At 33.9% G+C, this 57671-nt stretch carries 53 protein-coding genes (1 of these 53 running past the window's edge); 20 read left to right on the plus strand and 33 right to left on the minus strand.

What is annotated here, in order from left to right:
• On the minus strand, positions 1-5360 hold a 5360-nt coding region (locus RM542_RS14145; protein ID WP_311386405.1), incomplete at its 3' end, for a Calx-beta domain-containing protein.
• A 402-nt stretch (positions 5361-5762) separates the two neighbouring features.
• On the opposite strand from RM542_RS14145, the gene RM542_RS14150 reads away from it, so the two are divergent.
• Positions 5763-6311, plus strand: a complete 549-nt coding sequence (locus RM542_RS14150; RefSeq protein ID WP_311386406.1) for an ATP-dependent Clp protease proteolytic subunit — start codon at positions 5763-5765, stop codon at positions 6309-6311.
• Positions 6312-6453: 142 nt separating this feature from the next.
• On the opposite strand, the gene RM542_RS14155 is transcribed toward RM542_RS14150, so the two are convergent.
• The 3 genes from RM542_RS14155 to RM542_RS14165 are packed head-to-tail and all read right to left on the minus strand — an operon-like array spanning position 6454 to position 9407.
• Positions 6454-7986: a cryptochrome/photolyase family protein gene (locus RM542_RS14155; protein ID WP_311386407.1), complete on the minus strand. Its 1533-nt coding sequence runs from the start codon at positions 7984-7986 to the stop codon at positions 6454-6456.
• Between the two features lie 3 nt (positions 7987-7989).
• On the minus strand, positions 7990-9270 hold the full coding sequence (locus RM542_RS14160; RefSeq protein WP_311386408.1) for a DASH family cryptochrome: 1281 nt from the start codon (positions 9268-9270) through the stop codon (positions 7990-7992).
• Between the two features lie 2 nt (positions 9271-9272).
• Positions 9273-9407 (minus strand): DUF2256 domain-containing protein, encoded by a 135-nt coding sequence (locus tag RM542_RS14165; protein ID WP_311386409.1) that lies wholly within the window; start codon positions 9405-9407, stop codon positions 9273-9275.
• 119 nt (positions 9408-9526) lie between these two features.
• Here RM542_RS14165 and RM542_RS14170 point away from each other — a divergent pair, with 119 nt between their 5' ends.
• Positions 9527-10873: an NAD(P)/FAD-dependent oxidoreductase gene (locus RM542_RS14170; protein WP_311386410.1), complete on the plus strand. Its 1347-nt coding sequence runs from the start codon at positions 9527-9529 to the stop codon at positions 10871-10873.
• A 5-nt stretch (positions 10874-10878) separates the two neighbouring features.
• Here RM542_RS14170 and RM542_RS14175 read toward each other — a convergent pair whose 3' ends face one another.
• The 3 genes from RM542_RS14175 to RM542_RS14185 all read right to left on the minus strand — a co-directional run bounded on the left by RM542_RS14175 (position 10879) and on the right by RM542_RS14185 (position 13194).
• Entirely contained in the window at positions 10879-11247 is a 369-nt protein-coding gene (locus RM542_RS14175) for a DUF4174 domain-containing protein (protein WP_311386411.1), read from the minus strand.
• 69 nt (positions 11248-11316) lie between these two features.
• Positions 11317-12096, minus strand: coding sequence for a C4-type zinc ribbon domain-containing protein (locus RM542_RS14180; RefSeq protein WP_311386412.1), 780 nt, complete (start codon positions 12094-12096; stop codon positions 11317-11319).
• A 3-nt stretch (positions 12097-12099) separates the two neighbouring features.
• Positions 12100-13194 (minus strand): Nif3-like dinuclear metal center hexameric protein, encoded by a 1095-nt coding sequence (locus tag RM542_RS14185; protein WP_311386413.1) that lies wholly within the window; start codon positions 13192-13194, stop codon positions 12100-12102.
• 47 nt (positions 13195-13241) lie between these two features.
• Between RM542_RS14185 and lpxK the strand changes: the two genes are divergently transcribed.
• Positions 13242-14255, plus strand: a complete 1014-nt coding sequence (lpxK, locus tag RM542_RS14190) for a tetraacyldisaccharide 4'-kinase (RefSeq protein WP_311386414.1) — start codon at positions 13242-13244, stop codon at positions 14253-14255.
• Here the strand turns inward: lpxK and RM542_RS14195 are convergent.
• The 9 genes from RM542_RS14195 to RM542_RS14235 form a co-directional block, all read right to left on the minus strand.
• Positions 14233-16455 carry a response regulator gene (locus tag RM542_RS14195; RefSeq protein WP_311386415.1) on the minus strand — a complete coding sequence of 741 codons (2223 nt, stop codon included), beginning with the start codon at positions 16453-16455 and terminating at the stop codon, positions 14233-14235. The genes lpxK and RM542_RS14195 overlap by 23 nt on opposite strands.
• The gene (gap, locus tag RM542_RS14200; protein WP_311386416.1) at positions 16452-17462 is read right to left on the minus strand and encodes a type I glyceraldehyde-3-phosphate dehydrogenase; all 1011 of its coding nucleotides are present in this window, start codon (positions 17460-17462) and stop codon (positions 16452-16454) included. The genes RM542_RS14195 and gap overlap by 4 nt, the downstream gene beginning before the upstream one ends.
• Before the next feature lie 42 nt (positions 17463-17504).
• A complete protein-coding gene (lipA, locus tag RM542_RS14205) occupies positions 17505-18383 on the minus strand; it encodes a lipoyl synthase (protein ID WP_311386417.1) in 879 nt (292 codons plus the stop codon).
• 57 nt (positions 18384-18440) lie between these two features.
• Positions 18441-19004, minus strand: a complete 564-nt coding sequence (locus tag RM542_RS14210; protein WP_311386418.1) for a sigma-70 family RNA polymerase sigma factor — start codon at positions 19002-19004, stop codon at positions 18441-18443.
• 30 nt (positions 19005-19034) lie between these two features.
• Positions 19035-19244, minus strand: coding sequence for a membrane or secreted protein (locus tag RM542_RS14215; protein WP_311386419.1), 210 nt, complete (start codon positions 19242-19244; stop codon positions 19035-19037).
• A 70-nt stretch (positions 19245-19314) separates the two neighbouring features.
• A complete protein-coding gene (locus tag RM542_RS14220) occupies positions 19315-20073 on the minus strand; it encodes an anti-sigma factor (RefSeq protein WP_311386420.1) in 759 nt (252 codons plus the stop codon).
• On the minus strand, positions 20070-20636 hold the full coding sequence (locus tag RM542_RS14225) for an RNA polymerase sigma factor (protein ID WP_311386421.1): 567 nt from the start codon (positions 20634-20636) through the stop codon (positions 20070-20072). The genes RM542_RS14220 and RM542_RS14225 overlap by 4 nt, the downstream gene beginning before the upstream one ends.
• 189 nt (positions 20637-20825) lie before the next feature.
• Positions 20826-21842, minus strand: coding sequence for a UDP-N-acetylmuramate dehydrogenase (gene murB / locus RM542_RS14230; RefSeq protein ID WP_311386422.1), 1017 nt, complete (start codon positions 21840-21842; stop codon positions 20826-20828).
• Entirely contained in the window at positions 21839-23032 is a 1194-nt protein-coding gene (locus tag RM542_RS14235; RefSeq protein ID WP_311386423.1) for a pyridoxal phosphate-dependent aminotransferase, read from the minus strand. The genes murB and RM542_RS14235 overlap by 4 nt, the downstream gene beginning before the upstream one ends.
• A gap of 151 nt (positions 23033-23183) precedes the next feature.
• Here RM542_RS14235 and RM542_RS14240 point away from each other — a divergent pair, with 151 nt between their 5' ends.
• On the plus strand, positions 23184-24530 hold the full coding sequence (locus RM542_RS14240; protein WP_311386424.1) for a PDZ domain-containing protein: 1347 nt from the start codon (positions 23184-23186) through the stop codon (positions 24528-24530).
• A gap of 39 nt (positions 24531-24569) precedes the next feature.
• On the opposite strand, the gene RM542_RS14245 is transcribed toward RM542_RS14240, so the two are convergent.
• On the minus strand, positions 24570-24956 hold the full coding sequence (locus RM542_RS14245) for a DUF1573 domain-containing protein (protein ID WP_311386425.1): 387 nt from the start codon (positions 24954-24956) through the stop codon (positions 24570-24572).
• Positions 24957-25155: 199 nt separating this feature from the next.
• Here RM542_RS14245 and RM542_RS14250 point away from each other — a divergent pair, with 199 nt between their 5' ends.
• Both RM542_RS14250 and RM542_RS14255 read left to right on the plus strand, forming a co-directional pair.
• On the plus strand, positions 25156-27786 hold the full coding sequence (locus RM542_RS14250; RefSeq protein WP_311386426.1) for a valine--tRNA ligase: 2631 nt from the start codon (positions 25156-25158) through the stop codon (positions 27784-27786).
• A gap of 28 nt (positions 27787-27814) precedes the next feature.
• Positions 27815-28537 carry a hypothetical protein gene (locus tag RM542_RS14255; RefSeq protein ID WP_311386427.1) on the plus strand — a complete coding sequence of 241 codons (723 nt, stop codon included), beginning with the start codon at positions 27815-27817 and terminating at the stop codon, positions 28535-28537.
• 9 nt (positions 28538-28546) lie between these two features.
• Here RM542_RS14255 and RM542_RS14260 read toward each other — a convergent pair whose 3' ends face one another.
• Entirely contained in the window at positions 28547-29377 is an 831-nt protein-coding gene (locus RM542_RS14260; RefSeq protein WP_311386428.1) for a DMT family transporter, read from the minus strand.
• Positions 29378-29499: 122 nt separating this feature from the next.
• On the opposite strand from RM542_RS14260, the gene RM542_RS14265 reads away from it, so the two are divergent.
• The 5 genes from RM542_RS14265 to RM542_RS14285 are packed head-to-tail and all read left to right on the plus strand — an operon-like array spanning position 29500 to position 35999.
• A complete protein-coding gene (locus RM542_RS14265) occupies positions 29500-30012 on the plus strand; it encodes a hypothetical protein (RefSeq protein ID WP_311386429.1) in 513 nt (170 codons plus the stop codon).
• A gap of 60 nt (positions 30013-30072) precedes the next feature.
• Positions 30073-30957: a dienelactone hydrolase family protein gene (locus tag RM542_RS14270; RefSeq protein WP_311386430.1), complete on the plus strand. Its 885-nt coding sequence runs from the start codon at positions 30073-30075 to the stop codon at positions 30955-30957.
• Between the two features lie 55 nt (positions 30958-31012).
• Positions 31013-33301, plus strand: a complete 2289-nt coding sequence (locus RM542_RS14275) for an FdhF/YdeP family oxidoreductase (RefSeq protein WP_311386431.1) — start codon at positions 31013-31015, stop codon at positions 33299-33301.
• 30 nt (positions 33302-33331) lie between these two features.
• Positions 33332-34720: a Gfo/Idh/MocA family oxidoreductase gene (locus RM542_RS14280; protein WP_311386432.1), complete on the plus strand. Its 1389-nt coding sequence runs from the start codon at positions 33332-33334 to the stop codon at positions 34718-34720.
• A 10-nt stretch (positions 34721-34730) separates the two neighbouring features.
• Positions 34731-35999, plus strand: coding sequence for a sterol desaturase family protein (locus tag RM542_RS14285; protein WP_311386433.1), 1269 nt, complete (start codon positions 34731-34733; stop codon positions 35997-35999).
• Here the strand turns inward: RM542_RS14285 and RM542_RS14290 are convergent.
• Genes RM542_RS14290 through rsfS form a run of 6 tightly spaced genes read right to left on the minus strand, consistent with a single transcriptional unit; the run spans position 35992 to position 40747 of the window.
• Entirely contained in the window at positions 35992-36258 is a 267-nt protein-coding gene (locus tag RM542_RS14290) for an acyl-CoA-binding protein (RefSeq protein ID WP_311386434.1), read from the minus strand. The genes RM542_RS14285 and RM542_RS14290 overlap by 8 nt on opposite strands.
• Complete coding sequence (locus tag RM542_RS14295) at positions 36251-36916, minus strand: phosphatidylserine decarboxylase family protein (RefSeq protein ID WP_311386435.1); 666 nt, start codon at positions 36914-36916, stop codon at positions 36251-36253. The genes RM542_RS14290 and RM542_RS14295 overlap by 8 nt, the downstream gene beginning before the upstream one ends.
• A complete protein-coding gene (locus RM542_RS14300; protein WP_311386436.1) occupies positions 36906-37709 on the minus strand; it encodes a phosphatidate cytidylyltransferase in 804 nt (267 codons plus the stop codon). Before RM542_RS14300 ends, RM542_RS14295 begins: the two co-directional genes overlap by 11 nt.
• Before the next feature lie 10 nt (positions 37710-37719).
• A complete protein-coding gene (locus tag RM542_RS14305; protein ID WP_311386437.1) occupies positions 37720-38328 on the minus strand; it encodes an LUD domain-containing protein in 609 nt (202 codons plus the stop codon).
• A 55-nt stretch (positions 38329-38383) separates the two neighbouring features.
• On the minus strand, positions 38384-40366 hold the full coding sequence (ftsH, locus tag RM542_RS14310; RefSeq protein ID WP_311386438.1) for an ATP-dependent zinc metalloprotease FtsH: 1983 nt from the start codon (positions 40364-40366) through the stop codon (positions 38384-38386).
• A gap of 3 nt (positions 40367-40369) precedes the next feature.
• Positions 40370-40747, minus strand: coding sequence for a ribosome silencing factor (rsfS, locus tag RM542_RS14315; protein WP_311386439.1), 378 nt, complete (start codon positions 40745-40747; stop codon positions 40370-40372).
• 93 nt (positions 40748-40840) lie between these two features.
• On the opposite strand from rsfS, the gene RM542_RS14320 reads away from it, so the two are divergent.
• The gene (locus RM542_RS14320) at positions 40841-41572 is read left to right on the plus strand and encodes a biotin--[acetyl-CoA-carboxylase] ligase (RefSeq protein ID WP_311386440.1); all 732 of its coding nucleotides are present in this window, start codon (positions 40841-40843) and stop codon (positions 41570-41572) included.
• On the opposite strand, the gene RM542_RS14325 is transcribed toward RM542_RS14320, so the two are convergent.
• Entirely contained in the window at positions 41569-41964 is a 396-nt protein-coding gene (locus RM542_RS14325) for an SRPBCC family protein (RefSeq protein WP_311386493.1), read from the minus strand. The two genes, RM542_RS14320 and RM542_RS14325, sit on opposite strands and share 4 nt — an antisense overlap.
• Positions 41965-41969: 5 nt before the next feature.
• On the minus strand, positions 41970-42614 hold the full coding sequence (gene pyrE / locus RM542_RS14330; protein ID WP_311386441.1) for an orotate phosphoribosyltransferase: 645 nt from the start codon (positions 42612-42614) through the stop codon (positions 41970-41972).
• 7 nt (positions 42615-42621) lie between these two features.
• On the opposite strand from pyrE, the gene RM542_RS14335 reads away from it, so the two are divergent.
• Positions 42622-43224 (plus strand): NUDIX domain-containing protein, encoded by a 603-nt coding sequence (locus tag RM542_RS14335; protein WP_311386442.1) that lies wholly within the window; start codon positions 42622-42624, stop codon positions 43222-43224.
• Here RM542_RS14335 and RM542_RS14340 read toward each other — a convergent pair.
• The 5 genes from RM542_RS14340 to RM542_RS14360 all read right to left on the minus strand — a co-directional run bounded on the left by RM542_RS14340 (position 43207) and on the right by RM542_RS14360 (position 48941).
• On the minus strand, positions 43207-44979 hold the full coding sequence (locus tag RM542_RS14340; RefSeq protein ID WP_311386443.1) for a M14 family metallopeptidase: 1773 nt from the start codon (positions 44977-44979) through the stop codon (positions 43207-43209). The two genes, RM542_RS14335 and RM542_RS14340, sit on opposite strands and share 18 nt — an antisense overlap.
• 68 nt (positions 44980-45047) lie before the next feature.
• The gene (locus RM542_RS14345; protein ID WP_311386444.1) at positions 45048-45461 is read right to left on the minus strand and encodes a response regulator; all 414 of its coding nucleotides are present in this window, start codon (positions 45459-45461) and stop codon (positions 45048-45050) included.
• Positions 45448-47295, minus strand: coding sequence for a PAS domain-containing protein (locus tag RM542_RS14350; protein ID WP_311386445.1), 1848 nt, complete (start codon positions 47293-47295; stop codon positions 45448-45450). The genes RM542_RS14345 and RM542_RS14350 overlap by 14 nt, the downstream gene beginning before the upstream one ends.
• A 174-nt stretch (positions 47296-47469) precedes the next feature.
• The gene (gene coaD / locus RM542_RS14355) at positions 47470-47928 is read right to left on the minus strand and encodes a pantetheine-phosphate adenylyltransferase (protein WP_311386446.1); all 459 of its coding nucleotides are present in this window, start codon (positions 47926-47928) and stop codon (positions 47470-47472) included.
• A 26-nt stretch (positions 47929-47954) separates the two neighbouring features.
• Positions 47955-48941, minus strand: coding sequence for a D-alanine--D-alanine ligase (locus RM542_RS14360; protein ID WP_311386447.1), 987 nt, complete (start codon positions 48939-48941; stop codon positions 47955-47957).
• 75 nt (positions 48942-49016) lie between these two features.
• Here RM542_RS14360 and RM542_RS14365 point away from each other — a divergent pair, with 75 nt between their 5' ends.
• The 7 genes from RM542_RS14365 (at position 49017) to RM542_RS14395 (ending at position 56192) form a co-directional block, all read left to right on the plus strand.
• Complete coding sequence (locus RM542_RS14365; protein WP_311386448.1) at positions 49017-49607, plus strand: PASTA domain-containing protein; 591 nt, start codon at positions 49017-49019, stop codon at positions 49605-49607.
• Positions 49607-50632: an RluA family pseudouridine synthase gene (locus tag RM542_RS14370; protein ID WP_311386449.1), complete on the plus strand. Its 1026-nt coding sequence runs from the start codon at positions 49607-49609 to the stop codon at positions 50630-50632. The genes RM542_RS14365 and RM542_RS14370 overlap by 1 nt, the downstream gene beginning before the upstream one ends.
• A gap of 95 nt (positions 50633-50727) precedes the next feature.
• A complete protein-coding gene (yaaA, locus tag RM542_RS14375; protein WP_311386450.1) occupies positions 50728-51489 on the plus strand; it encodes a peroxide stress protein YaaA in 762 nt (253 codons plus the stop codon).
• Positions 51490-51530: 41 nt separating this feature from the next.
• On the plus strand, positions 51531-51890 hold the full coding sequence (locus RM542_RS14380) for a hypothetical protein (protein ID WP_311386451.1): 360 nt from the start codon (positions 51531-51533) through the stop codon (positions 51888-51890).
• A 229-nt stretch (positions 51891-52119) separates the two neighbouring features.
• Positions 52120-52845 carry a hypothetical protein gene (locus RM542_RS14385; protein WP_311386452.1) on the plus strand — a complete coding sequence of 242 codons (726 nt, stop codon included), beginning with the start codon at positions 52120-52122 and terminating at the stop codon, positions 52843-52845.
• Positions 52845-53507, plus strand: a complete 663-nt coding sequence (locus RM542_RS14390) for a uracil-DNA glycosylase family protein (RefSeq protein WP_311386453.1) — start codon at positions 52845-52847, stop codon at positions 53505-53507. The genes RM542_RS14385 and RM542_RS14390 overlap by 1 nt, the downstream gene beginning before the upstream one ends.
• A gap of 138 nt (positions 53508-53645) precedes the next feature.
• Complete coding sequence (locus tag RM542_RS14395) at positions 53646-56192, plus strand: phosphoenolpyruvate carboxylase (protein ID WP_311386454.1); 2547 nt, start codon at positions 53646-53648, stop codon at positions 56190-56192.
• Here RM542_RS14395 and RM542_RS14400 read toward each other — a convergent pair.
• Complete coding sequence (locus RM542_RS14400; protein ID WP_311386455.1) at positions 56189-56620, minus strand: response regulator; 432 nt, start codon at positions 56618-56620, stop codon at positions 56189-56191. The two genes, RM542_RS14395 and RM542_RS14400, sit on opposite strands and share 4 nt — an antisense overlap.
• Positions 56621-56829: 209 nt before the next feature.
• A protein-coding gene (locus RM542_RS14405; protein WP_311386456.1) for a M20/M25/M40 family metallo-hydrolase crosses the window boundary here: on the minus strand, positions 56830-57671 show its 3' portion. It continues 658 nt past the right edge of the window; 842 of the gene's 1500 nt are visible here — the last part of the coding sequence; the start codon falls outside the window, past its right edge — the gene reads right to left on this strand; the stop codon is at positions 56830-56832.

Genomic DNA, 57671 nt, shown 5'->3' on the forward strand with positions numbered 1-57671 from the left:
TTTCCTTCCACAGCAGTGTTAGCAGAAAGGTCTACTGTAATTCCCGCTCCATCGTTATCAATAATATTTCCAATACCATTTGCATCAACCATAGATACTAGGGCATTGGAGATATTAGATAGTGTAATGAATAAGTTTTCATTATTCTCTAAAATAGTATCATCAGTAATCGATATAGGTATATTAACAGTTTCATTTAAAGTACCTGAAAAATTCAAAGTACCTGACATTGATGGAACCGTAAAATCTTGGTTTCTGATTGCGGATCCATTTGAAATGGTATAGTTTACGGTGTATGCCTCTGATACAGCAACATTTGAACTTACAACGAAATTCGCTGTACCGATAGATTCATTTTCACTAAAGTCGGCAACTGAAATCCCATTAGAAGAATTACTATCATCATCATTAATAGTAAAGGTTCTATTTGGAGATAAAATTCCAATCGTTGGATCACTAATATTATCTAAAACTTGTATTATAGTTTCATTAGGTTCAATGATGGCATCTTCCAGTACAGTTATTGGAATTGAAAGAATAGTGCCAGCTGGAGAATTAGCAGGAAAAGTAAATGTAGTATTTACGTTTGCGACATAGTCAGCACCAACAGTCGCTGTTCCACCTAATCCGGCATTTTCATTACCAAAGGTTTCAAAATCAACGGTAAAAGAATGTTCAACCGGTGCGTTTAGTTCTACTTCTAAATTGTAGACTAAATCATTTTCAAACACGACTACAAATCGGTTAAATATACTAGCAGAATCATTGTCAATTATAGTACCAGTAGCTACAGGATCATTAATAGTAATTAAGGTCGTAGATAAGCCACTTAAATTCAGATTAAACGATTGTGTAAGTTCATGAATATTATCATCTGTAATAGGAACAACTATATCAAACGACTCATTATCATTACCTAAAAAGGTTAAGGTGTTACTTGTGTTGGTGTAATCGTTTGCATCTGAGCCGGTATCAGCTAAAGCAGTATCATTAGAAGTAGCATAATTAACAGTAAACCCACCTGGTACATTTCCAGTTAGTCTAACAGTAAAAGTTGCTGTACCGTCAGCTTCATTGACAACTACATTTGTGTTGTCAAAAGAAAGCCCATTTCCTGCACCGCCGTCATCATCTAGTATTTCACCTCTTCCTTCATTATCAGTAATATTTACTGTTCCGCCAGAGGCATAAGCAATTTCAACTTCATGAGTTTCTGTTGGCTCTATAAAGGTGTCTTGTTCAGCAAGAACATTAAAAGAAACACTGGTATCATTAGCTGGAAGTATTACAGTACTTGGACCGCTGTAATCTGCATCGGTCGTGCTGATATTAGAGTAGCTTATATTGAATACCACATCTTGGCTAATAGCAGCTGAAGAAGTAATAGTAAATACATTATTTGTTCCTTCAACTGTTGAAGAGTCATTTATTGTAATTTCAGGCGTGATACTCAGTGTTGCTGTTCTATCTAAAGCAAAACATCTATTGTTTAAATGAGTAACAAGAACAGTGTACGTATTATTGTCAAGTCCTGAAGTATTTGAAATGGTAAGTGTCGACGTATTCACACCGGAATATACACCTCCATTAGATAGGTTTGTGCCGTTTTCTTGCCATTGGTATCGCAATTGTCCAGAGCTGTCCGACCCACTTCCGTAATCAGGAGTTCCCCCGGAATAATTGGTAGTATTTATAGCATCTAAATCAATTGAAAAGCTTACCGAACCGCCATTATTTACCATTTGATTAATAGGTGCTGTATTCAAGGTTACTTGTGTAGCAATAGTTTCGTTGCCAGTTACCCCTGTATAACCACCTTGACCAGTTACTGCACCATTTGAATCAACGGAAAGCGGTGAGTTTCCTATATAATTATCACCATCACCATCAGTATGACCAGCTTCAATGGCATCAACACAATTGTCATTATCCGAATCGGGATCAATACTGTTTAAGAGTCCATCATTATCTGCATCTGCATAGTTATAATTTATAGCCCCTTCGTTATCGGTAACCGTATTTGGTATTCCATCAGCATCTACGCCTCCTGAAAGTCTGCCATTTACATGAGTTTGACTGTGACCAGCTTCTACTGCATCATAAATACCATCATTGTCAGAATCTAAATCTAAACGATCAGGGATACCATCATTATCACTGTCCTTATCGACGCAGGTTTCTACGTTAAAAGTTAAGTTTCCTCCATTATCACCGTACATATCGTCAGTAAAAACAATATAAACATCACCGCTGTTAATTGGTTCAAAACCTAATCGTCCTTGTTCTGTAAATATTTTGGATATAAATTGGTCAGTTAAAGGGTCATATTGACCATTTCCATTCACATCAATCATTGCAACAAAAGTCCATCTTCTAGGATATTGTGATGCTGATATGTTAGCATAGCCAATATTTATGTTAGGTCCATTTGTGCGTTTTGTATTTGTAGGATAATCATAAGAATTACCATCTAAATCTGTGTATCGATTAGTATCAAATTGATTTACTGTGACTGTTAGCCCGTCATTAGGACCGCCGGTAACTGTTCTGGTACCTAAATCACTTCCATTAGAGATTAAACTATATCTATTGCCGGCTATTACTGTTGCTCCGGTTGCTTGCCATTGCTGTTGAAAGGAGTCAAACTGTGATGAAGGGTTAGAGCCTAAAATACAGGAATTTTCATCTAAGTCAAGAATACCATCATTATCATCATCTAAATCGCAAACATCTGCAATGCCATCTCCATCTGTATCAACATTACCAGAGCTAATAGGATCACAAGGATTATTTACTGTAAGTGTAGCCGTTCGGGTTTCATTAGTACAATTATTATCTAAATGTGTTACAATAACAGTATAAGTATTCCCATCTAATCCGGTGGCATCTATAATTGTTAATCGTGATGTTTGGGTACCATTATAGTTTCCACCTTCAGACAAATTGACACCATTTTCTTGCCATTGGTATCGCAGTTGTCCAGAACTATCCGACCCACTTCCATAATTAGGATTACCTGATGAGAAAGAAGTCGTATTTAGAGCTGTAGCATCAATCTCAAATACCGCAGGATTTCCGGCAATTGTAGTTAGATTGGAAGGAGAAGTATTGAGTGTTACTTGTGTAGCAATAGTTTCGTTACCAGTCACTCCAGTATAACCACCTTGACCAGTTACTACACCATTTGAATCAACGGATACTGGTGAATTTCCTATATAATTATCACCATCACCATCGGTGTGACCAGCTTCAATAGCATCGGCACAGCCATCAGCATCTGAATCACCTTCGAGATGGTTTGGTATACCATCGCTATCAGTATCTAAATCTTGACATCCAGAAAAGCGAACAGTAAAATCATCATAAACTGAATACGCTACCGTACCATCATTTGTTTGGTTGTAGGCATATAATCGAATTGCATAGGTCGTATTTTCTTCAAGATAGTAAGTAGTTCCTGTTGGAAGCAAATCAAAGAATTCAGAAATACCATTTGAAGGATAATGTATTTGTACATCAGTATTCAATACATGCGAGGTCGCAAAGTTATCTGATGAAATGGCAATAGCAGCATCATAAGAATTTCCTACCGTAAAACCATCAGAATTTCTATACCAGTTAATACCTAAACGTTCAATTACCTGACCAGAAATATCAGAACCAGTTGTAAAACTTACCTGGATATATTCATTATTAGCTAAAGCTTCTTCATAAGTGTAAGCATCCAGACTAGTTATTTGCAATTCTGAACCTGGTGATGTGCTGTTAAGTCCTGCACCTGTAGCAATGTTGCCTGTACTTGTTAATAACCAATTAGTAATTGCGGGGTTTTGAACAAAATCGACTGATCTAACACCAATTGGGCTATTAAGGCCCCATTGTATGTAATCATCATCAATACATTCTTGTGATTCATTAGAATCTAATATACCATCATTATCATCATCCAAATCCATTGGGTCCGGAATATCATCATCCTCTGAATCAGGGGCCACATAAATAAGAACAGTTGCAGTTGCTGTGTTACCATCTGCATCAGTTATTTCATAAGTAAAAGCATCAGTTCCTTCAAAACCACCATTGGGTGTATATTGAAAGTAATCGTCTAAAGGATTCCCTGGTGTACCATTATTGTTAAGAGTTACCGTTCCATTTGGCGGGTTGGTATTATCCGTGATTGCATTGTTGGCTTGTGGACCTGAACTACCGAAAATATCATTTGATAGTACGTTTACTATATTATTACTAGAGTTTGATTCGACAATTGCACTATCTACCAGAGCATCTGGTCCAATACCGATACAAACCGTTGCTGTATCGCAAACGGCTTGGTTAGGCGCTGGTAAACAAACTTGATACTCAAAACTATCCGTACCAGAATACCCAGGGTTAGGTTGATAGTTATACGTTCCATCTGAATCCAGGGTTAATGTACCATTAGAAGTTCCTGAAACTAAAGAATATGTGCTACCTGCTGGTACATTATCATTAGCACTAGTATCTCCATTGCCATCACGATCTAATTTAATATCAATGCATTCGTCTTGTGCATAGGCCTGCATAATGAAAAACTTACCATCTCCATTATCAGTACTAGCAGCATAATATTTTATTTGGGTAATTGTAGAACCAACTGGGGCTAGTTCAGATAACTCATAAAGAGCTACGGCAATTACTTGATTATTTTCATGGTTTCGACCACTGCTCCAATAATCACTATTATTTTTTGGTTCTTCTTGCGGACCAACACCAGTCAGGTTCCCTTGATTTCGCACAAAAGTTTGACCTAGTTGTTGTTCAGTACCACCTCCATTTGGAATACCCCAAACTTGAATATAAATACAATTATTACCTCCACGTTCGGTTACTGCTAAAACACCTTCTGGATTTGATGGTATACCTGGCGAGTATGATATGGTTTGTATTTGAGAATTTGTTGTTGCTACCTGACTGTAGTCTTCACAAAAATTATCTCCATTTCCATTACATTCAAAATAATGATTCAAATTTAAGTCTTGATATGCACTTAGCGCATCTGCGTCCCAATTAGGAACATTACTACTTCCCACAATTTGTATCCCATTTTCCATGATATGATTACTACCATGCCCTGAAGGACCAAGAATTGTCATTTCATAAGTTGAAGGGACAGCGAATGAAGTATAAGATGTTCCATTAATATCGATTGATTCCAGAGTTGCGGGATCGCTTGTATTTGTTTGGGTATCAGCCCAATTGAATGTGGCCCCTGTTCTAATAGAATTGGCTTGTCCGTAACTATTAGTTCCTGATAGTAGGACAGAAAGAAAAATGGTGAAAAGAAATAAATTCTTTAATGTAGAAGTATTTGTACGCTTCATAGGTCAAGGTTTTGAAATTTTTTAAATCTCTACTTCACCTATGTTCTCTGAAGATTTCGGTTCAAAAATATTCAGATAATGCAGGTTAAGCTTTGATTTTGGGTTGAATCGATTTGGGATCAATTTCGCTGCAAATGTATTCCCAATCCTTGAAAACCCTCAAATTTCACGTTGTCGGTATACTTATTTTCGTTTAATTACTATTAAAAAATAAAAACGAGCGTTTTTTAACATTATTGGTAAATTGTTGTGAAACAAGGCCTTTTGTATGTCAATAGCATGATTTTTTTTATTTGTAGGAAATCACTTGATTCTTTTGTAGCTTTTAATTAGAGCGAAAATTCTATTCCATCAAAACATAAATTATTTGATTAATTTTGTGGTTTATCACAAAAACAAAAAATGAGTTCGAAAAAAGGAAAAGTACAAGAGGCCATTCAAGAAAAATTACTAGAAGAACGTAAAGTTTTTTTGTGGGGAATGGTAGATGATAATTCTGCCAAACATGTAATTGACAGATTGTTGTTTCTTGATTTACAGAATGATAAAGAAATTCAATTAATTATAAATAGCCCAGGTGGTTATGTGACTTCTGGTTTCGCTATTTATGATACCATAAAACAGATAAAAAGTCCGGTTTCAACGGTCTGTTCTGGTTTGGCAGCCTCAATGGGATCTATTCTACTTTCTGTTGGAGAAAAGGGGAGGCGTTTTATACAACCTCACGCTCGAGTGATGATTCATCAACCTAGTGGTGGTGCGCAAGGTCAGGCTTCGAATATAGAAATTCAAGCAAAAGAAATTATAAAAACCAAAGAGTTGGGTGCCAAAATTTTAGCAGATAATTGTGGGCAAGATTTTGATAAGGTTATGAAAGACTTTGATCGTGATTATTGGATGGGTGCCGAAGAATCTTTAGCTTATGGTATTGTTGATGGAATAATGCAATAAATACGCAGAAATTTAATTATAAAGAAAAGTCCTTCACAATCCATTGTGAAGGACTTTTTATATATAGACGCTCTCGCGGAATAGTTTATATACCTACGTTTGAAACGAATGTTTTGGATTTTAAATCCTCGTTAATATTCTCTTAAAAATTATCTGGATTAGTTATCACTTCTTGTGCTCTTTGCTTTAAAGCTGCCAATTCTTCTTTGTCTTTTTTATTTAGAAGATTTAACATCATTGACATGCGCTGATTATTTTGAAAATATTCTTTTTTCTGGTCTAAAAAATTCCAATACAAGGCATTAAATGGACAAGCATCTTCTCCAACCTTTTTAGAATGTTTATAATGGCAGTTTTTACAATAATCGCCCATTTTATTAATGTAATTGGCACTACTTACATAAGGTTTTGTAGCAACAATACCGCCATCAGCAAATTGACTCATACCTCTGGTGTTTGTAATTTCTACCCACTCGATAGCGTCAATATAAACACCTAAATACCAATAATCTACTGCATCAGGGTGTATTTGGGTTAACAAGGCATAATTACCAATAATCATTAAACGCTGAATATGATGAGCATAGGCATCATCTAGGCTTTGATTTATTGACTTTTGCAAACAGTTCATTTTGGTTTTTCCTGTCCAAAAGAAATCAGGTAGGGGATTATGGTTTTTTAGCTTATTTAAAGTTTTGTAGTTAGGCATTTCTTTCCAATAAATGCCTCGCATATATTCTCGCCAACCTAAAATTTGACGAACAAATCCTTCTACTTGTGAAATATTGATATCAACTGTATGTTCGTAATAGTAAGAAAGAACATGTTTAATAACTTCTTTTGGAGAAATCATTTTGATGTTCATTGCAAAAGACAACCTAGAATGGAATAGGTATTTTTGTTCCGTATGCATTGCATCTTGATAATCACCAAAATGAATTAAAAGATGCTCGCAAAAATATGCCAAAAGCTCTTTGCATTCGCTTTTTGTGCTTGGCCATTGAAAGTTATTAACTTCAATATTTCCAAAAAAATTGACACCTGATTTTTCAATTTCATTGGTGATAATTGTAACATCTTTTTTAAAATTAAGTGCAGAAGGAATATTTGGCGTTCCTTTCCATTTTTTTCGATTACTATGGTCAAAATTCCATTTACCACCATCTGGTTGACCATTGACCATCATAATGTCGTGCTTTTTACGCATCATTCGGTAGAAACTCTCCATAATCAACTGCTTCTTTCCTTTGAAAAATTGACTGAGTTCATCTCTCGAAGAATAAAAATGTTCCGTGTCAAAATATTCAACAGGTATTTCTAATACATCACAAAGTTTTTTAAGTTCTTGATCCAATCGAAATTCATCAGGTTGCAGATATTCAAATTTTTCAATACCCTTTTCCTTTACAATTGAAAAAATTAGGCTTTCGAGCTTATGAGAGTTGTGGCTATCATTTATTTTAAAATAAATAAACTCATGACCGTTCTTTTCTTGTTCTGAACAGAAGCTACGCATTGCATTAAAAAAACCAACAATTTTTTGAATATGATGTTTTACATAGTCAGTCTCTTGGCGCATTTCAGCCATTAAATAGATTACCTCACTATCAACTGTATTGAACCAAGAATGATCACTATTTAGTTGGTCTCCTAGAATTAGCCTAAGTGTTTTCATTATTTATTGCCACAATTTTTGATATTTTCCATTCTTGTCATAAATATCCGCCTGTCGTCTTATATTAAATTTTCTATCCCTTGGGTCATTACCAACCCCACTTAGATACATCCAATTGCACCAATTACTGTGCACATCATAATCAATTAGCATACTTTCAAAGTAAGCAGCACCAATTCGCCAGTCTTGCTCTAACTCTTTTGCCCAATAGCTTGCCACATTTTGTCGACCACGATTACTCATCCAACCAGTTGCTGCCAGTTCCTTCATATTAGCATTAATAAAAGGTTCATTCGTGTTACCAGAAATCCATTGCTGCAATATTCTTGATGACGTTCCCCAATCATATTTTCTTTCTAAAATACCCCCTAGGTGGAAAATTTTATCCTTGTGTTTTAAGCTTATGTATTTAAAAAAATCGCGCCAAATCAATTCAAAAATTAGCCAGTATGTATCCTGATTTTTAATAATTTTATGTTCAAATTCTTTAACAGTCTTATAAATAGTTCTTGGCGAAATACAACCATTGGCCAACCAAGCGGATAATTTAGAACTGTAGTCTAACCCAATTAGGCCATTGCGAGTTTGTTTGTATGATGCTAGGCTCTTAGATTTCCAGAAATACGTCTCTATTCTTTCTATAGTTTTATCTTCACCACCTTTAAAAGGGAAAGCACTCCTTGAATCAACTCGAAAGTCTTGAAACCCCAATTCTTTTAAAGAGGGTAATTTAGTCTTTTGTTTTAATAAGTTACTTGCTGGTTTTTTATCTGGTTTTTCTAGAACTAGTCTAACCTTACCATATTTTTCAACCTTCTTTCTGAAAAAGGTAAAAACATCGGGTATTTCGTTAAAATTTTCAAAGGGAACGTCTTCAGGGTGATATAAAAATTGGTCACAAGTTTCAATAAATTGAACTGTGGGATTACTATTTTTTTTGGTTTTAGCAAGTGTGTCATTTTCATCTCTTGTCCATTCCGTTTGAAGATATACGGTATCTATTTCGTATTGTTCAATAACCTGAGGAATAGTAATTTCTGGTTTATCGTGAAATATAAGTAAGGTAATGTTGAGCTTTCGTAAAGCTTCTTTTAAGTGTAGTAATGATTCTATTAAAAATTGAACTCGAAACGCACTAGTCTTTCTAAATCCAAAATCACCTTTTTCAAAATCAATAGGGTTAAAACAAAAAATTGCAATGGTGCTATCATGGGAACATGCGTTTGTAAGCCCATGATTATCAGATACTCGTAAATTGTTTTTAAACCAGATTAAACTTTTCAAAGCTATTTATTTTTTTGGCATTTCTTGCTACAATATTTAACCTGTTCCCAGTTCTTTTCCCATTTTTTTCGCCAAGAAAATGGCCTTTTGCAGATTAAGCAAATTTTCTGAGGTAGATATATTTTTTGATTCGACATATTATGTTTAATAAAAATATAAATAAATTAAACAAAAAGTAATCACAATACTTTATTTAGAATTATTCAAAAGATATTACCTTTAATAGTTAATAATTTTGTTGCTACTTTAATTATTTATGAAACAAACACCTAAAGAAATTGCGATAATCGGTTCGGGCCTTGTTGGTTCTTTACTTGCTATATACCTTAGAAGACGGGGTCATGATGTTACCGTTTTTGATAGAAGGCCAGATATAAGAACAATTGAGTTTTCAGGAAGGTCAATTAATTTAGCAATGAGTAATCGAGGCTGGAAATCATTACAAGGTGTAGGTATTGAAGATGTTATAAAAAAAATAGCTATACCCTTAGATAAAAGGGCTATGCATGTAATTGATACACCAGTTTATTTTCAAAAATATGGCAAAGATAATGAGGCTATTTGGTCAATTTCAAGAGGTATTCTAAATAGAAAAATGATTGATTTGGCTGAGGAGGCAGGTGTTGATTTCAAGTTCAATGAAAAAGTGTGGGATGTAAACCTACCTGAAGCAAAAATTTATACTGGTGAAAGTGAGAAAAGCGAATGGGCTGAATATCAGTTTGATTTAGTTTTTGGTTGTGACGGTGCTTTTTCAAGAGTAAGGCATAAGATGCAACGTCGAAGTAGATTTGATTATTCTCAAGACTTTATTGATGTTGGATATAAAGAATTGACGATACCCCCGAATGAAGATGGTACGCACAAGCTTGATAAAAATTCTTTTCATATATGGCCTAGAGGTAAGTTTATGCTAATTGCCATGCCGAATCTTGATGGCAGTTTTACTTGTACTTTATTTATGCCCTTTGATGGAGAAGTTTCTTTTGAAAAGATTACCACTAAGAAAGAGGCCAAAGTTTTTTTCAAGACATATTTTCCAAATGTTCAAAAAGAAATTGAAAACCTTATAGAGGATTTTTTCAAGAACCCTACAAGTGCAATGGTTACTATGAAGTGCTATCCTTGGACCTATTGGGATAAAGTGGCATTGGTTGGTGATTCTGCACATGCAATTGTACCTTTTTATGGACAAGGGATGAATGCCGGTTTTGAAGATATTTTTAAACTAAATGAATTAATCTCAATTCATGGCGATAATTGGGAAGCGATTTTTTCTGCTTATCAATTAGAAAGAAAACCCAATGCTGACGCCATAGCTGAATTAAGTTATCGAAATTTTATTGAGATGAGCAGTAAAACTGCTGACCCAATATTTTTACTTCAAAAGAAGATTGAAAAATACTTTGCTGAAAAGCATCCTGATAAATGGTTGCCTGTTTATAGTCGAGTCACTTTTTCAGATAAACCATATACAGAAGCATTGCAAATAGGTGATGAGCAAGAAAAAATCATGAAAGAAATCATGAAAATTAAGGATATTGAACAAGTCTGGAATTCAAAAGAAGTCGAGAAAAAAATCTTGAACCTTTTAAATTATTAAAAATGCTACTTGTTTTTTAATTCTGCTCTACGCATAGGCATTCCATCAATTAAACTGAATAATGAACCAGGTTGAACTACATATGGTTTTTTGAGTTTAATACCGCCATCTTTTCCAATAAGTATTAGGCCTACGAATTTGGGATTTAAATTTAATTCTTTCCGAATTCCATGATTGGAATGAAGCACTTTTATTTGTCTTTCATCGAGTTCATTTTGAAGGCTAGTAAGAAGCTTCAATTGTTCTTTTATTACTGAATCATTTTTATCACCAACAAGAATAACTAATCGATTTTTCCATTGATAATTTTTTAAATTTTGACTGGAACAATTGCTACAAATCACAATAAATAAAATGACCGCAAATTTTCTCATGGTTAAAGATATAAAACAAAAAACCATCCAGAGATTGGATGGTTTTTAAAATTATAAGTGTATCAAAAGCTATAATTTCTTAAATAGCTTTTTCATTTTTTCTTGCTCTTCTTCGGCCAAAGTAGGGTCTACCAAGATTCGACCACTATGCTCATCAGTAATTATTTTTTTTCTTGAAGCAATTTCAACCTGAACCTGAGGTGGAATCGTAAAGAAAGAACCACCAGAAGCACCTCTTTCAATAGGTACTACGGCCAAACCATTCTTTACATTATGACGAATGCGCTTATAAGCCTTAACCAAGCGTTCATCAATTTTACTCTCAAACTGTTCTGATTTTTTTAATAAAGCTGTTTCTTCTTTTTCAGTTTCAGCGAGAATAGCATCAAGTTCTCCCTTTTTATGCTTTAAGTGAGATTCACGCTCTGATAAATTTTCTTTTGTGCCAGAAATGACCTCTTTCTTCTGTTCAATTTGAACTTTAAACTCCTTAATGTTTTTCTCAGCTAATTGAATTTCTAATTCCTGAAACTCGACTTCTTTAGTTAACGAGTTAAATTCTCTACTGTTACGAACATTCTTTTGTTGCTCAGCATATTTCTTGATCAAAACTTTAGATTCTTCAATCAAGTTCTTCTTCGCAGTGATTTCAAAATTTATGGTCTCAACATCAGATTTTAATTTATCCATTCTAGTCTTAAGACCAAGAACTTCGTCTTCTAAATCTGCAACTTCTAAAGGTAATTCTCCTCGAACATTCCTTATTTCATCTACCCTAGAGTCAATTAACTGTAAATCATACAGTGCTCGTAATTTCTCTTCTACAGTTATTTCTGTTTTTGTAGCCATATATTAAAAATACTTGATGGGATTAGTAATACTTTCCGATAAAGTGACCGCAAAATTAGGAATTTTTTTTGTAAGATAGTCTACCAATAAATTTTTTGTAAACTGTTCTGTTTCAAAGTGACCAATATCTGCTATAACTATCTTATTATCAGCTTTGTAAAACTCATGATATTTAATATCTGAAGTAATATAAATATCTGCATTGGCTTCAATCGCGGCCTCAATGCCAAAAGCACCGCTTCCACCTAACACCGCAACTGATTTAATTGTTTTGTTGAGTAAAGAAGAATGGCGAACTACTTTTGCGTTCATTTTCAACTTTAGATAGTTCAAAAAATCATTTTCTTTCATTTCATTTTCTATGAAACCTACCATACCCATACCTAAATTTTGATTGGCATTTTCCAAAGTGATTATTTCGTAAGCCACTTCTTCATAGGGGTGATTTTTGAAAAGAGCATTTAAAATTGACCTTTCATGAACACTACTGAATGTAATTTGAATTTGGGTTTCTTTTTCATAATGTAATTTACCGGCTTGACCAATTGTTGGGTTTGATGTAGCATTTGGTTTAAACGAACCAACTCCTTCCGTATTAAAACTACAGTTGCTGTAGTTACCAATAGTTCCAGCTTGAGCATCAAAAAGCTTAGTTCTTAAAAAGTCGGCTTTATCATTAGGTACATGGGTAGTCAGTTTTTTAATACTATTCTTTTTAGGAATTAGAATTTTAGGATTTTTTATTTCAAGAACTTCACAGATTTTGGCGTTTACACCCTCAGGACTATTATCCAAGGCAGTATGCATGCTATAAATAGCAATATTATTTGCAATTGCCTTTATAACGACTCTTTCTACATAATCTCGACCTGTTATTTTCTTAAGTCCTTTAAAAATTATTGGATGAAAACTAATAATGAGATTACATTTCTTTTCAATTGCCTCATCAACAACATTTTCAAGAGTATCTAAAGTTACCAAGATACCACTAACAACTGCTTTAGAGTTACCCACTAAAAGTCCTACGTTATCAAAGTCTTCTGCATAATGAAGTGGGCACAATTCTTCGAGTATCTTCGTAACATCGGAAACGGTCATTTTTTTCTTTTAAGTCTTTAAAGATAAAATATTATAAATTCGCTTTGATGCGACTACTAGGTAAAATACTTTTCCCAATTTCGTTGTTGTACGGAATTGTTGTTCATACCCGTAATTTTCTTTACGATATTAAGGTATTTAAATCTAAAGCATTTCAAACTCCTACTATTTGCGTGGGTAATCTAAGTGTAGGTGGTACTGGAAAAACACCAATGATAGAATATCTAATTAAGTTACTTCATGACGATTATAAAATAGCAATGCTTAGTCGCGGTTACAGAAGGAAGTCAAAAGGATTTCAAATGGCTGGTTCAAAGTCTAGTGTTGAAGTGCTTGGTGATGAGCCTTTTCAAATACATAGTAAATTTAAGTCCATTGATGTTGCTGTTGCTGTTGATGCTAATAGATGCAACGGAATACGCATTTTAGAGAAGAATAAACAACCTGATATTATATTATTAGATGACGCTTTTCAACATCGTAAAGTAATACCTTCTTTCAGTATACTTTTGACCACCTATGATAATCTTTATGTAGATGATTTCTTTTTACCCACAGGAAGTTTAAGAGATGCTAAAAATCAAGTAAAAAGGGCTAATCTGATAATTGTGACGAAGTGCCCTGAAAATTTATCAAAAGAGGGGTCTAACAAGGTCAGCGAGAGAATAGGGCTAAAGAAACAAGTTATTTTTGCTCATCTTTCGTATTCTAAAGTATTCTTCTCTTTAAAAAGAGAAATAGCACCTGAAGTTTTGAAATTAAAAAAAGTTGCATTAGTAACTGGTATTGCGAATCCGAGTCCTTTGGTGAAATATTTAGAGTCTTTGGGACTACTTTTTAAGCATTATAAATTTAAGGACCACCACTTTTTTACAGAGAAGGAAATTAACGATTTTGCCAATAATGATTATGTGATTACCACTGAAAAAGATTTTGTGAGACTTAATGGAAAAGTAGAAAATCTATTTTATGTAGAAGTAAGACATCAGTTTTTATTTGATGGAGATCTTATTCTTTCAAACAGTCTTAAAAAAGCAGTTACGCTTCACCTTCAATCTTAGTCTTAAAAATATTTTCACCAATCTTTTGATAAAATACTTCTGGTTTGAATGGTTTAGTAACAACAGCATTACACCCGGCAGCATAAAATTCATCAAGACTATCATCCATTGAAATTGCAGTCAAGGCAATAATAGGAATGTCGGAATCAAATTTTCGAATTTGTATGGTTGCTTCTGTACCACTAATACCTGGCATATGAATATCCATTAAAATGGCATCATATTTTTTAGAGCTTGCAGCATCAATAGCTTCATTTCCATTATTAGCAATATCAACCGACATACCCTTCTTATTCAACATTTTTTTGGTAATTACTTGATTGATTTTATTATCCTCAACAACGAGTATGTGAAGTCCGTCAAAATCAAAATCTTCAACCGTCAATTCAAAAGGAACATCTTCCAAAGAGTTTTCTTCACATTTCAAATTAAGCTCAAAGAAAAAAGAACTACCCTTATCAAGTTTACTTTCTAAGTATATTTTACTGTCAAAAAGACCAAGTAGACTTTTAACAATTGTGAGCCCAAGACCTGTTCCTCCATATTCCCTATTAATCTGAACAGAACCTTGTTCAAAACTATCAAAAATGTTTTTCTGTTGTTCTTCTGAAATACCGATACCGGAATCTTTAACTTCAAAATAGACAGTAAGATTATCTTCATCTCTGTCTTTTAATTTCGTGATTACTTCTACTTTACCATCATGAGTAAATTTAAGGGCGTTGCCCACAAGGTTCATGATAATTTGAGAAAGTTTTAAAGGGTCACCTAAAAGATGTAATGGAATGTTGTTGTCGTAATCTAGAACTATTGTAGTGTTATTGTCTTTTGCATTTTGTTGTAAAGAATCAATGACATCGGTTAATACCTTTTTAAGTTTGAACTCAATATTTAGTGGTTCAAGTTTATCAGCATCAATTTTGTTTATCTGTAGAATATCATTGATAAAATTTAAAAGATAATCACCTGAAAATTTTAATGATTTTAAATGCTCTTTCTGATGATCGGCAGGGTCTTCATCAAGAAGTAAGTGTGTTAATCCGGTAACTGCATACAATGGTGTTCTCAACTCATGTGTAACCGTAGATAAAAAGTTTGTTTTAGCTTCCATCGCAGAGACCGCAGCGTCCCTTGCTGTTTCTAATTCTTTGTTTTTTGTAACTAATAAATCATTAGTTTTTAATTTGATTTGATTGTTACGAAATAATGAAACGGCTAAAATTGAAATAATAGTTAAGAATGCAGAAGCCAAAATAGCGGTAATGTCAGATCTATTTGCCGATTGATTTAGCTCTTCATTCTTGGCTTCTAAATCTTCAATATATTCTGTTTGGGTTTGTTGTAGAATTTTATTCCCAGTTCTTGCCTCAAGTTTGGTTTTTTCTATAGTGAAGAGTGAATCATTAATAGCAATTAAATTATTTTGTGATTTAAATGCCTTTTCATAATCACTTAGGGCAGCATATGTAGCTGTTAAAAAAGTATTAGCGCTAAGTATTTCTCTAAAGAACTGATGCTTTTGGGCAAGCTCAAGAGCTGCTTCAGCATGTTTTAAGCTTTCAATCAAATTACCTTGCTGTTTATACATTTGCGCTAAGCCAAGATTTGCTTGAGTGGCTAAAAATGCGCGTTCGTTCTTATCCGAGTTAACGAGTAAGGCATTGAAATTTTTTGATGCATCTTCATAGTTACTCATTTCTGAAAATATTTGAGCCTCAAGAAGCAACATATTATTTAGCAGATTTTTATCATTGCTCAAGCTTTTTGACACTTCTAATTTTTGCCTTGCTTGAAATTTATTATCTGAAATAAATAAAAGTGAAGCTTCTATATATTTATGAACTGCGTCACCGTATGGGTACTCGATATCTTTAAGAAGGACAGATGCACGGTCCCAATAAAATTGAGTATTCTCCTCATCTCCAATTTCTAAATGTAAAAGAGCAAATTTGTGAAAAGTGTCTAGTAAAGATTTTAAATCTTCCTTTTCTTCTGCCAGTTTAGACGCTTGATTTAGAGCTTTTAAGGCTTCATCAAGTTTATTTTGATGTCTAAAAATTCTGGCCTGAGTATGAAAATCTTCAATAGATTTAGTTGGGGTATTAGTGTCTTGAGCTTTTAAGCCAGTAGCAAAAAGCAACATAACAACAAATACAACCAAGCGATTTGTGCAAAGCGACAGTCTATTCTTTAAATTCAAACGTAATTTTTGTTTATAAGAAATTGCATTAAATCTATAATTCTTGAACAGTAGCCAGTTTCATTGTCATACCATCCGATTATTTTAACCATTTTACCAATGACCGAAGTCATCTGAGAATCAAACGTACAAGAGTAACAACTATTGTTTATATCAATTGATACTATAGGGTCTTTCGTATAGAAAAGTACGTTTTTTAGCTCATTTTCTGAAACTGACTTAAAAGCGGCATTAATTTTATCAATAGTCGTTTCTTTTTTAACATTAAAAGTTATGTCTGTTAATGAGCCGTTTGGTACAGGAACTCTTATGCCACAACCACCAATAACATCTTCTAATTCCGGAAAAATCTTTGTTAGTGCTTTTGCTGCTCCTGTGGTTGTCGGAATAATGGATTGGCTCGCTGCTCTGGCCCTACGTAAATCTCGATGAGGACTATCGTGTAAGCTTTGATCAGAAGTGTAAGAATGAATTGTTGTAATATAGGCTTGATCAATACCGCATAATTCATTAATTACTTTGATCATTGGAGCAGCATTATTTGTAGTGCAAGAAGCATTTGAAATAATCTGGTCATCAACATTGAGCATTTGTTCATTAACACCAAAAACAACCATTTTTATGTCATCTTCAATGGGCGGAACAGATAAAATTACCTTTTTAGCTCCGTTTTTTAAATGATATTCTAAATCGCTCTTTTGCTTAAATTTTCCCGATGATTCAATAACAATATCAGTGTTAAAGGCACTCCAATCAATATTTTTAGGATGTCGTTCATTGAGCACGGTGATTTCCTTGTTATTAAATAATAAGTTGCTCTCTTTCGCTTCAATAGTTCTGTTAAACCTCCCGTGTATACTGTCATATTTGACTAAATGAGCTAGGGTTTTAGCATCAGCAATGTCATTAATAGCCACAACTTCAAACTGATTATTACCAGCTAATAGACGAAACAATGTTCTGCCAATTCGTCCAAAACCATTGATGCCTACTTTGAGTTTAGCCATGATATTTCGCTATTAAAACTTGCTCTTATTTAAGCAGCAGGTCTAGTGGATATGTTTGTGAGCTTTATAAGAAGATCTTACTAAGGCCCCACTTTCAACATGGCGAAAGCCCATTTTGAGACCTTCCTCTTCATACATTTTGAATTGCTCGGGTAAGATAAATTCTTTAACAGGTAAATGTTTTTTTGATGGTTGAAGATATTGTCCGATAGTTACAACATCTACTCCTGCTGATCTTAAATCTTGCATTGTTTGTAAAACTTCTTCTTCAAACTCCCCTAAACCAAGCATAATTCCTGATTTGGTTCTATTAGCACCATTTTCTTTTAAATATCTTAGAACTTCAAGACTTCTTTCATATTTCGCTTGAATTCTTACCTCTCTAGTCAAACGTTTTACCGTTTCCATATTATGAGAAATCACCTCTGGACGAACAGCTAAAATACGATCTAAGTGCGTTTCTATTCCTTGAAAATCGGGTATAAGAGTTTCTAAGGTTGTTCCAGGATTCATTCTCCGAACAGCTTTTACTGTTTCAGCCCAAATAATTGAACCCATATCCTTTAAATCGTCTCTGTCAACTGAGGTGAGTACAGCATGCTTTATTTGCATGATTTTTATAGAACGTGCTACTTTTTCTGGTTCTGCCCAATCAACACTTTCTGGTCGCCCAGTTTTCACACCGCAGAAGCCACAAGATCTCGTACAGATATTACCAAGAATCATGAAAGTTGCGGTACCCTCGCCCCAACATTCTCCCATGTTTGGGCAACTACCAGAAGTACATATGGTATGTAAATCATATTTTTCAACAAGGCCTCGTAATTGCGTGTATTTTTTACCTGTTGGTAACTTTACACGTAACCATTTTGGTTTGCCTTTTTTAGGTGGAATCACATGTTCAGATGTGGTCGTACTCATAGCAATGATTTATACTGCAAATATACGAAAAGGGTAGTTGTTGATGAGATAACAATTTTACTTGTTCTTAATAATTTCCGCTAAAAGCTTTTTGGCTCGTAATAGCTTAACTTTTATGTTATTTACTGGCTCATTTAGTTCATTAGCTATTTCTGAATAACTCATTTCATTGAAATATCTAAGATTGATAACTTTTTGATAATGAGGCTTTAATTTTTTTATGTGACCCAATAATGAAGCTAAATTTTGCTCAATAATAAGATTATCTTCAGCGGATGGACTTTCATCAGCAACATTGTGAACTTCATTATTTTTTCCGTTTTCAAGTCCGGTTAAGATATTTTTCTTTCTTTTTCGAATTAAATCGACGTGTAGGTTTTTAGAAATAGTAATTAACCACGTACTAAATTCATATTTCTCATCAAAAGTTTTGATTTTATCAAAAGCCTTAGAAAACGTTTGTACCGTAATATCTTCGGCGTCGTTCTCATTATTGGTTCTTTTGAGTTGAAAACCATAAACATCATTCCAAAACCGATCTAAAAGTGAGCTGAAAGCAATTTGCTTTCCAGCCTTAGCTCTTGCAATCGTTTCTAAAAGGTTGTCCTCGGTTTTATTCAAAAAAGTGGAGAATATAAATTAACGATACGACTATTGAATTTCTGGTATGCTATCTCTTTGGCATTCTTGTTCATCGGGGAGTTTTCCACAAAACCCACAAGCCTCCCCTTCTTTATTTAAAAAAGGATTTTGACTAGCACAGGTTCCTGCAAATTTACCGTCTTTTTTAGACCATATTTTAATAGCAATTCCAGCAAAAGCTAGTGCCAAAAGGCCAACGGTGAGTAAAGCAAGTTTCATTTAGAAAATTTTTGTAAAAATACACAAATACCTACTACGAAACTTAGCATTAAGATGACTTTAGGGAATTCTAATAGTTGATATTGGCTACAATATTTTGAACTGTTGGTGTTGCATTACCACCTTGTTGTTCAATAGTTATATACCCTACCGCGTTATCGGCATAAGGTAAAGCCCATAATTTTTCTTTATCATCAATATCTTTAATGATACCCAAGTTTACCATTTCTCCATTAACTTCAGCCCACATCTGAAAACATTTGTCTTCAGGTAATTGAGGCAAATTGCTAACATTTATGTAAGAAAGTTTCTTAACAGGGTTTACATAAGCAACCGCTTTTAGTTCCTGTGCTTTTTGATTCCCTCTAACAGAATATCTTTTTGTATTTGGATTATTTAATACGATATATTGATTTCTAATGTCTTCTAATTGAACCTTCATGTCCATTTCAAGATCTTTAATCTTGTTTGTCACAATTGTATTCTCCTCTTGAAGATTTTTATTTTGATTATAAAAAAAGTAAGAAGAACCCGCAAAAACTAAAGCGGCAAAGCTTGCAGCAATAGCATATTTAAAGAATTTGCTAGCACCACGTTTTTGCTGTCTTATTTTATAAAGTATACTTTCTTTTAAGCCTTCCGGAGCCTTAAGTGAATGCAGCTTTGCATAAGCTTCTAGGTTATCTTGTAATTCAATATACGTTTTTTGAACCTCAGGATACATCGCAATATACCGCTCTACTTGAAGAGTTTCCGTTGTAGTTGTATCACCTAATAGGTATTTTTCTAAAAGGTCAGTATCTAAAAATATTTTAATCTTTTCTGTCATGATATAAAACTTGCTATCAGTGTTAGCACCATCGGGGCACCATAAATTTTACGCAATTCTCTTAGGCCAATTTTTAATCTTGATTTAATTGTGCCTAAAGGAATGTCCAATTCTTCACTTGCTTCTTGCTGCGTCATGCCTTCAAAAAATAGCGCATCAAGAACTACTTTGTATTTAGGCTCAATTTTATCAAGATGCTCCTTAACATCCATAAATTCAGGACGCGTTGTGTTAACACCTAAATTATATACGTCTGAAACATCAATTTGGATTTCTTTATCTGTCTTGGTGTTAATGCTTCTGAGTTTATCAATCGCTGTATTCCGTGTTATTCTGAATAACCAAGTAAATAATTTTGCTTTTGAAGCATCATAAGAATCCGCTTTTTTCCAAATTTTTACAAAACTTTCTTGGACAACGTCTTGTGCTAAATCTGCATCTTTCACCACTTTGTAAGCAACGCCATGCAGCGTATCTGCATAATTGTCATAAAGTAATGAAATTGCTTTTTCATCACGCTCTTTTAATAATTCGACAATGTGTTTTTCTAAAAGTGTGCTCATATAGTACGCTAACGACAAAAAGAAAATTAAAAAAATCCAAATTAACTTTTTACTCGTAAATAGAATAACGCTAAAGTATAAAATTGATTATAACGACAGCGTTTTAAAAAGAAACAGTTTAGTTAAGATATTTAAGTTTTTGGTTAGTTTGGTTTGGTATAACCCCAGTTTACTGCTAAGTATCTGGGGTTATTTTATGACATTAACTTCAGGTTCTATTTTAATTTGATATTGTTTTTGAACTTCAGCTTGAATTTTTAAAGCTAAATTCCATATTTCCTCTCCACTGGCATTACCATAATTTACCAATACCAGAGCTTGCTTTTCATGCACACCTGCATCATCAAAACGTTTACCTTTAAATCCGCATTGTTCAATGAGCCAGCCTGCAGGAATTTTGAATTGCCCATCGTCCAATTTATAAAAAGGAGCTTCTGGGTTTTTCTTTTGAAAAGTTTTGAAAGTCTTTTTTGATAGTATTGGATTTTTAAAAAAACTTCCACTATTGCCCAGTTCTTTTGGGTCTGGTAATTTACTTTGGCGTATACTAATTACAGCATCAGAAATATTTTTTATGCTTGGATGTATAATCGCTTGCTTTTGAAGTTCATTTTCAATAGCACCATAAAAAGTTAACAATTTATGATTATTCTTAGTGAGCTTTAAAGCAACTGAGGTTATTATATATTGACCTTTTTTTGATTTTTTAAAAACAGAATCACGATACCCAAACTGACAATCTTCTTTTGAAAATTCTTCTAGTTCTTGGGTTTCAATATTCATTGCTTCGCATGACTCAAAGACATCTTTTAATTCTACCCCGTATGCGCCAATATTTTGAATAGGAGCAGTGCCTGTATTACCGGGTATTAAAGATAAATTTTCAATACCACCATAATTATTATCAAGAGTCCATAGTACTAATGCATGCCAATTTTCACCAGCCATTACTTTAATAATGACTTCATCTTTATTTTCTTCAATTATATTTATGCCCTTTAAATTAATATGCATTACTAAGGCATCAATATCTTTTGTCAAAAGCATGTTACTACCTCCGCTGATAATAAAACGTTTAGAATAAGCAGAAAGTTGAAGAATCTTTTGTAATTGTATAAGGCTAGTAATTTCTACAAAAGATTTTGCTTTAACATCAATACCAAAGGTATTAAACGATTTTAATGATATGTTTTCTTGTATGTTCAAATTGAAAGGTATTTGGCTAAACCTTTTTTTAAAATAGCCACGGCTCTAACAAGTTGTTCTTTCTTTAGAACATACGCAATGCGAATTTGATTGGCTCCTAAGCCTTCAGTTGCATAAAAACCAGCTGCTGGTGCCACCATAACGGTCTCGCCATTTAAGCTATAATGTTCTAAAAGCCACTGTGCAAATTCATCTGAATTTTGGACAGGAAGTTCAACAACACAGTAAAATGCACCACTTGGTTTTGCAATTTTTATGTTCTCTATTTTCTGAAGCTCTGTAACAAGTACGTTTCTTCTTGAAACATACTCTGCTATAACCTCGTCAAAATAGCTTTGTGGAGTATCTAAGGCTGCTTCACCAGCTATTTGCGCTAGGGTAGGTGGCGAAAGCCTGGCTTGAGCAAATTTCATAGCCGTTTGAATAACACGTTTGTTTTTAGAAACGATACAACCAATTCGTGCACCGCACATGCTGTATCTTTTTGAAACCGAGTCAACAATAATTGCGTTATTTTCAATACCCTTTTGACTTAGAATGGAATGGTGTTGTTTATTATCGTAGGTAAATTCTCTATAAACTTCATCAGCAACAAGAAACAAATCATACTTTTTAACAAGATGAACTAATTGATTGATTTCTTCTTGATTATAAAGATATCCAGTGGGATTACCGGGATTGCAAATTAAAATTGCCTTGGTTTTAGAAGTAATTGTTTTTTCAAATTCTGAAATAGGTGGCAAGGCAAAATTATTGTCAATGCTCGAGACAATTGGAACTACTTTGACGCCATTGGCAGTTGCGAAACCATTATAATTAGCGTAAAATGGCTCAGGGATGATTATTTCATCACCTTCATCTAAAATAGTGCCCATGGTAAATGCTAATGCTTCAGATCCACCAGTAGTTACAATAATATCTTCGGCGGTTACTTCAATATCATGTTTGGCATAATAGCTTGCTAATTTTTCTCGGTAAGCATCAGAACCTTCAGTGCGGCTATAAGCCAACACTTCAATATTATGATTTCTAATGGCATCTAGTGCCAATTTAGGCGTTTTAATGTCTGGCTGACCAATGTTAAGATGTATAACATGGGTGCCTCTTTTTTTAGCTTCTTCAGCGTAAGGGACCAATTTTCGAATTGGTGAAGGTGGCATTAATTGCCCTTTGGAAGAAATCTCTGGCATGAAATGGTAAATTTTAGCAAAAATGGCGAAAAGGTGTCTGCAAAACAATAAAAGCTATTATTATTTGGCCTTCTATGATTATGTTAAATAAAGCCTTTTGGCGATTAATTTCTTTATCTTTAAGAGATACAACTCATTATAAATTAATAGCTTGAAGAATACTCTCGTCTATATAACCTTTGTTTTTGTTTGTTTTTCCTATACGGGATATGGGCAAAGATTTCATATTTCAAATAAGAAAAAGTATGAAAAAGTAAAGTTTGAGTTAGTCAACAATTTAATAGTTGTTCCTGTTGAATTAAATGGAGCAAAACTTTCTTTTATTCTTGATACTGGAGTGGGTAGTCCCATACTTTTTAATTTGACGAATCAAGACTCCATTCAAATAAATAATGTATCGGAAATATCGTTACGTGGTTTAGGGGAAGGTGAACCCATACAAGCCTTAAAATCGACAAAGAATACATTCAAAATTGGTAACGCTAAAAACTTTAGTCAACCTTTGTATGTTGTTTTAGATCGAGATTTGAATTTTTCTACATCATTAGGTATACCTATTCATGGTATCATCGGTTTTGACCTTTTTAAGAATTTTGTGGTAGACGTTAACTATGGTGCACAGACTTTAAAGATTTATCATCCAGACAAATACAACTACAAAAAGTCTAAGAGAAGGCAGACTCTTCCTTTATCCATTATTCAAAAGAAGGCTTATGTAGATGGTGCGGTTACCAAGGAAGATGATTCTGAAATTCCAGTGAAATTACTGGTAGATACGGGTAGCAGCGATGCACTTTGGTTATTTCATGACCCTGAGAAAGGTTTAGATATTCCTGATAAAAACTACGAGGATTTTTTAGGTCAGGGCTTAAGCGGCGATATTTTTGGAAAGAGAACTAAATTGAAAGGCGTTCGTATCGGAATGTTTCAATTGAATGAAGCTAAAGTAGCTTTTCCTTATAAAGAATCTTTTGGAGCTATAAAAGAACTCGGTAACCGCAATGGTAGTGTAGGTGGTGAAATACTAAAAAGATTTAATATTGTTTTTGATTATCCTGGCCAGAAAATTACACTGTCTAAAAATATTAACTTTAATAGGCCATTTCAATATAACCTTGCCGGAATAGAATTGCAGCATAATGGTGTCAGATATATTGCCAAAAGAATCACTGATGCTAATGGAATTCTTGATGTTGAGCAGAAAACCTTTGGTAATGTTCAAATTTTGCTAGAGAACAGAACACGTTTAAGTCTTGTGCCCGAGATTGTAGTTTCAGGTATTAGAGCTGGTAGCCCTGCAGAAGAGGCGGGTTTGCAAGAGGGTGATGTTATTTTAGCTGTTAACGGTAAAGAGATTCATGATTATAAATTGCAAGAAATTCTTCAAATGCTCAATGAACGTGAAGGCAAAAAAGTACGAGTTCAAATCGAGCGTTATAACAAAGATTTGCTCTTTACATTTGTCTTAAAGGATATTTTCAAAACAAAAAAGCCCTGACTTACGCCAAGGCTTTTTGTTCACTTAAAGGTGAAAAATTTATTTTGCTCCTTCACTTTTGACAGTTCCTTTTATCTTAAGAACTTTAGTTGGAGTATCTGCATTTGAACTAACGGTAATAGCCTTTCTGATTGGGCCAACACGTTTAGTGTCATATTTTACTTGAATCTCTCCAGTTTCTCCAGGTAAAATTGGTGCATCTGGTTTTTTAGGGATTGTGCATCCACAGCTAGACTTTACATCGCTGATAACTAATGGAGCATCACCCGTGTTCGTGAATTCGAAAATTCGAACACCATCACTACCTTTTTCAATTTCACCGTAGTCTACAGTCTCAGATTTAAATTCAATTTTAGCAACTTGGTCTTGTGCTTGCACGCTAACAGCTAATAGACCAACAAATAATAAAAGTATTATTTTCTTCATTTTTTTTAGTTTTGAGGAATTTCAAAAGTAGTTGATTTCAACCTACATCCAAAATTCTTTTGTCTTCTAATAACGTTACTTATTTTTGTTTCGTATTTAAAGGATTGGCCAATCGCCAATGAATAGCGTAAAATTAACATAACGCCATTCCTTTGCGATTCTACAATCCACCTTACTTTTGCAAAAACTATACCGAAAAATGGATATTCCATCAAAATACGATTCTACTAAAGTCGAACAGCATTGGTACGATTACTGGATGCAACACGACTATTTCTCTTCAAAACCAGATGATAGAGAGCCTTATACCATTGTAATACCTCCACCTAATGTTACAGGAGTTTTACATATGGGGCATATGCTCAATAATACTATTCAAGATGTTTTGATACGAAAAGCACGTTTAGAAGGCAAAAATGCTTGCTGGGTACCAGGTATGGACCATGCTTCCATAGCTACTGAAGCAAAAGTGGTAGCCAAACTTAAAGAACAAGGTATTGATAAGGCTGATTTATCTCGTGAAGAGTTTTTAAAGCATGCATGGGATTGGACCGATGAATATGGTGGGGTAATACTACAACAACTTAAAAAATTAGGAGCTTCTTGCGACTGGAGTCGTACAAAGTTTACCTTGGATGACGATATGTCAGCATCTGTTATCAAAGTTTTTGTTGATTTATACCAAAAAGGATTGATTTACAGAGGATACCGAATGGTAAATTGGGATCCTGAAGCTAAAACAACCCTTTCTGATGAAGAGGTTAATTATGAAGAGAAACAGGGACTTTTATATTATTTATCGTATGAAATAGAAAATTCTGACGAAAAAGTAACAATTGCTACAACTAGGCCAGAAACTATTTTAGGCGATACTGCAATTTGTATTAATCCAAATGATGAAAGATATGTTCATTTGAGAGGCAAAAAGGCCATAGTGCCTATTTGCGGACGGGTTATTCCAATAATTGAAGATGAATATGTTGATATTGAATTTGGTACTGGATGTTTAAAAGTAACCCCTGCCCATGATGAAAACGATAAAAATCTTGGTGAAAAGCATCAATTAGAAGTAATTGATATTTTTAATGAAGATGCTTCTTTAAATTCCTTCGGTTTACATTATGAAGGTAAAGATCGTTTCGTTGTTCGAAAAGAAATTTCAAAAGAGTTGGAAGAAAAAGGGTTTTTAATCAAAACGGAACAGCATACCAATAAAATTGGTACTTCAGAACGCACAAAGGCCGTTATTGAACCAAGACTTTCAGATCAGTGGTTTTTAAAAATGGAAGACTTGGCCAAACCAGCTATTGACGCTGTTTTAAAGAATGGTGAAGTTAAGTTGTTTCCAAAGAAATTTGAGAGTACTTATCGTCATTGGATGGAAAATATTCGCGATTGGAATATTTCACGGCAATTATGGTGGGGACAGCAAATTCCGGCTTATTACTATGGTGATGGAAAAGACGATTTTGTTGTTGCCGAAAATCCTGAAAAAGCCCTAGAGCTAGCAAGAGAACGCTTAAATAACGCACAACTAACAACTGACGACTTAAAACAAGATAATGACGTTCTAGATACTTGGTTTTCTTCATGGTTATGGCCTATTAGTGTTTTTGGTGGTATTCTTGAACCCGAAAATGAAGAGGTAAATTATTACTACCCTACTAATGATTTAGTAACCGGTCCAGATATTCTATTCTTTTGGGTAGCTAGAATGATTGTTGCTGGTTATGAATTTAGAAATGAACGCCCATATGAAAATGTGTATTTGACAGGATTGGTTCGCGATAAACAGCGTAGAAAAATGTCAAAATCACTAGGTAATTCACCTGATGCCTTAAAACTAATTGAAGAATTTGGTGCAGATGGAGTGCGGGTTGGACTATTATTAAGTTCAGCTGCTGGTAACGATTTAATGTTTGATGAAGCTTTATGTCAACAAGGGAAAAACTTTGCTAATAAAATATGGAATGCCTTTAGATTAGTTAAAGGTTGGGATGTAGCAGACATAGAACAACCTAAGGCTGCGAAAATAGGGATTGAGTGGTACACGGCTAAATTCAATCAAACTTTAACTGAAATAGAAGATCATTATAGCAAATATCGAATTTCAGATGCTTTAATGGCTATTTATAAATTGGTTTGGGATGATTTCTGTTCATGGTTCTTAGAGATTGTAAAGCCTGAATATCAAAAGCCAATTGATAACAAGACTTTAGCTGCGGTTATTGATTTGTTTGAGGCTAATTTAAAATTGCTTCACCCTTTTATGCCTTTTTTAAGTGAAGAAGTTTGGCAGCATATGGCAGAACGAACACCAGAAGAAGCTCTTTGTATTGCTGATTGGCCTAAAGTTGGCTCAAATGACAAGAATTTGATCAGTGATTTTGAATTTGCAGCGGAAATAATTTCAGGAGTTCGAAATATTAGAAAAGAAAAAAATATCCCTAACAAAGAAGTTTTAGAGCTATTGGAGTTAAATACTGAAAGTTTAAACTCTAAGATGGATGCCATTATCATTAAATTGGGCAATCTTTCTACGATTGAATCGGTAAAGGATGCAGTTGATGGTGCTTTGAGCTTTAGGGTTAAGAGCAATGAATATTTCATACCAATTGCTGGAGCCATTGATGTTGAAGCTGAAATTCAAAAAATAAATGAAGAATTAAAGTATACGAAGGGCTTTTTACAATCGGTACAAAAGAAACTTTCTAATGAGCGTTTTGTGAATAATGCACCGCCACAAGTAGTCGATATTGAACGTAAAAAGGTTACAGATGCAGAGGCAAAGATTGAAACCTTGGAAAAAAGTTTGGCGAGTTTATCTTGATAAAAGTCAAAGAAATTATCACGTTATTATGAAAGAATTAAAAAACATATTTTCATCTACTATTTTGGTTTTTATGATTTCTTTTCATTCCGGTTTTACCCAAGATAAAATGAATAACAAAGTAGGAGTTTCTTATTCTAAATCCTACATTGATAAAGAGTTTGCTGATGATAAAGTATATGAAAAGCTAACGGGTGAAAAACTAACAAGGTCACAAGTTAATAAGCTCCTTAAGGAAAACCCAAGATTGGTTTTAGAAAAGGTATTTGATGAAGAAGGAAGAGTTGTTAAATATCTTTACGACGAAACTATTCAAGGTCTGGGTCCTCAAAATAGGATAGAACCTGAAGGAAACTTCGGTAAATTTAAGTTTACCAGTATTGATGACGAGAAGATAAGTTCTGAAGATTTATTAGGTACACTTGTGTTGATTAGGTTTGCCGTTTTTCCAGAAATGTTCCATCATAAAGCAAATGAAATAAAAGCGCTGGATGAGATAATTAATTCATCTCCAAATAAAGGAAATATAAGGGCTTTTATACTTTTTAACGGTAGTAAGCAAGAAATCAAAGCGGTTTTTGATTATAAGGAATCCAATTTTGTTCCCGTAGCTAATGCTATGAACTTTATGCAAAAGTTTGGAATCAAAAGATTTCCTAAAACTTTAGTGATTGATGAGAAAGGGATATTGATAGAAAAATTTTCTTATTCTGAAGATATCAATTTAGACCGTTATTTTGAAAAGGATTAGGTATTTGAATCAGCCCTTCTTAATAAAATTATTAGCGATTAGAGCTCCGACAATTAAGAAAAGGCCTATAAAACTCCAAAGCGTATAAGTGTCGCCAAACCAGAATACACCAATGCAAATAGTAAAAATAACTTCTGTATATTTAATGGGAGCAACCCTACTGGTTTCAGCCATTTGAAAGGCTTTAGTCATAAAAACTTGTCCAAAATAGCCAAATACCCCAAGACTAGCCAATAGGGCCCAGTCCAAACCTTTGGGTTGGATCCAGTTAAATAGGCACATGATGCCTCCAACAATGGTAGAAAAGAACATAAAATAGTTTACAACTACAACGGGATGATCTGCTTTTCCAATTTTTCTAATCAAAATATAAACTATCCCAGTAAAGACTGATGCTGTAATGACCAATAGCATTCCAATATTGCTCATTTCACTATCGAATCCTTTCAAAATTAGTACTCCGGTAAATGCAATAAGAAAAAAGAAATATTGAACTGTTTTGAGCTTTTCTTTAAGCAGAATAACTGCGAAAATTGCAGCAAAAATTGGAGCGACATACCGAAGTGAAACTGCTGTGCCTACCGATAGGTATTTAAAAGAGAAGAAAAATAAACTCATTGAAATTAGCCCCGCTATTGCGCGCAGTGACAATAATTTTCGTTGGTTTCCTAAGACATTTATTTGATTAGATAAAAGATAAGTGGTTGCAAAAATAAATGAGGTGATTGACCTAAAAAAAACTAATTGAAAACCTGGAATATGATCTAAGTACTTTATAAAAGCATTCATCAACGAAAATGATGCCGTACTAATGAGCATAAAAAGAAGTGCTTTCTTCACAGGAAAATTTCAATGAACAAAGCTACATCAAATTTTAACGATTTATTTAAACACTTTTCTACGAAAAACTAGGACAAAAAAATGAAAATACTTTTCTTTGTTTAAAATTAGTCTAAATAAAAATGAATAATAGAAAAGTATCAAATAAGGCACGAGTTTATCACAGGTATTTAGGCTTTTTTTTAGCCGGTATTATGGGTGTTTATGCATTTAGTGGTGTTGTCTTAATATTTCGAAATACCGATTTTCTAAAAGTCGAAGTAATCAACGAAAAGAAAGTTGAGGCAGGTTTAGACGCGGAGCGATTAGGTAAAGAAGTTAAAATAAAGAACCTCATTTTTACTTCTGTAGAGGGTGATGTTGTTAATTTTGAACAAGGTGTTTATAATATAAAAACAGGAGAGGTAAAATACTTTTCAAAAAAACTGCCCTATGTTCTTGACAAAATGACCCATATGCATAAAGCGACTTCTTCCGATCCTTTATATATTCTTAATATTTTCTTTGGAGTGTCTTTATTATTCTTTGTATTGTCTGCCTTTTGGATGTTTTTGCCAAACACTACAATCTTTAAAAAAGGATTATATTTCACCGCTGGAGGTATCTTACTAACTCTTATAATGCTTTTTGTTTAATTGATATTATCGGGTCACTCTTTTTCGTAAATTTAGAAGGAATAGAAAATCCGACTAAAGATGAAAGAGTTAAAAAAAGAAGATATTCCTCAAGAGGTATTTGACCTTTATGACGATTATGCGCACAATAAAATACAGAGAAGAGAATTTATTGAGAAATTATCACTTTACACGATAGGTGGACTAACATTACCGAGTTTATTGAGTTTTATGATGCCAAACTATACTGATACTATGTTGGTGGACCTTCAAGACCCTAATTTGATAAGTGATTTCGTTACTTATAATTCTGAAAAAGGCGGTGGAGAAATAAAAGCATTACTGTCTAAACCAGCAAAGTTTGAAGGTAAATTAGGAGGGATCGTTGTTGTTCATGAAAATCGAGGTTTGAACCCATATATTGAGGATACAGCACGAATGGGTGCTCTTGAGGGTTTTATAACAATTGCACCAGATGCATTGTCTCCATTAGGGGGGTATCCTGGTAATGATGATGAAGGGAGAACCATGCAGCGAACACGTGATCGTAATGAAATGTTAGAAGATTTTATTGCTGCTTTTGAATATTTAAAGAATCATCCAGATTGTAACGGTAGAATAGGTGTTGTTGGTTTTTGTTTTGGCGGATGGATATCAAATATGATGGCTGTAAAAGTTCCTGATTTAGCGGCTTCGGTTCCTTTTTATGGAGGGCAACCCAAAGAAAATGTTGATAAAATTAATGCGCCTTTAATGTTGCAATTTGCAGGATTGGATAAAAGAGTCAATGCTGGGTGGCCAGCTTTTGAAGAATTACTTAAAGCAGAAGGAAAGCAATACCAAGCATTTGTTTACCCTGATGTAAATCACGGTTTTCATAATACAACTACTGCAAGGTATCATAAACAATCTGCTGAATTGGCTTGGAAACGCACTATTGAATTCTTTACTGAAAATTTAACCTAGTCTTTCGTATTTATATAATTATTAAACCACGATTAGTATTTAGATGGGGAAAAGCGTGAAACGCCAAGTTTCTATTACCGGTGATATTCAGTTTGCAGATTTAAAGGTCAGTGAACCCGCAGCATATGCAGCTGGTGCAACAGCAATTAAAAAAACTTTAGAGCATTTAAATAAAGAGACTGGGCTATTTAAATCACTCTCCACCTTAAGTGCTATGAATCAGAAAGATGGTTTTGATTGCCCTGGTTGTGCCTGGCCTGATCCTGAAGATCCCTCAAAACTTGGCGAGTATTGCGAGAATGGTGCAAAAGCTATCGCTGAAGAAACAGCTCCAGAACGGGCAGATAAAGTGTTTTTTGAACAGTACTCAGTCGAAGAGATTTCTCGTTGGACCGATATGGTTATTGGTAAAAGTGGACGATTGACAGAGCCAATGATATTAAAACCTGAAGCAACTTATTATGAACCTATAACTTGGAATGACGCTTTTGGATTGATTGCGGAACACCTGCATCAATTAAGTTCACCTGATGAGGCCATATTCTATACCTCTGGTCGTTCAAGTAACGAAGCCGCATTTTTATACGGGCTTTTCGCAAGGGCTTTCGGAACTAATAACATGCCTGATTGTTCAAATATGTGTCATGAATCTAGTGGTGTAGCTTTGAGTGAAACTTTAGGCATAGGTAAGGGCTCAGTGACTTTAGATGATTTGCATGAGGCGGAAGTGGTTATGGTTATTGGTCAAAACCCAGGTACCAATCACCCTCGAATGCTTTCCGCTTTAGAAAAATGTAAAAATAATGGAGGAAGTATTATTACAATAAACCCTCTTGAAGAAGCAGGATTGGTTCGCTTTAAGAACCCGCAAAAAATTAAAGGAGTAATAGGTTCTGGGACTAAACTAACTGATATATTTTTACAAGTTAAAATCAATGAAGATGTTGCATTATTGAAATTAATAATGATGCGTTTATTGACTATTGAGCGTAGTGGTGCCCAGGTTTTTGACAAAGAATTTATTCAAAATAAAACTTCAGGTTATCAAGAATTAATTCTAGATTTAGATAAATATCAGGAAGAAGAACTTCTTGAAAGGTGCGGCGTAGCATCCAATGAAATTGATAAAGCTGTCTCTCTTTTGGCCTCTAAAAAGCGAATTATTATTTGCTGGGCAATGGGTTTGACCCAACACAAAAATGGTGTGGCTAATATCAAAGAGTGTGTTAATCTCTTACTTTTAAAAGGTAGCATTGGCAAAAAGGGTTCAGGTACTTGTCCCGTTCGTGGACATAGTAATGTTCAAGGTGATAGAAGTGTCGGAATTATGCATCACGTTTCAAAACCTTTGAATAAAGCAATAAAGAAGGTGTTTGGTTTTGAAGCTCCAGAAAAGGAAGGTCTGGACACAGTTCATTGTATTAAGGCAATGTATGAAGGAAAAGCAAAAGTATTTGTTGCCCTCGGAGGTAATTTTGTTTCAGCTGCTTCCGATACAAATTACACAGCTAAAGCGTTACAGAATTGCGACTTAACTGTTTCAATTGCTACCAAGCTAAATAGAGGGCATTTGATTACGGGCAAGACTGCACTTATTTTGCCAACCTTAGGCAGAACAGAGAAAGATACCGTACAAGGAAAACAACGTTCAGTTACGGTTGAAAATAGTATGGGTAAAGTGCATCAAAGTAAAGGTGCTCGCGATCCTATCAGTAATGCTTTAAGGAGTGAGCCTAGTATAGTTGCTCAAATGGCTGAAGTTTATTTCAAGTGTGAAAGTTCAATTGATTGGTTAGCCTTAGGTGAGGATTATGAATTAATAAGAAAAAAAATATCTGAAGTATATCAAGGTTACGAAGATTACTCCAAGCGCTCAAAAGGTTCGGGTTTTTATCTTCCTAATAATGCTCGAGTTGGTGATTTTTCAAAATTGCCAAACGGGAAGGCTCAATTTTCCGTTAACGCTTTAGCAGAGCATAAATTGAATGAGAATGATTTCATTCTAATGACTATTCGTAGCCATGACCAATTTAATACTACTATTTACGATATGAATGATCGATATCGTGGTATTTATGGTGAAAGAAGGATTGTTTTTATGAATCCGATTGATATGGAAAAAAGAGGACTTAAAACTCAGCAGATTATTGATTTGACCTCTACTTATAAATGCGAAAAACGAAAGGCAGAAAAGTTTAAGGTTGTTCCTTATGCTATCCCGAAAGGTAATTTAGCTGCATATTTTCCTGAAACCAATATTTTAGTACCAATTGATGAATTTGCAAAAAAAAGTAATACACCTATAAGCAAGTCTATCATTGTTCAAATTGAAATTATTGAATGATAGCTATTTAAATTTTATAGAAGCCAGAATATGAAAAATATCGACAGACGTAAATTTTTAAAGAAAACCACACTTTCAGCGGCGGCAGTTTCTGTTGTTCCAAGTTATTTAAGGGCAAATTCAGAACGATCCTTTAATCAAATATATATGGGTGATTTTGCAGCTCCCAAGCTGAAGAACCTAAAGGCTGCTTTTATAGGCGTTGGTGCTAGAGGTGGTTATCATTTAAAGTTTTTGGCTGCCTTGCCAAATACTGAAGTAGTTGCGGTCTGTGATGTGTACGAAGATTTAGTTAAGGAAAAAATAGGTTGGGTTCGAGAAGTTTCTGATGAAAGTCGTCATAAAAATATTGCCCAATATTATGGCGATGAAGATCAATGGAGGAAAATGCTCGAAGAAGTAAAGCCTGATGTCGTTTTTATTGCCACTAATTGGAAAAACCATGCTCCGATGGCTATTGAAAGTATGAAAATGGGGGCACATGCTATGGTTGAAGTGCCAATTGCGGTCACATTGCAAGAAATGTGGGATATTGTTGATACTAGTGAAAGCACTCGAAAGCATTGTATGATGCTTGAAAATGTTAATTATAGTCGGGATGAGCTTATGTTTTTAAACATGTGTCGACAAGGTGTAATCGGTGAAATTTTACATGGCGAAGCCGCTTACATCCATGAACTTCGTTGGCAGATGGATGAGCAGGAGAGAGGCACTGGCTCATGGCGAACTTATCATTATGCAAAACGTAATGGTAATTTATATCCTACTCATGGATTGGGTCCAGTCGCGCAGTATATGAACTTAGGAAGGGGAGAAGATACTTTGAGTAGTTTAGTATCATTTTCAACCCCCTCAAGAGGCAGGGCTTCTTATGCCGAAAAAAACTATCCAGAAAATCATAAATGGAATCAACTTGATTTTCAAGGTGGAGATTTGAATACTTCAATACTTAAAACGCAACTTGGTAAAACTATAATGGTACAATGGGATGAAACAAGTCCGCGACCATATACGCGTCATAATCTCATACAAGGCACCAAAGGTGCTCTAGCAGGTTTTCCAACACGAGTTGCACTTGAAGGGGGCGTAGAGGGTATCAATGAAAATCATCATTCTTGGGTACAGGGTGAAGCGTTGGACAAGCTATATGAAAAGTATGATCATCCATTATATAAACGCCTAAATGAAGCTGCCAGGGGAAGTGGACATGGAGGAATGGATGGTATTATGGTTTACCGTATTGTAGAATGTTTACAAAAAGGACTGCCTTTAGACCAAAATGTCTACGAAGGATGTTTATGGAGTGCTGTAGCTCCTTTAAGTGAACGTTCGGTAGCAAGTGGAGGTTCATCGCAACCATTCCCTGATTTTACAAGAGGTAATTGGAAAAAAACACAACCCCTCAGTATTATTGAATAAAAATTGATTTATGGAAACTTATGCAAATGCTTTGCTCTACGCTATACCCTTTTTTACAGGTCTTGTTTTAATTGAAATACTATACGGTTATTTTGTAAAAAATCAGAAGCATAATGTGATGGATACTGTGAGTAGTCTTAGTTCAGGGCTCACGAATATTATAAAAGATTCACTGGGTTTGGTTGTAGTTTTGGTGAGTTATCCTTTTTTATTGAAAAGCTTATCATTATTTGAAATGAAAGCCACCTGGTTGGTATGGTTAGTTGCATTTATTTCTATAGATTTTGCTGGGTATTGGAATCATCGCTTAAGTCATCATATTAATATTTTTTGGAATCAACATGTGATTCATCATAGTAGTGAAGAGTTTAACTTGGCATGTGCCCTGCGACAATCTATTTCTAATTTGGTGGGTTATTTTTCAATATTGCTCATTCCCGCGGCAGTTTTAGGAGTACCAACACAGGTCATAGCAATTTTAGCCCCTATTCATTTGTTTGCTCAATTCTGGTATCATACGCAGCATATTGGTAAAATGGGTTGGTTAGAATACATAATTGTAACCCCCTCACAGCATCGAGTACATCATGCAATAAACTCGGAGTATATTGATAAAAACTTAGGTCAGGTACTAAGTATTTGGGATAGAATGTTCGGTACTTTTCAAGAGGAACTCGATGATGTTCCTCCTCAATATGGGGTATTAAAACCAGCATCAACTTGGAATCCTATTTTAATAAATTTTCAACATTTTTGGAGGTTGTTACAAGATGCCTGGAGAGCCAACAATTGGCTTGATAAATTCAGAATTTGGTTTATGCCTACTGGGTGGCGTCCAGAAGATGTTGCTAAAAAATACCCTATTGCTATTATTGAAGATGTTTATAATTTTAAAAAGTACCGGCCTGCTGCCAGTAATAGCCTAAAAGGATACGCTATTTTTCAAATGTTAAGTAGTACGATTTTAATGCTTTTTATGTTTTATAATTATTCAGAAATTGGCTTCAAAGGATTACTGTTGTTTGGAGCTTTTGTTTTCACTGGTATTTACGGTTATAGCGCATTAATGGATAGAAAAAGGCATGCGGTATGGATTGAACTTTTTCGGGGTTTGACCGGAATAGGACTTATTGTTTTTACAAATGATTGGTTTGGCCTTAATAGTTATATCACAATTGGTAGCTTATTAATGATACTCTATTATGTTATAACAATAATAGGTGGTTTCTACTTTACTTTTTTTGAAAAGCCAACTGGATTACTGCAACTGCCTATTTAATAGTTTTAACTTCTGATTGAACTAACTCAATATAGCTAGACATTGCTTCTTGTCTACTAATATTTTGAGCTTGAATAAGTGCATTGGCCTTGAAGGCATTTATTAAAGGAGTTTTACTCCCTGGATTGTTGTAGTTTTTATTAGCAATTTTATAGTAGGCATATAATTTCAATAAAAGATCAGCCGGTAAAGGTTTTGTGAAATCATTTACAAACTTTACCGCTTCTTCAAACTTTATTTCCAAAGTTTTTTCACTCATCTTTTTTACCTAGCATTGCTATACAGGTTTTTGCGCCTGTCACGGTTTGATTTAAAGAGACACAAATTTTACTATCTAAGGGTAAAAATAAATCAACTCTAGACCCAAATTTTATAAAGCCTGCATCTTCGCCTTGCACAACCTGCTCACCTTCTTCTGCATAATTAACAATCCTTCTAGCCAAGGCACCAGCAATTTGACGGTATAAAATTTCGCCAAATTTTGGTGTATGTATTACTACGGTAGTACGTTCGTTTTCTGTACTTGATTTTGGATGCCAAGCTACTAGGTATTTACCAGGATGATATTTAGAAAAAGTGATTGTGCCACTTGCTGCATAACGTGTAACATGTACATTTAAAGGTGACATAAATATTGATACTTGCTTTCTTTTTTCTTTAAAATATTCAGTTTCTTCAACTTCTTCAATAACGACTACTTTACCATCAACTGGAGCTAAAATTTCATCAAAATTTGGTGTTACTAACCGTTTAGGGTTTCTGAAAAATTGAAGAATTAGTACCAAAACTCCTAGGGTGAACAATTGTAGGGTGATACGAAGCCAAGTTAATTCAATGAAATATTGAGTAGCTAAAAGTGCTGCAACAACTAAAAAAAACGTTGTAAGAATAATTTTTTGTCCTTCTTTATGAAACATAAAAAAATAATTTAAGTGTCAAATAAGCAAATGGTGCGGCAAATACCAAACTATCAAGCCTATCCCATATTCCGCCATGGCCTGGAAGTATGGCTCCACTGTCTTTAACTCCGGCAACCCTTTTAAATTTAGACTGTAATAAATCACCCAAGCCGCCTGTCAAAACAATTATAAAGGCAAGTATTAACCATTGACTAGAAGTTATACTGTTTTCATAAAATGAAAGTAGGTAACCTGCCAACATTGCAAAAATAAGTCCTCCTAACGAACCTTCAATAGTTTTTTTTGGTGAAACTGAAGGAAATAATTTTGTTCTGCCGATTGATTTGCCAACCAAGTAAGCAAAACTATCACTTACCCAAATTAATATAAAGATGCCCATAATTAAAAATTTAGCAAACTCACTTTGATTGTAGGGTATCATGGTTAAAAAAATAAACCCACCAGATATATAAAAGATTCCAATCAGATATAGTTCAAGTTTTTTGAATTTTTGCTTCGTTTTAGTGAAAAGATACCCCAATAAGGCAATATCTATAATCAATGTTATAACCAGCAAAATAAGGACAGGAATCTCCGTATGAATAAGATATATGTACGCCCACCATAGGGCTAAATAGGCAATAAAAATATAATACCCTTTAATCTCGACAATGCGTTTAAACTCATAAAGACATCCAAGGCCGAAAGCCATAAAAAGAAAATCAAAAGCATCAGAGTTCAAATAGGCTGTAGAAAGTAATAAGACGACATAAACAATGCCTGTAAGTAGTCTTCTTAAAAGTTCTTTCATTGTTCTAGTTCTAGTAGTCTTCTAGAAGTAAAAGATATACATTTTTTGAAGCACTGCCGTAAGAAAGGAAATCATTTTTGTTTTCTTGAGTTAATTCAAAGTGCTTAAGTGTTGTGATATTGTCCGGAATTTGATGCGGGTATTTTTTCTTTATAATTTTTAAAGCCTCACTTATGGAATCTACCAATTGGCTGGTAGTGGCAAATACGATGAGGTTGGCTGGTAACTCATTTAATTTTCGTTCTTTGATTTGATTTGAACAAACTAAGATTGAACCATTATGTGCAACCAGATGCTCGCAAGTTGTGAAGAAGATATCACTTTCATTTGAATTACTAGTAAAAGCCAGTTTTTCGGTCGAAAAGCGTTCGTTTACTCTTTTGTCTAAAGTATAAAAGAGTTTTGACTGCCAATTGTTTTCTGAAATAATATTTTGAAGCGCGTTCAGAACCTCGGTGAAATCTTCACAATAGATAAACTTACCTCCATTTTTTTTAAAATAAATGGTAAACTTTTCGTCTATGGGTATTTTAAGGTCAGGCAAATGTTCGCCTCGAGTTTCAGCAGTTTCTTTGGAAACTTTTTTTCCACCTCCGAAAAGTTTGTCAAAAACACCCATATAAATTAAAACCTCTTAAGGATTTTGTAACGGCAATTCAATAAGCACCAAAAAACTATTCCTTTTCGCTCTCCTCTTCCTTGGTGGAGCTCGTAGAATCAGAAACTTCTATTTCTTCTTCTTTTTCAAAGGGTCTTTTTCCAAAGATTTTCTCTAAATCATCTTTAAAAATAACCTCTTTTTCAAGGAGTCTTTCAGCCAACGATGTCAATTTATCTTTATTGTCTTGAAGCAAGGCAATTGCCCTTTTATACTGTTCTTCAATGATTTTTGAAATTTCTTCATCTATCTTTTGGGCAGTATCTTCACTGTAAGGTTTAGAAAAGCCATATTCATTTTGACCTGATGAATCGTAGTAGGTGATGTTACCCAGTTCTTCATTAAGCCCGTATATAGTAACCATTGCTCTAGCTTGTTTAGTTACTTTTTCTAAATCACTTAAAGCACCTGTTGAAATTTTATTGAACATTACTTTTTCAGCTGCTCTACCACCCATGGTAGCGCACATTTCATCAAGCATTTGATCAGGTCTAACTATTAAACGTTCTTCAGGTAAATACCAAGCAGCTCCTAAAGATTGACCGCGAGGTACAATAGTAACCTTAACTAGAGGAGCGGCATGCTCTAACATCCAACTTACTGTTGCATGGCCAGCTTCATGATAGGCTATGGTTTCTTTTTCACCTTGAGTGATAATTTTATTTTTCTTTTCAAGACCACCAACTATTCTATCTACAGCATCTAAGAAGTCTTGTTTGTTAACAGCTTTCTTTTCCTTTCTTGCCGCAATTAATGCTGCTTCGTTACAAACATTGGCAATATCAGCACCAGAAAAGCCAGGAGTTTGTTTAGCAAGAAAATCTAAATCTAGTGTTTCAGAGGTTTTTATAGGCCTTAAATGCACTTCAAAAATTTCTTTACGTTCCCTAATATCCGGTAAATCAACGTAAATCTGTCTGTCAAAACGACCAGCACGCATTAATGCTTTATCAAGAACATCAGCACGGTTGGTTGCGGCAAGGACAATAACATTGGTGTTTGTCCCAAAACCATCCATTTCGGTTAATAATTGGTTAAGGGTATTTTCACGTTCATCATTGGAACCGGTGAAATTATTTTTTCCTCTAGCCCGGCCAATTGCATCTATTTCATCAATAAATATTATGGCAGGAGATTTATCTTTTGCTTGTTTAAAAAGGTCACGAACTCTAGAAGCTCCAACACCAACAAACATTTCTACAAAATCAGAGCCAGAAAGTGAAAAGAACGGTACTTTAGCTTCACCAGCTACTGCCTTTGCCAATAGTGTTTTACCCGTACCGGGAGGGCCTACAAGCAAAGCTCCTTTAGGTATTTTACCACCTAACGATGTGTACTTATCGGGGTTCTTTAAAAACTCAACAATTTCTTGAATTTCTTCTTTAGCACCTTCCAGGCCGGCAACATCTTTAAAAGACGTTCTTGTGTCGGTCTTTTCATCAAAAAGTTTTGCCTTGGATTTGCCAATATTAAAAATTTGACCTCCAGCGCCGCCTCCAGCTCCACCTGACATTCTTCTCATTAAGTATATCCAAATACCAATGATTAAGGCGAAAGGTAAGAGCGATAATAGCAAGTCACCAAGTACATTAGATTCCGTATCGAAATCAACAATAGTATCCAGGTTATTATCCTTTTTTATGTTTTTTATTTCGTCTTCAAAATTTTGCAAGTCACCATAATCTAATACATATTGTGGTACAAGACCAGAAGATGGTATAAGAGGTTTCTCTGCTACATTTTTATGCACATCTTTAGTTAATGCCTCGTCAGTCAAAAATACTTTAGCCTGTCTAGCATTGGTAATGATTAAAATCTCCTTAATGTCTCCATTTCTTAAAAATTCTTGTAATTCAGAGGTGGTTGTCTTTTCTGTGCTTGAAAAACTACTACTCCCTAAAAACTGGAAACCTAAAATTAATGCGATAATTACTCCGTAAATCCACCATGAACTAAAACGTGGTTTCTTGGGGGTATTTGAATTGTTTTCTTTTGCCATTATTTAATTATTATAGCTGCTTGCTACCATGGTGACTTTGGCATCTCCCCAAAGACCTTCGATATCGTAAAATTCTCTAATTTGTTTTTGAAATACGTGTACGACGACATTGACATAGTCCATTAAAACCCATTCTGCGTTTTCTGAACCTTCAACATGCCAAGGTTTATCTTTAATTGCCTTGCTTACAGTTTTTTGTATGGAAGATACAATAGCGTTTACGTGAGTGTTAGACGTACCGTTACAAATGATAAAATAGTCACAAACTGTATTTTCTATTTCCCTTAAGTCAAGCAAGTTGATATCAACTCCTTTCACTTCTTCTATCCCTGATAATATTAAGGCAATAAGTTCATCTGCTCCAGCTTTGCTCTCTTGCATTCAAAATTTTTATGTTTCAACAAAGTTATTACTTTTTTGGTTTGTCGCAGTGCGTTTTTAACATTACATTCAATGTCGTTTTAAAGCACTACCATGCATATAATCAAACTTGATGCCACGCCCTCCACAAACCAGTATTTAAAACATATGGTTTTGGAAAGAGAAATGGAGGATTATACAATGGTGACAACAAATAACCAAACTAATGGTCGAGGTCAAATGGGCGCGGGTTGGATAACCCAGGAGGGTAAAAATCTAACCGTCAGTATTTTAAAAAAATTCGAAGCACTTAAAGCTTCTGAGCAAGTGTATTTAAACTGTGCTGTTTCACTTGCACTTTATGATACTTTAATGATGCTGTCAGTACCTGAACTTAAGGTAAAATGGCCGAACGACATTATGTCAGGAAATAAAAAACTTTGCGGAATTTTAATTGAGAATATTTTACAGGGCAATTTTATAAGTAAATCCGTGATAGGTATTGGATTAAATGTAAATCAATTAGACTTTGGTGATTTGAAGAATGCAACTTCAATCCGTTTACTGCTTGGAAAGACTATTAATCTAGATGCACTTACGAATCAAATTGTTATTTGTTTGAAGAATCGCTTGAATATATTGGAAACAAATAGATTTAAAAAGATAAAAAGTACATACGAACAAGTATTGTATAGAAAAGATACACCATCTACTTTTCAAGACAAAAATAGCAACGTTTTTATGGGATTAATTAGAGGGGTCTCAGATGATGGAAAATTAGTGATTCAAAAAGAGGATGAAAAATTATTTGAATTTGCTTTGAAAGAGATTAGGTTACTTAATTAAGTTAATTTATCCATATTCTTTGAAAGCGTCTCCATGAAATTAGTGATTGGATTCTTAATCATCATGGCCATCATGGCATTAAATTGTCCTTCGAAACTTAAACCAACTTCACTTTCAGTATCGCTCATACTGGTAATATCCGCGGTTAAAGTAAATGGTAATTTATCACTAGCTGCTCCTAGAACAATTTTTTTATGAGGTATTTGTTCCTTCAATCGTAAAACAATTTCGGGCATTCCACTTAGGGCAAACTTAAAAGTATTTTCATCTAAAACTTCGAATTTGTCAATGTTTTCAGGCATTAAAACTTTAAAATTTTTAATGTCAATCAAAAAATCAAAAACCTCTTGATCACTTTTTTGTACTTTCTTTTTAGCAACTTCAATATGCATATTTACTATAATTTTTTCCATTGCTGAGGGGCTTTGCGCCACTGCAATAAGGTTTGTGATTGTTCTTCTTTAATATAATTTGTTGATGAAGCCTGATTAATAAGATGGTCGTAATTACTTAAGGTGTTTAATTGCACCTGAGCTTGTTCAAAGTTTTCTTCAGCAGTGTCAAATCCATATGAGAAAATGGCCAACATTCCTTTGACTTCTGCACCAACATTTTTTAAAGCGGTTACAGCATTTAAACTGCTTTTACCTGTACTTATTAAATCTTCAATAACGACAACTGTTTGGCCAGATTCTAAATGACCTTCGATTTGATTTTTTCTACCATGAGATTTTGGTTCAGGCCTAACATATATAAATGGTAAACCCATTGCCTCCGCTACTAAAATGCCAATCCCAATTGCTCCTGTAGCTACCCCAGCAATGATGTCTGGTTTACCGTACAAAGATTCTACTTGTTTCGCCATTTCTTCTCTTATGAAGTTACGAATGGCTGGATAAGATAAAATAATTCTATTATCACAATAAATTGGAGATTTCCATCCTGATGCCCATGTAAAAGGATTTTCAGGATTCAACTTTATTGCATTAACTTGCAGTAATAGCTCCGCTGTTTTATTGGCGCTGTTTTTGTCTAAAATCATTACGCAAATGTATAAAGTTTTTGTCAATGAGTCACCTTTGATTCTAACAAATGAAAAGCCCGTTAATACTACCGGGAATGTCTTTTTGTTGGATGATGATGCGATTAACTATGCAATTACCTCTTTGTCAAAAAAGTTGTTGACAGAGGCATATATCTATGACCCAGGGGATAACATTTTAGAAAAATTCAGTAGTAAGATTCCCATTGTAGTTGCCGCTGGAGGTTTAGTAAAAAACAAAAAAGGAAAGGTATTATTTATTTATAGAAATGATAAATGGGATTTGCCAAAAGGTAAACTTGATAAAGGTGAATCGATTGAAAAAGCCGCTATAAGAGAGGTAGAAGAGGAAACAGGAGTAAGCGGCCTTCAAATTGATAGGCATTTAAAAACTACGTATCATATTTTTAAACGAAATGGAAATTATAAACTTAAAAAAGTTTATTGGTTTGCAATGGAAACCAATTTTAAAGGAGACCTGATTCCTCAAGAAAATGAAGGAATTACAAAGGTTAAATGGAAGGGACCTAAAAAAATAAAAAAAGCACTTCACAACTCTTACATAAATATTAAACTTCTTTTCGAAGATGACTCAATCTACCAAGATTAATTCAGCGGTACTACCCTTTAAAATTCTGTAAATAGGGTATTGCATATGAGCAGATTCATAGAAAGCCGAATTTTTGAATATATAATCGAGTTGTGCATACCAATTTTCAGAAAATTCCTTATCCTTTTCTTTTTTGAGTAAAAAATCATCTCTAAGTGCTGGATTTTCATTTAATAATTCTAAAGCTGCATCTTCAAAAACGTAAGGCGAAAACCCTTCTTTTTGTTGTAATATGGTATCAAAAAAGTTCCAGTTAAAAAATGAATCTGGAGCTTGTGGTTCTAAAGTCTCAAGTAAATAACGAATTCCAATTTGGTTGGTTGGAACTATTATATCACCTCTAGTGAGATGTATATTTTGTTGACTTTTACTAATTGTGGTGTTGTAATGTAAATAATGCCCCTCATATGCGGACTTTCTAGTGCTATAGTTTGATATTTTGTATGATTCAAGATTTAATAAGGTGTCTTTATCTAATTCAAAATAATCAATCTGGTTTAGAGTTAAAAGGTCAAGTACTTTATGCCATGATTTTTTTACAACATAAGCTGCAGGTACTTCGACGGTGTCAATGGGAGTGAAATAATTAGCATACTTGGTTGCTTTTGTAAAAGGTCTGGTTTTGTCGTACTTAAGTCTTTTAAAACCTGTTACTTCACTAATGATAGTGTCAACCTCAAAACCTTTAAAATTCAGTGTTGTTGTCTTCGTAGTATCAATTTGCCAATTCAGATTATAGGAGTTAAGATTTATTGTTTTTTCTTCAACTTGTCTTCTTAAGTTCTTAATTTTTTCATGCTCTTTTTCGGCTATCAAAATCATTTGATTCATTAATTCATAAGTGCCTTCTACTCTTTTTTTATAAGGCTTTAGCATATGAGTCTCAACCATCATTCCAAGGGTATTCCAAAGTGTGGTATAGCCAGTTGAGTATCTTGGAGAATCCATGAATTGTGAGAAACCTGTTTCTGGTGGTCTATTAAAAACATTAACATAAGGAGTGATGTCCCAATTAGATGCTTCCAACTTGGTTTCTAGTTCAGGCATTAATTTAGTGTGTAAGTATTTACCTAAATCACCACCCAATTTATTGTGTTGTGTAAATAAATGTGTGAGTGTGTATTGATAATCTGCTCCATTACTGACATGGTTGTCAATGAAGATATCCGGTTTAACCAAATGAAAAATTTCAGTAAAACTACGAGCATTTTTACTATCAACTTTAATGAAATCTCTGTTCAGATCATAATTTTGAGCATTGCCTCTAAACCCATATGCACTTGGACCATTTTGATTAGCCCTAGTTGTGGAGTTTCTATTGAGCATGCCGCCAACGTTATAAACAGGAATTGTTACCACAACAACGTTTTTAGGGTGAGATATTTTTTTTTGAGCTAAATCACGAAATAGCATCATGGTGGCATCGATACCATCACTTTCACCCGGGTGAATACCATTATTAATTAATAATATCGTCTTGTCATCTCTTAACTTTTGATAGTTGAAGTCTCCCTCAGAATTAAAGGTCACTAGGTGTAAAGGCTGACCGCTATCAGTCTGACCAATTGTTTGTACATTAATCTCTGAAAAGTTTTTTGAAAGTTTAATATAAAAATCAATGACCTCGTCATACACAGCGGTATCAAAACCTTTTGAGGTTTCAAAAACAGTTTCAAAATTTGTGTTTTTTTGATTTACCTTAGTTTCACAAGAGGCTAGAAATAGAAGAGAGAGTAAGAAAACAAATATTCGCATCGGACTTTAGTCTAATAATCGTGCTATTATTTAAACACAATACATATCAAAAGTAGCGAATATTAGTATTAAGACGCCATGTGAATTTTTACAATATCTTCAACCCCAATTGATAAAACAGGTTTGTTTTTATATTCAAGCTGATGTTGGGTAATTTCTTTATACTCCAACCATCTTCTTCTGTCGCAAGGATCAATTGAAGAAGTAATAATATTTATTCTAATTTTTTTATCAATTGGAAGCTTAAGAAACTCATTCAAAAATTCCCATCCATCCATGATGGGCATGTTGATATCTAAAAAAATAACGTCTGGAAGTTCTTTTCCAAGTTCTATTTGATGCATTAAAGTGTTAATGGCTATTTTACCATTGTTAAATTCATATATGCTATCGCACTCCACAATTTTATTCAAGAGTTTTTTAATACCAAAAAGGGTAATGACATCATCATCAATTATATAAATAGAATTAGTCTTTATCATTAAAATATACGCTAAATGTTGAACCTTTATCTACTTCACTTGTGGCAACTATATTACCACCCATTGCTTCTATTTGATTCTTAACAAGGTAAAGCCCAATACCCCTGGCATCACTATTGTTATGAAATGTTTTATACATTCCAAATAGTTTTTTGCCGTATTTGTTTAAATCAATTCCCATCCCATTATCTTGAATGCTAAATAAAATAGTATTGTCTTCTAATTTACGTGCTGAAAGTATGATTCTTGGATCCCTTTCAGGGTGTTTGTATTTGACCGCATTAGTCATTAAGTTTAACACGATACTTTCTATATAGGCAGGTACAGCTTTTACTGTAATATCGTCAAGAATATGATTGGTAAGCTTTACTTTATTTTTATGTAAAAAAGCCGATAGACTTTGTTCAACCTTTGTTATTTGTTCGTTTAAACCAATGGGCTTCTTCTCAAGATTAACATTAGTACTAATATCAACCACTTCGTTTAAATTTTCAAGAGTATCCATTAAGTTAACAGAGGCATGAGAGAGCATATCCATGATTCTAGTTTTCTCTTCTTCTACTTTTTCATTAATTAAGAAATCCAATAACATCGAGAAATTGGCGGTATGGGATCTTAGGTTATGAGATACGATATGAGCAAAATTGATAAGTTTTTTATTTTGAATTGCCGTAACATTTATCAAATCACGTAACTGATCTTCTTTTTGAATTAATTCATTAATATCTAAACTAATGCCTATAATACCTTGACTTTGACCATGAATATCTAGCCATGGTAATTTTGAAGTCAAGAAAGAAGTAGATTTTCCATCTTTCTTTATATTCACAGTACGTTTGGCAATGATTGATTTTTTTGAATTCATCACATGCAAATCTTCATCTCTCGAAATTGTAGCTATTTCTTCACCATATAGATCTGCATCTGTCTTTCCAATAAGTTCTTTAGGGTTGGTTACGCCTAAATAATCGCATTCCGATTGATTTACCAGTACTTTTCTAGATTCGGTATCTTTTATGTATACATTTAAGGGTAAATTGTCAACTAAGGTGCGCAGTAATTGCTCGCTTTCTTTTGTTTTTATTTCGGCTTCTACTTGGGTCGAAATGTCTTGAAAAGTACCTATTAAACGGGTTACTTTACCTTCTTTATATAAGGGTTTACCTGCAGATACCACCCATTTTTCCTTTCCTTTTGGTGTTAGGATTTGTGATTTTATATTCCAAGATTCCCCTTTTTCAATACCATTATGAACTACCATGGCTACTGTATTTCGGTTATGTCCTCGTTTGTAAAAGTTTAGTGCCGATTCAAGATTGGGCTTAAAATCTTTAGCTACCCCAAGTATCTTTTTGGTCATTTCGGACCAAGTAACTTCTTCTGTAATTATATTATATTCCCAGGTCCCGACTTTCGAAATTTCAGATTGGTCTTTAAGCAGGTTTTCAAGCTTATCAAGTTTTAGTTCACTTGCTATACGATGGGTAACATCATCGGTTTGAATAATAGCTCCTACAATGTTTTCATTATCATCATACCATGGTGAATTTGACCATTCAAACCATTTTTCTTTGCCTGCATCATTTTTAGTGCTTTGAAGTCCTTGTTCCGTGTTTCCTTTAAAACAGCTTTCTATACTATCCTTCCATTCTTTATTATTATCTGTGAAAATTTCGAGAAGATGTTTACTTAAACTATTATGATATTCTAGATTAAAATATTCCATCCATTTATCAGAAGCGTAAACAATTTTAAAAGTAGTGTCAATAAATGCAGTTGCTGTAGGTAACTGTTTTATCAAAAAGCCGTGCGTGGTTAAAGTGTTAGTTTTCAAGATTTAGGTTTAAGATTTGGGGTTCTTAAATAAGTAATTTCTTACAAAAATATAAGTATATAACTATAAAATATAGTTTTTGTTGTGAACTAATAAAAAGATGTTGTAAGTGCCAAATTGGAAATTATACAGATGAGTTCAGTTAGTTATTGGTTATCTCAATAATTAAAAAAATCAAGGCATTATTTTTACGGTATCTGGTACTAGGCCTGTTACATCTCCACCATTTCTAATTACATCACGAACAATTGAAGAGCTTATATACGATTTGCCTGAAGAGGTAAGCAGAAAAACAGTTTCTATTTCAGATAACTTTCTATTGGTATGCGCAATGGCTTTTTCAAATTCAAAATCTCCCGGGTTTCGTAATCCTCTTAAAATAAATTCTGCTTTAATTTCTTTGCAAAAATCAACTGTTAGGCCTTGATAGGTCAAAACTTTTATTTTAGGTTCATCTATAAAAGCATTTTCGATAAATCTTTGACGTTCTTCTAAAGAAAACATGTATTTTTTATCTGAATTTATTCCGATAGCAATAATAAGTTCATCAAAAAGGGTAATACCTCTTTTTATGATATCATAATGACCTAAGGTTAAAGGATCAAACGAACCTGGAAAAATTGCTCTTCTCATGTAAAGAAATTGAATATTGCTTAAAATTAAGCATTAAAATTCTTTAGGGCTTCATCAATTGCACTTTCAAATAATTCTGATAAACTAATGCCAGCAGCTTGCGCTTGTTGAGGTAAGATACTTTCTTCCGTTAAGCCAGGTGTTGTATTCATTTCAAGCATAAAAGGTTCATCACCAATGAAAATAAATTCACTACGAGTATATCCTTCCATTTTTAAAACCTCATATACCTTTTTAGCAGTCTTTTCAGCATTTTGCCACTGAATATCAGTAATTCTTGCCGGGGTTATTTCTTGTGATTTGCCTTGGTATTTAGCTTCATAATCAAAAAAGTCATTATCGCTTACAATTTCTGTAATAGGCAGTACTTTGACTTTCCCTTGATAAGTAATTACTCCAACAGAAATTTCAGTGCCGTCTAAAAATGATTCTATAATAATTTCATCATCTTCATCAAATGCCTTGTTTATGGCGGCTTTTAGTTGTTCAGATTTATACACCTTTGAAATTCCAAAACTGCTGCCAGCCTTATTTGCCTTAACAAAACATGGAAGGCCCACTTTATCTATAATTTCATGCTCATTTACAGTATCTCCATAATTTAGAAAATAGGAAGTAGCACAATTTATTCCGTATGGCTTTATTGTACTTAAAAAGTCTCTTTTATTAAAAGTTAGTGCTGCTTGATAATAGGCACATGATGTTTGTGGTATCTGCATTAAACTAAAGTATGCCTGTAAAAGACCATCTTCACCAGGTGAACCGTGAATTGCGTTAAAAACACAATCAAAATGGATTCTCTCGTTTTGTAGTTTCAAAGAAAAATCGTTTTTATCTATTTCGTGTGCTACCTGATTTTCATCATTATAATACCATGATTCTTTAGTAACTACAATAGGATAGGTTATAAATCTATCATTGGATAAATGTTTGGTCACTACGGAACCGCTTTTTATGGAAATAGGAAATTCATTCGAATATCCTCCCATAATGATTGCGATGTTTTTCTTCATTGAAATTAAATATGCTAATGCCAAAGTAAAGAAAAAAGGGCTGTTTTTCTATATTTGCTTTGATAACAAATTCTCATGAAGAACTTTTTTAATTTTTTAAGGAGTAAAACTTTTTTAATTCAGCTTGGTCTTGCATTACTTGCAGTAGTGCTAATTTGCTTTGCAACCCTAAGATGGTTAAAAAGCACAACGAATCATGGAGAGTTTGTAGAAGTGCCTGATTTTTCAAAAATGTCGGTTCAAGATATGCGTAAAGTTGCCGAAGAAGCTGGCCTGCGTTATGAAGTATTAGATTCTACTAATTATAATCCTGATTTTCCAAGATTTTCTATTCTTGATCAGAACCCATCCCCGGGAACTAAGGTAAAGGATAATAGAAAAATTTATTTTACTGTTAACCCTTCCGGCTATAAAAAAGTTACCGTGCCCAATATTATTCAAGTAACTCAAAGAAATGCTTCATCAATGTTGCGAGCTGTTGGTCTAGATGTTCAGCGTGTAACTTATATAGAAGAACTTGGAAAAGATATGGTATATCGAATGAAGTATAAAGGCAAATACGTTAGCCCGGGTGATAAATTGCCTAAAACCTCTAAGGTTGAGCTTATTTGCGGTAATGGTAAAATACCTAATAGTGCTCGTATTCAAGCTGAATCTGATAATTAATGGATACTGCCGAGAATCAAGAGCTTTCACAAAATGACTTATTTGAACATTTTAAGTTTATAGCTTCAAAAGGGCAAGAACCGCTCCGTGTAGATAAATTTCTAATGAATTTTATTGAGAATGCCACTAGAAGTAAAATTCAAAAAGCTGCAAAAGATGGCAATATTTGGGTAAATAATACCATCGTAAGGCAGAATTATAAAGTAAAAGCAGGTGATGAGGTGAAAGTGCTTTTTGAGCATCCTCCGTATGAGTTTTTGCTCACTCCAGAGAATATTTCTTTAGATATTGTCTATGAAGATGAAGCCCTTCTCGTGGTAAATAAGCCTGCCGGTATGGTGGTTCATCCTGGTCATGGTAATTACTCAGGAACACTAATAAATGCCTTAACTTTTCATTTTGAGAACCTACCTAATAATAGTTCAAACCGGCCAGGTTTGGTGCATCGCATAGATAAAGATACCTCGGGTTTACTTGTAGTTGCTAAGACTGAAGTTGCCATGACATATCTAGCAAAACAGTTTTTTGAGAAGACTAGTGAGCGAGAATATATTGCTTTGGTGTGGGGCAATGTTGAGAATGATTCTGGTACTATTGAAGGTAATATTGCTCGACACCCAAAAAACCGTTTACAGATGACGGTTTTTCCTGAAGGAGATGAGGGTAAAGAAGCGGTAACGCATTACAAGGTAATTGAAAGACTTGGTTATGTCACTTTGGTTTCTTGTAAGTTAGAGACAGGTCGTACGCATCAAATTAGAGTGCATATGAAATATATTCGTCATACCCTTTTTAATGATGAACGCTATGGGGGCGATAAGATTCTCAAAGGAACCACTTTTACAAAATATAAGCAGTTTGTAGATAATGCGTTTAAAATTTTACCAAGACAAGCCTTACATGCAAAAACCTTAGGTTTTGAGCATCCTACAACAAAAGAGTTTATGAAGTTTAATTCTGAATTGCCGGAAGATATGATTCAGTGTATTGAAAAGTGGCGTAATTATTCTAAACAATCATCGTGATATCAATTTTTCCAATTCTTTGATTGATAACTTCCATTTGAACTCTTTACCATAATCAAGAATTTGGTTTTACTTTTGAGATAAATAATAAAACTATGAAGATTGTTGTTTCTCCTGCAAAGTCGCTTGATTTTGAAACTGAACTGCCAACTGCAAAATTTAGCCAGCCTGAATTCTTAGAGCAATCTGAAAAATTAAATAAAGTTTTATTAAAGAAAAAGCCTAAAGCATTATCGCAACTTATGTCTATTTCAGATAGTCTAGCGCAGCTGAATTGGCAACGTAATCAAGAATTTACTATACCTTTTACTAATGAAAATGCGCGACCGGCGGTATTCGCTTTCAATGGCGATGTATATCAAGGGTTAGATGCGTATTCATTTACTGAAGATAAATTAGAAGAACTTCAACGAAGCTTGCGAATTTTATCAGGACTTTATGGAGTGCTTAAGCCACTTGATTTAATGCAACCTTACCGTCTCGAAATGGGTACCAAGCTTAAAGTAGGGCGTAAAAAAAATCTTTATGAATTCTGGAAAAAGGATATCACAACATATTTGAACTCTGAGCTTGAAAAAGACGAGGTTTTTGTTAACCTGGCAAGTAATGAATATTTTGGTGCAATTGATGAAAAATCATTAAAGGTGCCAGTTATTACTCCAATTTTTAAAGATTGGAAGAATGATAAGTTAAAAATCATAAGTTTTTTTGCTAAAAAGGCAAGAGGCTCAATGGTCCGTTACATCATAGATAGTAAAGCGCAAAACCTACAAGATATTAAAGGTTTTAATTATGATGATTATGTTTTTAGTAAAGAGCATACTTTAAAAGAGCATCAACCTGTTTTCATTAGGTAGAATATTTTTACAGATGTGTCGTTATTTTTAAAAGGCACATCATGAAAAAAATAGTTTCTTTAATTGCAGTGGTTATCATATTCTTAAGTTGTGATGATAGAGATGATAACCTTACTTCGCCGAATATTAGAATAGCAAATAAGACTAATATTGAGTTTAATCTTGTTGAAGTAATAGCCGATAGTTTATTTTATGAAAATGTTGTTGCTGATGGTTTTTCAAGTTATTTGGCTTATGACGAAGCGTTTGAAGCCATGCCATTTACAATAGAAGCAGATTCAGCAGATTTTAGTTTTATTCCAGATAATCTTGATTTTGACCCTTTACCAATTGGCCTTTATACGTATGAAATTAGCATCACCGAAGAAGGTGAAATAGAACTAATTTTTAAGGTAGATTAATACTATTTAGATTTTTCTATTCTTATTTTTTCTTCGGTAATTTTCCGTTTCCTTAATTTACGTTTGCGTCTTGAACCATTTGATTTGTTGGTAACCTTACCTCTTTTACTTTTAAAGTCTCCCAGTTCCATAAATTCTTGCCCTAAAAGAAATAAAGCACTAAAATTTTTTAATGTTGGAAACTTATAGCAATATTAAGCAATTGATAAGTTTGTTCTATTTTTAAAAAATGTATTATTATTTCATTATCGCTTTACAGGGTTTTTGTATTTACCATTGTTATTCCAATAGAAACAATTATTACTGGTGGCTTGCAATTGTTTTTTTGCCGGTTGTAGGGTCATTGGCATATCTTTTTATGAATGTCATTCGTAAAAATGATTTTGAAAAAGCTCAAGAGACTTTGAAAACTGTAATAAATCCCTCTAAAAAAATTCTAGATCTTGAAAGAAAACTGAAATTTTCGAAAACTTTTGAAAATCAAGTTGCCCTGGCTGATGCCTACTTACTTGAAAGTAGATACGATTTGGCAATAGAAAACTATCAGGCTTCTTTGAGGGATGTTTTTAAAGATGATTTTTATGTGATAAGTAAGCTACAAGAGGCCTATTATTTCTCTTCTAGGTTTGAATCATCTATAACTTTTGCTGAACGAATAAAAAATAATACAGCTTTTAAAAAGTCAAGAGCGGCTTTTCTCTTTGGAATGGCACTTGAAAAAACCGAAAACATTAGGGAGGCTGAGGTTTGGTTAAAAACATTTGACGCTCCCTATAATTATTTTATGGAACGTCTGGAGTTGGCTCGGTTTTACTTGAGAAATGATAAAATACAAAATGCTAAGGCGGTTTATCAAGATATTAAGAATGAATCGGAAAATATGTCCAAACAAAGTTTTAAAATAAACAGAATCGTCATAAAAAAAGCAATTGAAGAACTATCTCAGCTTAACTAATGTTTATACACGAACATCCATATCCGCCATACCTTTTTAAAGGAGTTAAAAAACTTATTGTGGGTACCTTGCCGCCACCAAGATTTTCTAAAGGTCAGCTTAAAGAACGTGATGTTGATTTTTGCTATGGCAGTAGAGATGGTCAACTGTGGCCTATTTTGAATAAAATCTTTCAACTTAATTTAACCTTTGAAACAACTAAAGAAGCGATACAAGAACGCAAACAGTTTTTGCGGACGCAAAGAATAGGTATCTGTGATATCGTTGCTAGTGCGGAACGACAAAAAATAGACGCATCAGATTTGGGAATGACTAATGTTCAGCTACGAAATATCTTTACATATCTTGAAGAATTTCCTTCTGTTGAAACTTTACTTTTTACTGGTGGAAATAGTAAAAATGGACCCGAGTATTTTTTCAGAAAGTTGCTAAAAAATCATGAAGTAAATTATGAATTGGTTTCAAATGATGTACCTCGTATTCATCAATTTATTAATCCTAAGACTAAGAAAAAAATAAAAACGGTGTCATTAACGGCTCCTTCTGGTGCTGCCAACCGCGCTGTCGGGAGTTTGCAACTTTATAAAGATTTGAAAGATAAAAACCCAAACTTTAATACTTTCGATTTTAGAGTTCTACAATACAAAGAACATTTTTTGTAACTCATATACTGTTATTTTTTTTAGCAAACCCCATTAAATATGTGATTTGATGAAGATTTAATTTTTCATTTGGCTTTCTATAACGACCTTTGAGATATATAAAATAACCATTAGGCTATTTTCAACAAATTTATGTACATGCATCAATCAAAACGTTTAAAGGAGTTTAAAAAATCTGTTACTAATAAGTTTAATATTTACAACAGCTTATTTTTAAGTTTGCCATATGCCGACATGGAGAATGTAGGTATGTTGGTCCCTTTACTCTTTGAGCAATGTGAAAGGGGCTTAAAGGCAGGGAAAAAACCTCAAGATATTCTGGAAGCCTTCTTTCTAAATTTTACTGATTTTAGAACAGAAAGTGAACAGTTGGACTTTATGTTCCGTATTATTCAATACGTAGAACGTCAAGTCGTTTTGTATGATAGTGTAGAAGATGCTGCTTTCCCTAAATTACAGGAATATACTGGTTCTACTTCCATAAAAGATTATTTTCAATTAGTAGACCAAAGCAAGAATTGGGATCAAATCGCAAAACAGCTGTCCACCTTTAGCGCTCGTATTGTTTTAACGGCTCATCCAACACAGTTTTATACGCCAGCGGTATTAGATATCATATCAGAATTAAGAGCATTGATTGATAATAATAGAATTGATGATATAGATTTAACCATGCAACAACTAGGTCTTACATCATTAATAAATGCTAAAAAACCAACACCTCTTGATGAGGCAAAAAATATTATTTACATTTTACGAAATACGTATTACAATGCCGTGGGTCAATTGTTTCAATATGTAAAACGTCACACGAATCGTCCAGGTTTTGATAATTATGATATTTTAAAATTGGGATTTTGGCCAGGCGGTGATCGTGATGGAAATCCTTTTGTTACGGCTAAAATCACAAATGAGGTTGCTGATGAGCTTAGACTAACTTTAATGAAGTGTTATTACAATGATTTAAAAGTACTGCGCAAGAAACTCTCTTTTAAAAAATTACAAGACCCTTTAAACAGTTTAAATACCAAATTGTATAAGGCAATGTTTCAAGAGAACTACCTTGTGGGTTATCAAGAAATTATTGAAAGTTTGAATGAAGCCAGAGCGCTTCTTATTGAAAATTATCACTCTTTGTATTTAGATGATTTGAATCAACTCATTGATAAGGTTCATATTTTCAAAACACATTTTGCTAGTTTGGATATTAGACAAGACCATAGCAAACATTATTTAAGCGTTGAAACTATTTTAAAAGCGAATGATATTATTAACGAAAGTCTTGATGAACTAAGTCAAGAAGAATTGGTGAATTGGTTGTTGAAAAAAGATTTAAAACTGAAGGCGAAAGATTTTGAAGAGGGTATTGTTCGCGATACTATTGCTAATATTCAACAGCTTAAAGCTATACAAGAAAAGAATGGCGAAGACGGTTGCAACCGCTATATCATAAGTAATTCTGAAGATATTTTCTCAGTGCTATTTGTATTTGGTTTGTTCCGATGGAGCGGTTGGAAAACCGAAGAAATTACATTTGATATCATTCCGCTTTTTGAAACCATGAAAGGTATGGATGCTTCCGAAGAGGTTATGCAGTATCTTTTTGACGATAACACTTATAGGGCGCATTTAGAACGCAGACATAACGCGCATACTATTATGTTGGGTTTTTCTGATGGAACCAAAGATGGAGGGTATTTAAAAGCGAACTGGTCAATATTAAAGACCAAAGAGACTTTGAGTAAGGTTTGTAAAAAGAACGGAATAAAAGCTAAGTTTTTTGATGGTAGGGGAGGACCTCCAGCAAGAGGCGGTGGAAAAACCCATCGCTTTTATGCTGCACAAACAAAAGATGTGGCTAATCATGAAATTCAATTAACCATTCAAGGACAGACCATAACTAGTACTTATGGCACAAAAGAACAGTTTATTCATAATGCTGAGCAACTATTAACGGCTGGTTTAAGTAATAACTTATTTGGCAAAGAACATGTTATTTCAAGAGAACAGCGAAAACTAATAGAAGAACTTTCTGAACTAAGTTTTGAAAAATATGATGCCTTAAAAAATCATGACAAATTTATGCCTTATCTAGAGCATAGAAGTACCCTAAAATATTATTCAAATGCCAATATAGGCAGTAGACCAGGTAAAAGAGGGAATAAGAGTAAGTTGACATTGTCAGATTTACGGGCGATATCTTTTGTAGGCTCTTGGAGCCAACTAAAGCAGAACGTTCCAGGTTATTTTGGTCTAGGTAGTGCTATTCAAAAATTCAAGGATGAGGGAAGACTTAATGAAGTGAAAAAACTGTATAAAGAAGTGCCTTTTTTCAGAGCTTTAATGCACAATAGTATGATGTCGTTAGCTAAAACTAATTTTAATTTAACAAGTTATATGAAAGAAGATGAAGAATTCGGAGCTTTTTGGCAGGTTCTTCATAGTGAGTATAAACTTTCAGAAAAAATGCTTTTACAAATATCAGGTCATAAAATTTTAATGGAAGACGAAGCAGTGTCAAGAGAATCCGTTAAAATAAGAGAGAAAATTGTTTTACCTCTTTTGGTAATTCAGCAGAATGCTTTATATCATATCACACAAAATTCTGCACATAAAGCACTTTATGAAAAGATAGTGACACGTTCTTTATATGGAAATATAAATGCGAGTAGGAATTCGGCTTAGGTTAAACTAAAATTAGAAAGAGAATCAATACACAAATAATCTTTATTACTTCTAATTGAAGATTGTTCTCCTTTTAATTGATTAATTACCTTGACGACAGACTTTTCAAAACGAGGTTTTTGAATTGGTTTGGTAATAAAATCATTAATTCCATAATCAAAAGCCTTAACCGCAAATCTTGGCCAAGTGGAGTTCATGATAATCGCGCAGTTTAAATTGACACTATCTAACAATTCAAAAGCATCAATATCATCCATTAGGACGTCAAGAAAAAGAATATCAGCTTTTTTATCTACTACAGCACGCAATCCTTCATACGGATTCCCATAAGAACCGATATGCTCAAGGGCAACGTGATTTTTAACCAAAAAGGTGGTCGCTAGGCGTTGAATTGACGAATCATCAATTACGATGGTTGTGTATTTCATGCTAAAGTAAAATTTGGTTTAGCAAAAGTAAGACGCATAAAGAGCAGTACCAGTGAAAATAGGGTGAGATGAATTTTTATTCGTTGAGGCGTATCTATTGTAAGAAAGGCCTTTACAGTTATTTTTTTAAATCGATGATTTTGGCAGTTAATAGATAATAAACACCATTGTTAGTATATTAAAACATACTTTCAAGCTCATTTATAATTTTAAAGGGTAGAAGTTAAAATTGAATAAAATGTATTTATGCCGTAAGCCAATTGTCCAATCTTTAAATTTTCATTTGGACTATGTTGATTATTATCAGCGTTCACCATAGGTATGATAAATGCCGGTATTTTTAATTCATTTATAAAAGGTGAAATGGGTACTGTACCTCCCATGATTCTGATTTGAACAACATCATCATTAAAAGATTCTTTCATAGTTTTTACTAGGAAGTTCCCATATGGGTTATTCAAATCAGTACGAAAAGCATTGGTAACACTACTTTCAGTTATCGTTATTATGTTATCAAATTTTAATCTTTCTTCTTTAGTAGGCACATGGTCTAGCACTTTATAACCCTGTTTCGTAATATGTTGTTTCACTAGGGTTTTTAATCGATTTCCATCAGTTTCTGGTACTAATCTTAAATCTAATTCGGCAGTTGCACTCTCAGGAACTATTGTTCTTGCCTCTTTGCCAATCCAACCAGAGCCTAATCCACGAATATTTAGACTGGGATATTGCAATGCCTCTTGATAAAAATCACCTACTTTTTCAGCTGTTTTAAATTGTTGTTTTTCGGCAATTGCAACATCAGAATCAGGCACGCTTTTTAAAACTTCAATTGTAGTGGAGTCTAAAGTGATGCCATCATAATACCCAGGTATGATAACTTTACCTTCTTTATTTTTCATAGTTGCTAATAAATGCGCTAATTGAAAACCGGGGTTGGGAGCATAGTTACCATAATGTCCGCTATGCTGAGGTTTAACTGGACCATAGGTGATTAAAGACAGGGTAGTAATGCCACGACAACCGTAAACTAAAGTTGGTTTTCCTGAAG

Source organism: Croceitalea sp. P059 (assembly GCF_031846365.1).
Classification (GTDB): domain Bacteria; phylum Bacteroidota; class Bacteroidia; order Flavobacteriales; family Flavobacteriaceae; genus Croceitalea; species Croceitalea vernalis.

Coding starts and splice junctions, on each gene's coding strand:
- RM542_RS14150 (WP_311386406.1), top strand. CDS start 5,763: ATGAGTTCGAAAAAAGGAAAAGTACAAGAGGCCATTCAAGAAAAATTA.
- RM542_RS14155 (WP_311386407.1), bottom strand. CDS start 7,986: ATGAAAACACTTAGGCTAATTCTAGGAGACCAACTAAATAGTGATCAT.
- RM542_RS14165 (WP_311386409.1), bottom strand. CDS start 9,407: ATGTCGAATCAAAAAATATATCTACCTCAGAAAATTTGCTTAATCTGC.
- RM542_RS14170 (WP_311386410.1), top strand. CDS start 9,527: ATGAAACAAACACCTAAAGAAATTGCGATAATCGGTTCGGGCCTTGTT.
- RM542_RS14175 (WP_311386411.1), bottom strand. CDS start 11,247: ATGAGAAAATTTGCGGTCATTTTATTTATTGTGATTTGTAGCAATTGT.
- RM542_RS14180 (WP_311386412.1), bottom strand. CDS start 12,096: ATGGCTACAAAAACAGAAATAACTGTAGAAGAGAAATTACGAGCACTG.
- RM542_RS14185 (WP_311386413.1), bottom strand. CDS start 13,194: ATGACCGTTTCCGATGTTACGAAGATACTCGAAGAATTGTGCCCACTT.
- lpxK (WP_311386414.1), top strand. CDS start 13,242: ATGCGACTACTAGGTAAAATACTTTTCCCAATTTCGTTGTTGTACGGA.
- gap (WP_311386416.1), bottom strand. CDS start 17,462: ATGGCTAAACTCAAAGTAGGCATCAATGGTTTTGGACGAATTGGCAGA.
- lipA (WP_311386417.1), bottom strand. CDS start 18,383: ATGAGTACGACCACATCTGAACATGTGATTCCACCTAAAAAAGGCAAA.
- RM542_RS14215 (WP_311386419.1), bottom strand. CDS start 19,244: ATGAAACTTGCTTTACTCACCGTTGGCCTTTTGGCACTAGCTTTTGCT.
- RM542_RS14220 (WP_311386420.1), bottom strand. CDS start 20,073: ATGACAGAAAAGATTAAAATATTTTTAGATACTGACCTTTTAGAAAAA.
- RM542_RS14225 (WP_311386421.1), bottom strand. CDS start 20,636: ATGAGCACACTTTTAGAAAAACACATTGTCGAATTATTAAAAGAGCGT.
- RM542_RS14235 (WP_311386423.1), bottom strand. CDS start 23,032: ATGCCAGAGATTTCTTCCAAAGGGCAATTAATGCCACCTTCACCAATT.
- RM542_RS14245 (WP_311386425.1), bottom strand. CDS start 24,956: ATGAAGAAAATAATACTTTTATTATTTGTTGGTCTATTAGCTGTTAGC.
- RM542_RS14250 (WP_311386426.1), top strand. CDS start 25,156: ATGGATATTCCATCAAAATACGATTCTACTAAAGTCGAACAGCATTGG.
- RM542_RS14255 (WP_311386427.1), top strand. CDS start 27,815: ATGAAAGAATTAAAAAACATATTTTCATCTACTATTTTGGTTTTTATG.
- RM542_RS14265 (WP_311386429.1), top strand. CDS start 29,500: ATGAATAATAGAAAAGTATCAAATAAGGCACGAGTTTATCACAGGTAT.
- RM542_RS14270 (WP_311386430.1), top strand. CDS start 30,073: ATGAAAGAGTTAAAAAAAGAAGATATTCCTCAAGAGGTATTTGACCTT.
- RM542_RS14280 (WP_311386432.1), top strand. CDS start 33,332: ATGAAAAATATCGACAGACGTAAATTTTTAAAGAAAACCACACTTTCA.
- RM542_RS14285 (WP_311386433.1), top strand. CDS start 34,731: ATGGAAACTTATGCAAATGCTTTGCTCTACGCTATACCCTTTTTTACA.
- RM542_RS14290 (WP_311386434.1), bottom strand. CDS start 36,258: ATGAGTGAAAAAACTTTGGAAATAAAGTTTGAAGAAGCGGTAAAGTTT.
- RM542_RS14295 (WP_311386435.1), bottom strand. CDS start 36,916: ATGTTTCATAAAGAAGGACAAAAAATTATTCTTACAACGTTTTTTTTA.
- RM542_RS14300 (WP_311386436.1), bottom strand. CDS start 37,709: ATGAAAGAACTTTTAAGAAGACTACTTACAGGCATTGTTTATGTCGTC.
- RM542_RS14305 (WP_311386437.1), bottom strand. CDS start 38,328: ATGGGTGTTTTTGACAAACTTTTCGGAGGTGGAAAAAAAGTTTCCAAA.
- ftsH (WP_311386438.1), bottom strand. CDS start 40,366: ATGGCAAAAGAAAACAATTCAAATACCCCCAAGAAACCACGTTTTAGT.
- rsfS (WP_311386439.1), bottom strand. CDS start 40,747: ATGCAAGAGAGCAAAGCTGGAGCAGATGAACTTATTGCCTTAATATTA.
- RM542_RS14320 (WP_311386440.1), top strand. CDS start 40,841: ATGCATATAATCAAACTTGATGCCACGCCCTCCACAAACCAGTATTTA.
- RM542_RS14325 (WP_311386493.1), bottom strand. CDS start 41,964: ATGCATATTGAAGTTGCTAAAAAGAAAGTACAAAAAAGTGATCAAGAG.
- pyrE (WP_311386441.1), bottom strand. CDS start 42,614: ATGATTTTAGACAAAAACAGCGCCAATAAAACAGCGGAGCTATTACTG.
- RM542_RS14335 (WP_311386442.1), top strand. CDS start 42,622: ATGTATAAAGTTTTTGTCAATGAGTCACCTTTGATTCTAACAAATGAA.
- RM542_RS14340 (WP_311386443.1), bottom strand. CDS start 44,979: ATGCGAATATTTGTTTTCTTACTCTCTCTTCTATTTCTAGCCTCTTGT.
- RM542_RS14345 (WP_311386444.1), bottom strand. CDS start 45,461: ATGATAAAGACTAATTCTATTTATATAATTGATGATGATGTCATTACC.
- coaD (WP_311386446.1), bottom strand. CDS start 47,928: ATGAGAAGAGCAATTTTTCCAGGTTCGTTTGATCCTTTAACCTTAGGT.
- RM542_RS14360 (WP_311386447.1), bottom strand. CDS start 48,941: ATGAAGAAAAACATCGCAATCATTATGGGAGGATATTCGAATGAATTT.
- RM542_RS14365 (WP_311386448.1), top strand. CDS start 49,017: ATGAAGAACTTTTTTAATTTTTTAAGGAGTAAAACTTTTTTAATTCAG.
- RM542_RS14370 (WP_311386449.1), top strand. CDS start 49,607: ATGGATACTGCCGAGAATCAAGAGCTTTCACAAAATGACTTATTTGAA.
- yaaA (WP_311386450.1), top strand. CDS start 50,728: ATGAAGATTGTTGTTTCTCCTGCAAAGTCGCTTGATTTTGAAACTGAA.
- RM542_RS14380 (WP_311386451.1), top strand. CDS start 51,531: ATGAAAAAAATAGTTTCTTTAATTGCAGTGGTTATCATATTCTTAAGT.
- RM542_RS14385 (WP_311386452.1), top strand. CDS start 52,120: ATGTATTATTATTTCATTATCGCTTTACAGGGTTTTTGTATTTACCAT.
- RM542_RS14390 (WP_311386453.1), top strand. CDS start 52,845: ATGTTTATACACGAACATCCATATCCGCCATACCTTTTTAAAGGAGTT.
- RM542_RS14395 (WP_311386454.1), top strand. CDS start 53,646: ATGCATCAATCAAAACGTTTAAAGGAGTTTAAAAAATCTGTTACTAAT.
- RM542_RS14400 (WP_311386455.1), bottom strand. CDS start 56,620: ATGAAATACACAACCATCGTAATTGATGATTCGTCAATTCAACGCCTA.